49 protein-coding genes, 1 tRNA gene, 1 other RNA gene, 1 riboswitch and 1 other annotated feature (2 of these 53 cut by a window edge) are annotated in these 57,671 nt (G+C 30.8%); of the genes, 20 read left to right on the forward strand and 31 right to left on the reverse strand.

Features of this window, described 5'->3' with window-relative positions; genetic code table 11:
* From CLAU_RS08005 to CLAU_RS08040, 8 genes are all read right to left on the reverse strand, one after another.
* Positions 1-281: the 5' portion of a hypothetical protein gene (locus tag CLAU_RS08005; RefSeq protein WP_023162387.1), read on the reverse strand. The gene continues 187 nt to the left of window position 1, outside the view; 281 of the gene's 468 nt are visible here — the first part of the coding sequence; it begins with the start codon at positions 279-281; the stop codon falls past the left edge of the window.
* An 18-nt stretch (positions 282-299) separates the two neighbouring features.
* Positions 300-602 carry a hypothetical protein gene (locus tag CLAU_RS08010; RefSeq protein ID WP_023162388.1) on the reverse strand — a complete coding sequence of 101 codons (303 nt, stop codon included), beginning with the start codon at positions 600-602 and terminating at the stop codon, positions 300-302.
* Between the two features lie 78 nt (positions 603-680).
* Positions 681-1,559: a hypothetical protein gene (locus CLAU_RS08015; protein ID WP_023162389.1), complete on the reverse strand. Its 879-nt coding sequence runs from the start codon at positions 1,557-1,559 to the stop codon at positions 681-683.
* Between the two features lie 134 nt (positions 1,560-1,693).
* Positions 1,694-2,608 (reverse strand): DnaD domain-containing protein, encoded by a 915-nt coding sequence (locus CLAU_RS08020; protein ID WP_023162390.1) that lies wholly within the window; start codon positions 2,606-2,608, stop codon positions 1,694-1,696.
* A gap of 31 nt (positions 2,609-2,639) precedes the next feature.
* A complete protein-coding gene (locus CLAU_RS08025) occupies positions 2,640-2,852 on the reverse strand; it encodes a helix-turn-helix domain-containing protein (RefSeq protein ID WP_023162391.1) in 213 nt (70 codons plus the stop codon).
* A gap of 35 nt (positions 2,853-2,887) precedes the next feature.
* Positions 2,888-3,079 carry a helix-turn-helix transcriptional regulator gene (locus tag CLAU_RS08030; RefSeq protein WP_023162392.1) on the reverse strand — a complete coding sequence of 64 codons (192 nt, stop codon included), beginning with the start codon at positions 3,077-3,079 and terminating at the stop codon, positions 2,888-2,890.
* A 172-nt stretch (positions 3,080-3,251) separates the two neighbouring features.
* The gene (locus CLAU_RS08035; protein ID WP_023162393.1) at positions 3,252-3,467 is read right to left on the reverse strand and encodes a hypothetical protein; all 216 of its coding nucleotides are present in this window, start codon (positions 3,465-3,467) and stop codon (positions 3,252-3,254) included.
* A 26-nt stretch (positions 3,468-3,493) separates the two neighbouring features.
* Positions 3,494-3,682: a helix-turn-helix transcriptional regulator gene (locus CLAU_RS08040; RefSeq protein ID WP_023162394.1), complete on the reverse strand. Its 189-nt coding sequence runs from the start codon at positions 3,680-3,682 to the stop codon at positions 3,494-3,496.
* A gap of 163 nt (positions 3,683-3,845) precedes the next feature.
* Between CLAU_RS08040 and CLAU_RS08045 the strand changes: the two genes are divergently transcribed.
* The gene (locus CLAU_RS08045) at positions 3,846-4,646 is read left to right on the forward strand and encodes a helix-turn-helix domain-containing protein (RefSeq protein WP_023162395.1); all 801 of its coding nucleotides are present in this window, start codon (positions 3,846-3,848) and stop codon (positions 4,644-4,646) included.
* Positions 4,647-4,677: 31 nt separating this feature from the next.
* Positions 4,678-5,868, forward strand: coding sequence for a tyrosine-type recombinase/integrase (locus CLAU_RS08050; RefSeq protein ID WP_023162396.1), 1,191 nt, complete (start codon positions 4,678-4,680; stop codon positions 5,866-5,868).
* Between the two features lie 110 nt (positions 5,869-5,978).
* Here CLAU_RS08050 and CLAU_RS08055 read toward each other — a convergent pair.
* Positions 5,979-6,054: transfer RNA gene (locus CLAU_RS08055), tRNA-Trp, on the reverse strand.
* 46 nt (positions 6,055-6,100) lie between these two features.
* Positions 6,101-7,033, reverse strand: a complete 933-nt coding sequence (locus CLAU_RS08060; protein ID WP_242832296.1) for a metal ABC transporter substrate-binding protein — start codon at positions 7,031-7,033, stop codon at positions 6,101-6,103.
* Positions 7,034-7,258: 225 nt separating this feature from the next.
* Here CLAU_RS08060 and CLAU_RS08065 point away from each other — a divergent pair, with 225 nt between their 5' ends.
* From CLAU_RS08065 to rimI, 4 genes are read left to right on the forward strand one after another with little or no spacing between them, the layout of a single operon-like run.
* Complete coding sequence (locus CLAU_RS08065; RefSeq protein WP_023162398.1) at positions 7,259-8,569, forward strand: HD-GYP domain-containing protein; 1,311 nt, start codon at positions 7,259-7,261, stop codon at positions 8,567-8,569.
* Between the two features lie 57 nt (positions 8,570-8,626).
* On the forward strand, positions 8,627-9,082 hold the full coding sequence (gene tsaE, locus CLAU_RS08070) for a tRNA (adenosine(37)-N6)-threonylcarbamoyltransferase complex ATPase subunit type 1 TsaE (protein ID WP_013240421.1): 456 nt from the start codon (positions 8,627-8,629) through the stop codon (positions 9,080-9,082).
* 4 nt (positions 9,083-9,086) lie between these two features.
* On the forward strand, positions 9,087-9,800 hold the full coding sequence (gene tsaB, locus CLAU_RS08075; RefSeq protein ID WP_023162399.1) for a tRNA (adenosine(37)-N6)-threonylcarbamoyltransferase complex dimerization subunit type 1 TsaB: 714 nt from the start codon (positions 9,087-9,089) through the stop codon (positions 9,798-9,800).
* On the forward strand, positions 9,793-10,242 hold the full coding sequence (rimI, locus tag CLAU_RS08080; protein WP_023162400.1) for a ribosomal protein S18-alanine N-acetyltransferase: 450 nt from the start codon (positions 9,793-9,795) through the stop codon (positions 10,240-10,242). Before tsaB ends, rimI begins: the two co-directional genes overlap by 8 nt.
* An 83-nt stretch (positions 10,243-10,325) precedes the next feature.
* On the opposite strand, the gene tyrS is transcribed toward rimI, so the two are convergent.
* From tyrS to CLAU_RS08095, 3 genes are all read right to left on the reverse strand, one after another.
* Positions 10,326-11,546 (reverse strand): tyrosine--tRNA ligase, encoded by a 1,221-nt coding sequence (tyrS, locus tag CLAU_RS08085; RefSeq protein WP_023162401.1) that lies wholly within the window; start codon positions 11,544-11,546, stop codon positions 10,326-10,328.
* 213 nt (positions 11,547-11,759) lie between these two features.
* On the reverse strand, positions 11,760-12,170 hold the full coding sequence (locus CLAU_RS08090; protein WP_013240425.1) for a hypothetical protein: 411 nt from the start codon (positions 12,168-12,170) through the stop codon (positions 11,760-11,762).
* Positions 12,171-12,308: 138 nt separating this feature from the next.
* Positions 12,309-13,457 (reverse strand): AlbA family DNA-binding domain-containing protein, encoded by a 1,149-nt coding sequence (locus CLAU_RS08095; RefSeq protein ID WP_029170217.1) that lies wholly within the window; start codon positions 13,455-13,457, stop codon positions 12,309-12,311.
* A 348-nt stretch (positions 13,458-13,805) separates the two neighbouring features.
* On the opposite strand from CLAU_RS08095, the gene CLAU_RS08100 reads away from it, so the two are divergent.
* Positions 13,806-13,970, forward strand: coding sequence for a zinc-ribbon domain-containing protein (locus CLAU_RS08100; RefSeq protein ID WP_013240427.1), 165 nt, complete (start codon positions 13,806-13,808; stop codon positions 13,968-13,970).
* Between the two features lie 31 nt (positions 13,971-14,001).
* Here the strand turns inward: CLAU_RS08100 and CLAU_RS08105 are convergent, their stop codons facing one another.
* Entirely contained in the window at positions 14,002-14,562 is a 561-nt protein-coding gene (locus CLAU_RS08105; RefSeq protein WP_023162403.1) for an ECF transporter S component, read from the reverse strand.
* Between the two features lie 159 nt (positions 14,563-14,721).
* Here CLAU_RS08105 and CLAU_RS20870 point away from each other — a divergent pair, with 159 nt between their 5' ends.
* Together CLAU_RS20870 and CLAU_RS08110 are read left to right on the forward strand one after the other, a co-directional pair.
* Positions 14,722-14,877: a hypothetical protein gene (locus CLAU_RS20870; RefSeq protein WP_023162404.1), complete on the forward strand. Its 156-nt coding sequence runs from the start codon at positions 14,722-14,724 to the stop codon at positions 14,875-14,877.
* A 186-nt stretch (positions 14,878-15,063) separates the two neighbouring features.
* Positions 15,064-16,050, forward strand: a complete 987-nt coding sequence (locus tag CLAU_RS08110) for a phosphatase PAP2 family protein (protein ID WP_023162405.1) — start codon at positions 15,064-15,066, stop codon at positions 16,048-16,050.
* 395 nt (positions 16,051-16,445) lie between these two features.
* Here CLAU_RS08110 and yidA read toward each other — a convergent pair whose 3' ends face one another.
* Complete coding sequence (yidA, locus tag CLAU_RS08115) at positions 16,446-17,264, reverse strand: sugar-phosphatase (protein WP_023162406.1); 819 nt, start codon at positions 17,262-17,264, stop codon at positions 16,446-16,448.
* A gap of 221 nt (positions 17,265-17,485) precedes the next feature.
* Between yidA and CLAU_RS08120 the strand changes: the two genes are divergently transcribed.
* On the forward strand, positions 17,486-19,078 hold the full coding sequence (locus tag CLAU_RS08120) for a peptide chain release factor 3 (protein ID WP_023162407.1): 1,593 nt from the start codon (positions 17,486-17,488) through the stop codon (positions 19,076-19,078).
* Positions 19,079-19,140: 62 nt separating this feature from the next.
* Here CLAU_RS08120 and trpS read toward each other — a convergent pair whose 3' ends face one another.
* The 8 genes from trpS to proS all read right to left on the reverse strand — a co-directional run bounded on the left by trpS (position 19,141) and on the right by proS (position 39,554).
* A complete protein-coding gene (trpS, locus tag CLAU_RS08125) occupies positions 19,141-20,151 on the reverse strand; it encodes a tryptophan--tRNA ligase (RefSeq protein ID WP_023162408.1) in 1,011 nt (336 codons plus the stop codon).
* Between the two features lie 362 nt (positions 20,152-20,513).
* Positions 20,514-29,150, reverse strand: coding sequence for a GH36-type glycosyl hydrolase domain-containing protein (locus CLAU_RS08130; RefSeq protein WP_023162409.1), 8,637 nt, complete (start codon positions 29,148-29,150; stop codon positions 20,514-20,516).
* Between the two features lie 96 nt (positions 29,151-29,246).
* Complete coding sequence (lysA, locus tag CLAU_RS08135) at positions 29,247-30,533, reverse strand: diaminopimelate decarboxylase (RefSeq protein WP_420806600.1); 1,287 nt, start codon at positions 30,531-30,533, stop codon at positions 29,247-29,249.
* A gap of 94 nt (positions 30,534-30,627) precedes the next feature.
* Positions 30,628-31,830, reverse strand: a complete 1,203-nt coding sequence (locus tag CLAU_RS08140) for an aspartate kinase (protein WP_029170197.1) — start codon at positions 31,828-31,830, stop codon at positions 30,628-30,630.
* 99 nt (positions 31,831-31,929) lie between these two features.
* A riboswitch (Lysine riboswitch) is annotated at positions 31,930-32,134 on the reverse strand.
* Between the two features lie 49 nt (positions 32,135-32,183).
* Entirely contained in the window at positions 32,184-33,224 is a 1,041-nt protein-coding gene (gene hydE, locus CLAU_RS08145) for a [FeFe] hydrogenase H-cluster radical SAM maturase HydE (protein WP_023162413.1), read from the reverse strand.
* Between the two features lie 216 nt (positions 33,225-33,440).
* Positions 33,441-35,570: a HelD family protein gene (locus tag CLAU_RS08150; RefSeq protein WP_023162414.1), complete on the reverse strand. Its 2,130-nt coding sequence runs from the start codon at positions 35,568-35,570 to the stop codon at positions 33,441-33,443.
* Between the two features lie 105 nt (positions 35,571-35,675).
* Positions 35,676-37,529, reverse strand: coding sequence for an ATP-dependent zinc metalloprotease FtsH (gene ftsH, locus CLAU_RS08155; protein ID WP_023162415.1), 1,854 nt, complete (start codon positions 37,527-37,529; stop codon positions 35,676-35,678).
* A 606-nt stretch (positions 37,530-38,135) separates the two neighbouring features.
* Positions 38,136-39,554, reverse strand: a complete 1,419-nt coding sequence (gene proS, locus CLAU_RS08160) for a proline--tRNA ligase (RefSeq protein ID WP_029702612.1) — start codon at positions 39,552-39,554, stop codon at positions 38,136-38,138.
* 83 nt (positions 39,555-39,637) lie between these two features.
* Positions 39,638-39,847: a binding site (T-box leader), on the reverse strand.
* 201 nt (positions 39,848-40,048) lie between these two features.
* On the opposite strand from proS, the gene CLAU_RS08165 reads away from it, so the two are divergent.
* A complete protein-coding gene (locus CLAU_RS08165) occupies positions 40,049-41,650 on the forward strand; it encodes a GxGYxYP domain-containing protein (RefSeq protein WP_023162417.1) in 1,602 nt (533 codons plus the stop codon).
* 582 nt (positions 41,651-42,232) lie between these two features.
* Here the strand turns inward: CLAU_RS08165 and CLAU_RS08170 are convergent.
* The 3 genes from CLAU_RS08170 to CLAU_RS08180 form a co-directional block, all read right to left on the reverse strand.
* The gene (locus CLAU_RS08170) at positions 42,233-42,598 is read right to left on the reverse strand and encodes a PilZ domain-containing protein (RefSeq protein WP_023162418.1); all 366 of its coding nucleotides are present in this window, start codon (positions 42,596-42,598) and stop codon (positions 42,233-42,235) included.
* Between the two features lie 373 nt (positions 42,599-42,971).
* On the reverse strand, positions 42,972-43,712 hold the full coding sequence (locus CLAU_RS08175) for a polysaccharide deacetylase family protein (protein WP_174377512.1): 741 nt from the start codon (positions 43,710-43,712) through the stop codon (positions 42,972-42,974).
* A 73-nt stretch (positions 43,713-43,785) separates the two neighbouring features.
* Entirely contained in the window at positions 43,786-44,718 is a 933-nt protein-coding gene (locus CLAU_RS08180) for a fused DSP-PTPase phosphatase/NAD kinase-like protein (RefSeq protein ID WP_023162420.1), read from the reverse strand.
* Positions 44,719-44,856: 138 nt separating this feature from the next.
* On the opposite strand from CLAU_RS08180, the gene CLAU_RS20875 reads away from it, so the two are divergent.
* Both CLAU_RS20875 and CLAU_RS21345 read left to right on the forward strand, forming a co-directional pair.
* On the forward strand, positions 44,857-45,009 hold the full coding sequence (locus tag CLAU_RS20875) for a hypothetical protein (RefSeq protein WP_013240447.1): 153 nt from the start codon (positions 44,857-44,859) through the stop codon (positions 45,007-45,009).
* A 12-nt stretch (positions 45,010-45,021) separates the two neighbouring features.
* Positions 45,022-45,144 (forward strand): hypothetical protein, encoded by a 123-nt coding sequence (locus CLAU_RS21345; protein ID WP_023162421.1) that lies wholly within the window; start codon positions 45,022-45,024, stop codon positions 45,142-45,144.
* A gap of 61 nt (positions 45,145-45,205) precedes the next feature.
* On the opposite strand, the gene CLAU_RS08185 is transcribed toward CLAU_RS21345, so the two are convergent.
* From CLAU_RS08185 to dcuS, 4 genes are all read right to left on the reverse strand, one after another.
* Positions 45,206-46,528 carry a 2-hydroxycarboxylate transporter family protein gene (locus CLAU_RS08185; RefSeq protein WP_023162422.1) on the reverse strand — a complete coding sequence of 441 codons (1,323 nt, stop codon included), beginning with the start codon at positions 46,526-46,528 and terminating at the stop codon, positions 45,206-45,208.
* A gap of 33 nt (positions 46,529-46,561) precedes the next feature.
* On the reverse strand, positions 46,562-47,791 hold the full coding sequence (locus CLAU_RS08190) for an NAD(P)-dependent malic enzyme (protein ID WP_023162423.1): 1,230 nt from the start codon (positions 47,789-47,791) through the stop codon (positions 46,562-46,564).
* Between the two features lie 186 nt (positions 47,792-47,977).
* Positions 47,978-48,706, reverse strand: coding sequence for a response regulator (locus CLAU_RS08195; protein ID WP_023162424.1), 729 nt, complete (start codon positions 48,704-48,706; stop codon positions 47,978-47,980).
* On the reverse strand, positions 48,699-50,309 hold the full coding sequence (gene dcuS, locus CLAU_RS08200) for a DcuS/MalK family sensor histidine kinase (protein WP_023162425.1): 1,611 nt from the start codon (positions 50,307-50,309) through the stop codon (positions 48,699-48,701). The genes CLAU_RS08195 and dcuS overlap by 8 nt, the downstream gene beginning before the upstream one ends.
* A 229-nt stretch (positions 50,310-50,538) precedes the next feature.
* Here dcuS and ssrA point away from each other — a divergent pair.
* The 7 genes from ssrA (at position 50,539) to CLAU_RS08230 (ending at position 56,619) form a co-directional block, all read left to right on the forward strand.
* Positions 50,539-50,898: a transfer-messenger RNA gene (gene ssrA, locus CLAU_RS20030) on the forward strand.
* Positions 50,899-51,347: 449 nt separating this feature from the next.
* A complete protein-coding gene (locus CLAU_RS08205) occupies positions 51,348-51,908 on the forward strand; it encodes a TetR/AcrR family transcriptional regulator (RefSeq protein ID WP_023162426.1) in 561 nt (186 codons plus the stop codon).
* Positions 51,909-52,073: 165 nt separating this feature from the next.
* Positions 52,074-52,502: a hypothetical protein gene (locus tag CLAU_RS08210; RefSeq protein WP_023162427.1), complete on the forward strand. Its 429-nt coding sequence runs from the start codon at positions 52,074-52,076 to the stop codon at positions 52,500-52,502.
* 444 nt (positions 52,503-52,946) lie between these two features.
* Entirely contained in the window at positions 52,947-53,309 is a 363-nt protein-coding gene (locus tag CLAU_RS08215; protein ID WP_023162428.1) for a helix-turn-helix domain-containing protein, read from the forward strand.
* 1 nt (position 53,310) lies between these two features.
* A complete protein-coding gene (locus CLAU_RS08220) occupies positions 53,311-53,865 on the forward strand; it encodes a Lumazine-binding protein (RefSeq protein WP_023162429.1) in 555 nt (184 codons plus the stop codon).
* A gap of 353 nt (positions 53,866-54,218) precedes the next feature.
* Positions 54,219-54,899: a response regulator transcription factor gene (locus CLAU_RS08225; protein WP_023162430.1), complete on the forward strand. Its 681-nt coding sequence runs from the start codon at positions 54,219-54,221 to the stop codon at positions 54,897-54,899.
* Between the two features lie 106 nt (positions 54,900-55,005).
* Entirely contained in the window at positions 55,006-56,619 is a 1,614-nt protein-coding gene (locus CLAU_RS08230; RefSeq protein ID WP_029170062.1) for a M28 family peptidase, read from the forward strand.
* Positions 56,620-57,088: 469 nt separating this feature from the next.
* Here the strand turns inward: CLAU_RS08230 and CLAU_RS08235 are convergent, their stop codons facing one another.
* On the reverse strand, positions 57,089-57,671 hold the end of the coding sequence (locus tag CLAU_RS08235) for an ABC transporter permease family protein (protein WP_029170063.1). It continues 695 nt past the right edge of the window; only the last 583 of its 1,278 coding nucleotides appear in the window; its start codon lies off the right edge, out of view — the gene reads right to left on this strand; the stop codon is at positions 57,089-57,091.

Genomic DNA, 57,671 nt, shown 5'->3' on the forward strand with positions numbered 1-57,671 from the left:
TGAATTTCTTCCAACTTTCTGTTATTAAGTTTTTTTTCGAAAAGATCATCGTAGATTTCTTGAAAATATATCTGCTGGCATGTTAACTTCATATATTCATTATAAGAAATTGCAGAACTGCATGAATATTTCTTCCAATTTTTTCGGCAATAATCTAACAAAAAATCCCATCGCTCATTTTTATCTCTATGTATTTGCTGTAAATGTCTTCCCTTCTCTTTCAGGTTAGGAATAGGTGCAAAATTTCCGATAGTATAGCTAATAGCTTTCCACTCCTCCAAAAGAGAATGACATCGTTTCTATGCATTTGAACCAATTCTATAAAAGTCTCTTGATGATGGCTTAGGATTATTCATTAAATCAAATGAAAATTTTATTGAATCATCCATTTCCATTGATATCTTTGAGATTCCTTCAATATACACTTTAAATTTATACTCAAACAATTTTTTGAAAATAAATTGTGATAACCAAGAAGCTTCTGAATCAAAACTCTTAGGAAATTCTTCCTTAAAATCATATTTCCAATTTTTATCCTTCATAAAAATATTATATTTGTCCATACATAGGTTTAAAAAATCATCTTCTGCAATATAAGTCACAATTAGTAACACATCCGTTCTGTTAAATTTTAATTTGACAATTTTGTATTATTCTTAAACTATGCTGTATATATAAATCTATTTATTAAATTCCCATATTGATAAATCCGATATAGATAATGAATTATTAGGATCTAAAATTTCTTGTGGAATAATATACACTTTGTTATTATATTTGATGCAATAATCAGTAGAATACCTCTTATATCCTGGATCAGATATTGATTTTATGTTTACTCTTATTCTACCTTCACTTATATCATAATTTGAGCTTACAATTGGATATCTCACTACTGTGTTAAAATGTACATAAGATGAAATTGGCATCAGGTTAAAGGAAGTGACTGAACCTGCACCCATGTTTCCGTCATCAGTAAAATTACCATTCGTATCAACATAGCTTTTTAAATCACTATAATACGTACATATTACATTTTCAAAATGTCCATCTGTTGCAATTTCATACTTTCCCTTTACTAAAATCAGAATAATAGAATATAATAGTTCAAGTTTATCCGAAGAAATATCAAGGTTAAAATTGGTTCCTTGTGGACTGCTATAATTAAAATGAAATAAATCATTTTGAGATATAATAGCATTTATATTATGAACAAATCCATTTCTTATTGTTTTCATCAGTCTATAGCATTCTTTCTCAATTATGTTTTGATTTGTAATAAAAGGCACTTGATTATACTTTTGTTTAAATGATATTCCAGGATCCATACTATATTTATTTTCTATATAAGCATCAAACAATGTAAAAACGATTAAGCATGAGATTGCTGGAGTTTTAGCCAATTGAGTTTGACCAGACCTTAAAACGTCACTAAAATTCATACTAACAGTCTTTATTCCTTCATTTTCTTCTATTGGTCTAATTTCTGTTGTGCGAAATCTTATATCTGACTTTTCTAACAGAGTAATAATATTTTTATAAAAATCATTATCCATCATAACCATTCCTTTCTTTCAATAAATCAAATTGTTTGTAATAATACATAATTAAGTGCTCTCTAAATTACTATTTCTATTAACATTCTTATATACTAAATCAGCCTTTAACACCATAATAGCCCAAAAAGTATAAATTATCCATCACCCCATCCAAGCAGCTGCCTCTCAAGTTCCTTAAAATCATACTGTCTGCACTTTTCCCCCTGATCCCGTATATTCTTATACTTCTTAACGTCACAAGCAGTCTTTAAGTCTCTCTTGCTCCAGCTTCTCAGTATCTTACCCACATAATTTATATTTCTGGCATTGTACTTTAAAGCCTCCTCAACCGCAAGGATAATCACATCACACTCCATAACACCGCTCCACATACGCAGTTTCTCCTTCTCAGCTTCCCCTGCAGAGTGTATGTTCTCCTCAAAAAATGCCAGCACAGTACTGTAGGTGTCAAAAGGTTCCGCTTCACCTGCACTCTTATTACTCCTTACTTCTTGCTTATTATTTATTATTTTTTGTTTATTATTTATTACTTCTTTACTTATAGGGTCCTTACAAGCCCCTTCCAAGGGGCTTGTAAGGGGCTCTTTTAAATCCTTAGCAGCTTCATTTTCAGAATCAGCAGAATTCTCTATCTCTATTCCATCAAAAATACTTTCAATATCCAGTTCTTCATTAAGACACTGTTTGTAAAATAGTGAAACAAATTCTTTGTTTTTAACATTTTTAAGTTCTCTATTGACACATTTTACAGCATTTAAATTATTTGGTTTATTGTATTTAATCCAGTTTAGAATCATTATTTCTTTTGTTTCATCCAGGTAAAATATCTTTTTATACTCCTGAAATCTGAGAAGCAGTTTGTCCACTGTTTCTCTATTGTAACCAGTCTGAGTTTCTATAATTCGCTTAGGAAGCTCATAAATACCACACTGGGTAGTGTTCGAGTTAGTCATCAAGTATATGTAAAAAAACTTTTCCTCGGGAGTTAAATCTAAAACAAATCCGTCATTCCAGAAATCAGTATGGAGCTGCCTGTACTTAGCCATCATAATAACCTCCTAAAAATTAATAATGCCCATTCTACCCATTAAATTTATATTTGGCTGTATTATTTTCAAGCCAGTTAATCAATTCCTCTTTAATTATTCTTGTCCTCCTGGATTTAAGCATAATTATAGTAAAGTTTTCCCTGTAAATAATTTCGTTAGCAGTACTTCTTTCTATCCTAAGTACCTGTGCCATTTCTTTTACAGTTATAAGCGGTGGAAGTTCATTGAGTCTTTCTTTAATCATATAGATCCCCCCATATTATAAGATAAAAGTAACTATCACAAAAAAATGTCCTCTATTGTAGTATTAAAAAATCTAGCAAGTTTACCAGCCTCTCCAATAGTGAAATTCCTGCTTCCTATTTCTTTACGGCTGTATGCAGATATACTCATGTGCAGCATATATGCAAGTTCCTTTTCAGTTACATTATTTCTAATTCTAAGAGACTTAAGTTTATAATTTACCCCCATACTCATCACCTAAAAATTATTAAACAATATTCTAATGTGACTATCTTCAATGACATAATATAACATTATTTCTATATTTATAATTTCATTGTAAGATATTTCTGTATTATTTTCAATATTCTGACTAAAAACATTTCATCTGTCACATATAAACTATAAAGAAACATACCTATCAAAATTTCTCACCTAAATGTCCTAAAAACCATTCATCAACTTTATTTCTTATGATAAGTGCTTTTCTACCGCAGAAAACCACAGGGAAATCCCTGCAGTGTATTAACTCATATGCTTTGTTATGCCCTATGCAGTATTCCTCCATAAATTGAGATACTGTCATTACTTTTTTCTTATCATGTCTCATCCTGTCGGCTGTTTTATACTCTTCCATTTCAATCCCTCCAGCCCCAATAAATATTATTTAAAGAACAGTTCCTTCACATCTTCCCCTAAAAGTTCTGCTATCTTTTTCATCAGATCTCTCCTGGGTTCAACTTCGCCTTTTTCTATTTTTCCTAAATACTGAGGTGTTATACCAAGTTGCTTTGAAAGTATTATCTGCTTTATCCCCTTTTCAACCCTTTTAGCCTTTAATTTGTACAACATATAATCATCCGCTCCCCCTTTTAATGATAATATCTTTTTACTAATTTGTTGATTTTATAATTTAATTGTATCACTACTTTGATGATTGTCAATAATTTTATGAATAACCTATTTATAAATTTAATGATTTTATGATATACTATGCTCATAGGAGGATTATAAAATGGAATTTAAGGATAGACTTAAACAGCTCCGTGAGTCTAAAGGTTTAACTCAAAAGGAACTAGCAGATGAATTAAATAAACTCAATACGGACTTAAGTAGTAATTCTAAAATATATACACAGACTATATCTTACTGGGAGAACGGCAGGGACCCGTCAATTGGAATGCTTATAAAAATAGCACAGTATTTTGACGTTCCGACAGATTACCTTCTTGGTAAAACTAATTCTGTAAGTATAGATGAAATTAACTTTGAATATTTTTCTAAATATCTTTCAAAGCAAAACATTGAAGAACTTATAAAAAATTACCCTGACAATATGAAAAAGGCAGTGTATTTTTTGCTCTCAAATTATACTTCTGATATTTTTACAAATTTTAATAATGAAAAAAAGCAGTATGAAATAAACTTAGATTTTCTATATCTCATAACTAAAGCTGTAGATATACTGAAAAGTTTTTATGATGAAATGGAGAATAAAGTTTTATGTTATAACACAGAAAGTTCCCTTCAGGACCTTAAATACATAGATTCTATATCCATGGATACACTTAAAGATATAAACAAACTTAAAGCTCTTACAAAAATAGGTCTTGATTCAATAGTAGATAAACTTGAAGATCTCGTTTTGTTCTGCAATGCCCCATCTACTCTAAAACTTAAAGATGAAATTTTAGAGTATACAAGTACAAATGACCTTAATAAAAACTATTTTTCAAAACACTTAAAGAAAGCTTTTACAGATTTAGTTAATGATGTACTAAATACATCAAAATACACAGGTGACAATCACAAATAATTCTCTATTACATGTGAAGGAAGGTGTTAATATGCCCTCTAAAAAAGCAAATGGTGAAGGCTCCGTACAAAAATATTATAAAGATGGAGTTCTAAAGGGATGGAGAACTACAATTACTATAGGCCGGGATGATACTGGAAAGCTTGTCCGAAAACAGTTTTATGGAAAGACAAAGCTGGAGGCTATAAAAAAGAAAGATGAATATATGAATAAATCCGCTGCGGGACTTCTTCCCTGTGATGAGAAGATAACCCTGCAGGAATGGATTAAAATATGGCTTTATGAATACAGAATTAATGATTTAAGACCTTCTTCATTAGCGGAATATAACAGCCTATATAAGAACTACATACTTAATTCTCAAATAGGTATGAGAAAGCTAAAAGATTTAAAATCAACCAATATACAGGCTTACTATAACACGCTAGTAAAAGATAAGCACAAAACTCCAAATACTATAAAATCAATAAATAAAATGCTCAAGCCTGCCATAAATCAGGCAGTTAAAGAAAACTATATTATAATTAATCCCTGTAACAATGTAATACTGCCTAAGATAACTGATAAAAAAGAAATTCAAATATTTACTTTAGAAGAAGAAGAAAAATTTTTGAAATCTATACAAGAGCATAGAAATAAAGCATTATTTATATTAGTACTTGGAACAGGTTTGAGGATAGGGGAGGTAGTAGCTCTTAAGTGGTCTGACATAGATTTTGAAAATAATGAGCTTAAAGTTCAGAGAACTTTTAAAAGAGTATCTAAAATTAATATAGAAAATTCAGCGGAAAATAAAACTGCAATAATAGAACAGGAGCCTAAAACTAAAAGCAGTAAGAGGACTATACCTGTACCTCTAAATATAATGGAAGAGTTGAAGAAACATAAGAAAAGGCAGCTAGAAGAAAAGCTTAAAAGCGGCGATATATATGTAAATAACGATTTAGTTTTTCCTAATGAATTAGGTGAACCTACCGATACAAGGAATCTAACTAGAAGTTATGAGAGAGCATTAAAAAAAGCAAAAATAGATTATAGAAATTTTCATGCACTGAGACATACCTATGCTACAAGATTATTTGAAGCAGATGTTCCATTAAAAACAGTCCAGGAACTTTTGGGTCACGCAGATATTTCTACTACAGCTAATATTTATACTCATGTTTTACCTAAGCAAAAAATTAAAGCAGTTGATAGAATTAATCATTTATTTGCCCTATAGTTTTAGGGCACTTTTTTTATTTGTGTTTATATATTTTTTTCTGGGTTGTGTTACGGTTGTGTTATTTCATATAAAAAATGCTTTCACGAAATCGTGAAAGCATTGATATCTGGCAGGGGTAGTAGGTCTCGAACCTACAACCTACGGTTTTGGAGACCGGCACTCTACCAATTGAGCTATACCCCTAAGACGTTAATAATTATATAATATAAACTAATAAAATGCAAGCTTTTTATTTTTTATAAATATTTTCTAGACTATTTATATTGTGTTTAAGGGTTTCTTCATAGTTAAAATCCCCATTATAAATTTCTATTTTAGAAGTTTTTATATTATAAATTTTTATCAACTCTTCATTACTTTTAACTACAGCATCATTATTATAAAGAAGAACTACCTTATTGTCTTTTAATTTTTGTTCTAAATCTTTTTGACCTGCTGAATCCAAAGGCATTATACTATTATCTTCCCTTGGACTTACATCTAAAAGTTTCAAATTATTATACTTTGCAAAATAAATAAGTTCATCTTCTATAACAATAAAAGTGTAATTACTCAATTCTCCATCTACTGACTTTAAGTCTTTTTTATAACTATCTAACTTATTCAAAGTTTCAGAAAAATTTTTTTCATAAAAATCTCTACTTTTAGCATCCCTATCCTCAAGTGCGTTTTTAATATTCATAAGTGCTATCCTGTAATTATCTATATTGTTAACATAATAAGGATTATCTTTTAAAATTGTATTGTTATATTTTATTACTCTGTTATAAGATAAAAGATTTATTCCTCTTGAAACATTTATAACTCCAACCTTACTTTTATTTAATTTGTCCACAAAAGTATCTACCCAAGGCTCATAATCTGCACCTACATAAAAAAATAGATCTTTTTTAGATACATTATTTACACTGTCTTCAGTAAACTTAAAATTCATTTCACTTTTTCTATCATTAAACATATATTCTACTACATGTCTGTTTCCTACTATAGACTTTACCATATTATATAAAAATTTATCTGTAGTAACTATATTTAATTGTATATTATTTCTTACCTGCAGCTTGCTATTACTTTTATATTCTTCTTTACTATTGCATCCAACAACAATAAAAATTATTAAAAAAGACATAATTAAGCTCAATACTTTTTTCAAGTCTTTCACCTTCCTATCCAGAATGCAAATCAAAGTATATCATTTTATCTGTTATTGATAAATTAACTCATAACAAATACATTTTACATAATGTATTTTAACATTGCAAATCACAATACCTGTTTTGCAAATAATTTTTATTTTTCACATTGCTTATTCATAAGTATTTATTGACACATTCCATTGTGATAAAATTAGGTGTACAGAGTATATTCTATTTAAGGGGGTTTATCCATGAAGGTTAGTATGGACAAAACAATAAGGGCCATGTCAATTGCACTGGATTTAGCTCAAATGAGTTCCAAATATGATAGCTTTAATGGGAATGATCCAGTCATTGAAAATATAACAAATATAAACTATTCAGATCATCGATTTATCCATCATTCCCAGAGGACTACTTATATAGCGCTTGAAATTGCAAATTATCTAAAATTAGGTGATGATTTTAAAAAACAACTTTATGTATCAGCTCTACTGCATGATATAGGAGCTGCTACCTTTTTATCTCAGAGTCATTCTGCTAATCTATTTATAAAAGAACATTGTGAACTTGGTAATAAAATAACTAAATCTTTTCCCTACTTTCATGATATATCAAAGGTAATATTATATCATCATGAAAATTTTGATGGAAGTGGTGCCATGGGTCTAAAAGGAGATATGATCCCTCTAGAAAGTCAAATAATAAGAATTTCGGATTTAATAGAACTTATATATAACGAAAATATATCTAACTATCAGCAAAAAAATAATATTATTTTATGGATTAGAAAAAACTCTAAAAAGATTTTTTCCGAAACAATTGCAAATGCCTTTTTAGGAAGTGCATCTTCTGATATATTCTGGCTTAATCTTCAAAATATAGACTTCATTGACTTTATACTAGATGAAACTCACCCTAAGTTAAATATGTTTATGGATCTAGAGGAGTTTGAAGCGATATCTAAAATATTTGCAAACATCATAGATAACAAAAGTAAATTCACTGCAACTCATTCCCAAGGTATAGCAAACCTGGCCTATTTAGTTTCAAAATTCATTGGATATCCAGAAGAAAAGTGTCATGAAATGAAAATTGCAGGTCTCCTCCATGATATAGGCAAGTTATCTATTCCTCTCTATATACTTGACAAAAATGGTTCTCTGTCAAGTGAGGAATTCGGTATAATAAAATCTCATGCCTATTATACTAGAATAATATTAAATAAAATAGGCGATATTCCTAATATAAGCAAATGGGCATCAAATCATCACGAAAAGTTAAATGGCAGTGGATACCCTCAAGGCTTAAAAGCAGATGAATTATCTGAAGAATGCAGGATTATGGCAGTATGTGACATATATCAAGCCCTTACAGAAAATAGACCTTATAGAAATGGCATGAGTTCAGAAAAAGCCTTTAACATAATGGACGAAATGGTATCTGGAGGATTTATATGTGACCATGCGCTAAATCATCTAAAGGAAGCAATAAATAATTTTTCTAATTTAAGTTCTTATGAAGATAATATAGCTATTTCCTACAATCCTGAAATGAAATAATATATTTCTTCACTTTTTAATACATTTTAGATACAATATTCTATGAGGTGAATTGCTGTGGAATTTATTTTAAATAGTGTTGAAGACACCATTAATCTAGGCAAAAAAATAGGTAGCTTATTAAATGCTGGTGACATAATTTGTCTAAATGGTGACTTGGGTACAGGAAAGACCCATTTTACAAAAGGAATAGCAAAGGGACTTAATATAGATGATCCTATAACAAGCCCTACATTTACCATAGTAAATGAGTACTATGGAAGACTAAAATTATACCATTTTGATGTATATAGGGTTAATGATATAGATGAAATTGCTGAAATTGGATTTGATGAGTATATTTTCAGTGATGCTGTAAGTATTATAGAATGGGCAAATTATATTGAGGAATTAATACCTAAAGAATGCATATGGGTAAGTATTTATAAACTGCCAGAAAAAGGTCCAAATTATAGAAAAATAATAATAAAATATCATGGTAATAGATATGATTACATAAAGGAGCTAAAATAAGAACATGAAAATATTAAGTTTAGATTCTTCCACCGAATCAGCAACTTGTGCTGTAATAGACGACAATAAATTATTTGGTGAAATTACTTTTAATTATAAAAAGCAGCATTCCACAGTATTAATGCCTATGATAGACACTCTTTTAAAAAACTTAGATATGGATATTCATTCTATAGACGGCTTTGTTGTTTCAAAAGGTCCTGGTTCTTTTACAGGACTTAGAATTGGAGCTGCTGTAATAAAAGGATTAAGCCAAGGTACAGGCAAACCCTTTGTAGGAGTATCTTCCTTAGATGCGTTAGCCTATAATTTATGTTATACCTCTGGTATTATTTGTCCTATATTAGATGCCCTTAGAGGAAATGTATACACCGCCCTTTATAATTTTACAGATAATAAATTAAATATGATAGGCGACCACATGCTCATTTCCATAGAAGACCTAATTAAAACATTGAACAGCTATAATGAACCCGTATGTTTCATAGGAGATGCTGTTCCGAAATTTAAGGATGATTTAACTTCAAATATAAAACAAATTCGTTTCTCACCTGCAAATTTAAATTTAGCAAGAGCCTCTTCTTTGGGTGAATTAGGATTAAAACTTCTAAAATCCGGCATACAAGACGATTTATATAGTTTTGCACCTTTTTATCTAAGGAAATCCCAAGCTGAAAGGGAATATGAAAAAAAGCTGAGGTCCCAAGTCCATGAGTGATATAGAAATTTGCCCTTTAAAACTAGAACATATTGATAGGATTCTTGTAATAGATTCTTTATGTTTTCCTATGCCCTGGAGTAGAAAGTCTCTAGAGAAAGAAATTGAAAACAGTTCACTTACCAAATATGTTGTAGCAAAAAAATCAGGCATAGTCATAGGTTATGCAGGCATGTGGGTTATACTAGATGAGGGCCATATAACAAATATAGCAGTTCATCCAGAATACAGAGGTATAGGTGTTGGAAGTTTACTCTTAGAAGCCCTTATAGAAATATGCAAAATTGAATTTATAAAAAGTATGACCTTAGAGGTTAGAAAATCCAATATACGTGCTCAAAGTTTATATAAAAAGTACGGATTTTTACAAAACGGTATACGGAAAGGATATTATAGAGACAATAAAGAGGATGCTCTAATAATGTGGAAATATAATATTTAAAGCATTTCAAAGAAAATGCCTAATAATGGCTTCTTTTATAGGTGATCTATAAAAGAAGCCATTATTAGTTTATAAATTACTTACTATTTTAGTATAATCCTATTATACTTTTTCTTTCCTCTTCTTATAAGCATTTCTCCATCTTTAAAACTATCCTTGGTAATTAAAAGTTTTGGATCAGTTATTTTTTCGTCATTTACAGTGAGTCCATTTTGTTGTATTAACCTTCTTACTTCGCTTTTTGAAGGAAGTATTTGTAAATCAGCAAGTAATTCCACTATGGAACATCCAAGTGAATTTTCACCTATCTCTACAGTAGGCACATTTTCCATATTCTGTCCACCAGAAAACAAAGCTTCTGCTGCTTCCTTAGCTTTTTCAGCTTCCTTTACACCGTGTACAATTTTCGTTACCTCATAAGCAAGCACTTTTTTAGCTTCATTTATCTCCTCACCTGGAAGTGAGCCAAGTCTTTTCACTTCATCCATTGGAAGAAAAGTTAAAAGAGCCAGACATTTTTCCACATCAGCATCTCCTATATTCCTCCAGTACTGATAAAATTCATAAGGTGATGTTTTTTCAGGATCCAGCCATATAGCTCCCCCTTCTGTCTTACCCATTTTTTTACCATCACTTTTAGTTAAAAGAGTAAAAGTCATCCCAAAAGCAGGTTTCTGCTCTTTTTTTCTAATTAATTCTACTCCTGCTATTATATTTGACCACTGGTCATCTCCCCCTAATTCCAGCACACAGCCATATCTTCTATTTAACTCTAGAAAATCATATCCCTGCATTAGCATGTAGTTAAATTCAAGGAAAGACAATCCCCTTTCTAATCTCTGTTTAAAGCACTCTGCTGTAAGCATTTTGTTTACGGAAAAATGAACTCCTATATCCCTCAAGAATTCAATATAATTCAAATTTAAAAGCCAATCTGCATTGTTGGCAAGGATAGCTTTATCATCTTTGAAATCCACAAGCCTTGAAAACTGCTTTTTAAAACACTCTGCATTATGTTGTATTTGTTCTTTAGATAACATCTTTCTCATATCAGTTTTTCCAGTAGGATCACCAACCATTGTAGTACCACCACCAAGCAAAGCTATAGGTCTATGTCCTGCTTCTTGCATATAATGCATAACCATCATTTGTAAAAAGTGTCCTACATGGAGGCTATCTGCTGTTGGGTCAAATCCTATATAAAATGTCACTTTTTCTTTTCCTAATAACTCTCTTATTTCTTCTTCATGTGTACTTTGTTTTATGTATCCACGTTCCAATAATATGTCATAAACGTTAGGCAACCTAAATCCCTACCTTTCAAATAGTCAGTACAATAGTACTCTTATATATTGTATAGTATATATTTAAAACCTATTTTTATCAACATTTAAATGATTTACCTATGTAATTTTAATTTAAAGTTATTTTAAAAATTTTAAGACTGAAGATGCACTCTCCAGTCTTAACTATATAAAAACCAGCATTATTTTCTCACAAACAAATTACTTCATTAATCAGGCTACATACTTCATAATACACTCAGGTATCTCCTCTTTTTCTCCATTTACACTTATATAGAAATTAACCTTGTATTCCTCCGACAGCTTTTCAATGGCATAAAATAAATGCGCCATATCCTGAAGATTTTCTTTTACAATATTAAACAATCCATCAATAAAAATTGTATCAATATCATAATCTTCTGAAAGTACGCCGCACAAAAAACCATAAAACTCTTCTATTTTTTTTAATTTAAAATCACTTGTTACTATAAATCTTACTCCTCTGTTCAATTGCCACAGTGGTCCCCTATCATCATCTATATAGACAACGTGCCCCCTCCCTATCATTGTCTTTTCATTAGCCAAATTAATCAGTTCTTTAGTTTTCCCAGATCCTCTTTTGCTGCAAAATACATGAATCATTTTTATCACCCCTTAATTTAATATTCAGGTGTCATCCTTATAGATAAATTATATAATATTCAGAATATTTTTTCAATAACTTAGGTGTATTATTTTGGAAAATATTATTTTTATTTTTCTACCCTTGTTACTAGTATATTAGTTGCTCAACTTCTTAATACCAGGATATATAATCTTAAAATAATCATTTTTTATAGAATTTATAAATTTAACTCTTCCTACATTCTTAAACAGCTTCTGAATTCTACTAAAACTTGCTGCAGTTCCTGTAAACCTCTTTTTAGAATCCAGTGTAATTATTTTTTCATATATCCACATATTCCTTCTTGCATAATTATAGTAACTTGTATTTTCCCTATTTGATAACATTCCAGGGCTAGTTATTACTACACTATTATAGCTTACTATAACCTCTATTTCCCTAGAAAAATCAGAATAGTCCCTATACATTACGGCATTTCTTATTCCTTCACTTATCCCCTCTGTAGGATATGATTTCACTGTTATAATATTCTCAATAGCCTCTTGTGCTTTATCCATAATTGACAGTAGATTTCCCTGAATTATACTCACCTTTCTAAAATCTTTATTTATCTTATTAACTATTTTTATCATATTATGGGGAATATATACATTGTTTATATTAGAAAAAATTAGAAGCCCACCTAACGTTACCATATACTTACCTGAATCCTTATCTATATATATTATAGAAGCATCTTCCATTAACCCTAATCTATTTTCATCATTTACTTTTATCCCTTGAGACAAAAAATACTTATCTACTATACAATTATCTATACAGTTTAATTTGCTATGTGGTATAGGACACAATTCCGTATTTACATTTAAATTTTGCTGAAGAGCCGATATTATTTCCTGTTTACGCATCGTATCATTTGTTGAACCTCTTCTCGTGTAAAAGGCTCCATTTTCTCTCATTTGATATGGTTTTTGAGGTCCATCATATATATTTATAATAACTATATCTTTTCCCTTATACTTTAAAGTTTCTAGAGAAATTGGTATGGGAGGTTCTATTCTAGAGCTTATTATCTGCTGTATTTGTTCTTCACTAAAATTTCTGTCTACTCCTACTATTTTCTTAGTCTTATCTTCAATTCCAATTATAATATATCCTCTTCCCCCTCTAGAATTTGCTATAGCACATATGTCCTTAGCTAATTCTTTTCTTCCACTATCAGTTTCAATATTTAGTAATTGTTTAAAATCTAATTTCGGTCCTTCCATTTTCTTTAATAAATTAAAAAATTTTTTTATATCCATGAAAACAACCCCATTATTTTTTTGAGTTTAATATATAAAACTTTAATTTAATTATACCCTATTACTATTGTTATTTGACAGATTTTTAATTCATTCAACTTTAATTAAAATTAACATTTGCATTAATTAACATTTTCCCCTATGCTAGTTATATCAACGAATTGGTACAAGCCATAATTATTTAAAATATTGTTTTTTTATTAAAATATGGTATAATTAGCTTAGAGTTTTACTCTAATTATAATATTTATATTAGGTCAAATTTTTTCAAGGTGCTATATTCTCCTTTTAATCCTAGGAGGTAGGTTATCAAGAATAAAATTAGTCCTAGGTTAAGGAGGTTTTATTATGGCAGATAAAACAATCGTATGTAAAGATTGCGGAAAAGAATTTGTATTTACAGAGGGTGAACAGGAATTTTACAAGGAAAAAGGATTTGAAAATGATCCTGTAAGATGTCCTGAATGTAGAAGAAAAAGAAAAGCTGAAAAGAACAGAATGAGAGCTAGGTAAATAATTAGGAGAGGTAAAAACCTCTCCTTTATTATTTACCTAAATTAGCTCTTTTTAAAACTTTTGCTAGTGGAAGCGCTATAGCTATTCCTACAATACTCTGGGCTATATTTCCCGGGATTTCTGCTGCAGATAAAATAATGGCTTTTGAAAAAGCTATATTTGTGACAAAATGCATTATAAGTACTCCTGCTGCATAATATGCAGATACCATCCAAATACAAGCTACAATAAATGCGATTATATTATTCCAAAACTTTTCACCATTATATTCTCCCCTGTAAGCAATAGTTGCTGCAATCCAAGCCATAATTCCTTTTATAAGAAAAGTAAAAGGAGCCCAAATAACATAGGATGAAAGAACATCAAATAAACTCATTCCTATAGCTGCAGATAAAAATGCTTTTTTTCTTCCAATTAATATAGCCGCTAAAAGTACCATACTGTCTCCCATATGTACAACACCTTTAACCAATACTCCTGTTGGTATATTAATTATAGCTGTAGCAATATAAGTTATTGCAGCCATAAGTGATACCTGAATAATATCTCTGACTTTTAAACCACTTACACTTAATCTTTTCTGTTCCATTATAATGATAACCCCCTAAATTTGAATTAATAACATTATATTTTTTTTTATGAAAAACTCAAAATGTAGCGATACACTTTTGTATTAATTCATACAAAATAGGAAATACTATTTTATACATTTGATATTTTTATTTAATTATATAAGGGAGATTTTAAAATGATTTTTTTTAAATGGCTCTGCAGCCTTTTTTTGATATTCCTATTTATAGGTGCAATATTTAAAATGGGATTAACTTTCATAAATATGCTGCTTTTAATATGTGCTTTTGTTTTTATAATAGACACGGCATTTATGGGCAAAAAACGATTCTAATATGCTGCATAAAATTAACATTTTATACTTGATTTTAGTTTATTCCTCCCTAATGCCAAATAAATATAGAAAAGATAATTAGGTTATATTTATGTAAAATAAGATAAAATATTGTTAAATTTTTTTATATACTTACCCTTTTACTAGTGATATAATTTATTTGTCCATAAGGGGGGTATAAATTTCATGTATAAATTTGTAGAAAATAAAATGTGGAAAACTACGCAGCACACGTTTAAAATATTATTGAATTTACTAAGTAAGTACTACTTTATTCTTATAGGTTTATATTTCTTACATAAGACTTTACATCTAGTTCAATATCCATCTATTAGTTTGACTAGTAAAATATATCTGGGTATGCTTGCTTTAATGTGTTTCACAGTCTATTCAGATATTAGAAATGATATTAAAGTAATTCCTTTCTTAATATTATGTATTCCATTTTTTGCGTTCATATTTTACATAGAACAGCACGGATATGCGTTTTGGGGAAAAATGCTAAGTTGGCAAATAAGTAGGAAAATAGTAGTAGATCTTAATCCTATATTTAGTAAAATACCATTTAATAACGGAAGTTTTGCAAGAATTTATAAAACAGAAACTTTAACCTGGTTTTTTAGAATGGTATATAATAACGGTTTTGTACTACCTGTTTTACTTGCAGTGTATAGGTCTACCTTAGCCAAGGACTTTAAGAAAATGCTGCGTTATATTTTATCTGCACATGTAGTACAGATATTTTTAATAACTCCATTTTATCTTGCTTTCCACTTACAGGAAGTATGGTTCGTGCTTGGGCAACCTGATGGTCTTGATAGGCAATTAAGTCCAAGCGCTGCTGCAGGTGTTACTCTTAATTGTTTTCCATCTATGCATACATCTATATGCTTTGCCATGTTTTTATTAGTTCTTAGGGAACGAAACAAAATATGGAAATGCGTATTTGGTTTTTTCTGTTTAAGTGTAATATTCTCAACACTATATCTAGAGGTTCACTGGGTAATAGATGTTTTTGCTGGAATGATATTAGCTTACGTAACTGTAAAATTAGTAGACTTTATTTTGGCTAAAGGTAAAGTACTTGTCCAGAAGCCATTAGACATGCTTTATTACAAGAAGAAAAAGGCTATATATGTAAGTAATTACTATTTAGAAACTATGAAATATTAGTTCTATCGCTAGCACGCTTATATTATATTAAGTTAAAAGTTGATAATTGAAAGTGGAGAGTGAATGATAATTTTTCTCCAACTCTCCACTATATTTCATGTATAAGTTCAAACTTTAATTAGGATCAACGAATAAGCTTTCTAACTTAAAAATCAACTTATACGCAGGCATATTTTTACAACAATGAAGCTCATTTAAATATTTTGTATATAAGTCTTAGAAAAAAAATTCGTAAAAACTTAGAACTTTTGAATTGTCTGAGGTACGAGTTTTCAAAAGTTCTTAGCTTTTTTAGAATTTTTTACTTAGACTTATCAAAATATCTAACGAGTTGAATGTTGTAAAAAATATCCGAAGTATAAGTTGATTTTGGGTTTAGAAACTCTATGGAGATTCTATTTTACAGCACATTGTTCTAGTATAAATTTATTTATTACATGTGCCACTCCATTTTGCTCATTAGTTTTTGTAATATAATCTGCAACTCTTTTTGCATCGGAAAAAGCATTTTCCATAGCCACACCTAATCCTGCATATTTTATCATATGAATATCATTTCCAGCATCACCTATGCACATTATTTCATCCCTACTTATATTTAGCTTCTCCTTTAAAACTTGTATACCGAATCCCTTATTTACATTTTTGTTTATAAACTCTAAAAAATATGGTTCACTTCTAAGTACAGTATATTTCTCATATACTGTTTTAGGTAAATTTTCTATGGCCCTTGAAATCTTTGCTTCCTCATCTACAAACATAACTTTTATTATAGGTACATAATCAGGAATTTCATTCAAATCTAATATTTTAAGCGGTATCTTATTTAAAGAAGCTTCCAATTTACTATATTTATTTAGCTTAGACGCAGCACAAAAATCAAAAGTAAGAGTATGAATATTTACACTTAATTCCTTACTTAGGCTATATAAATATTTTAAATCTTCATGCTTAAGTAAATTTTCACTTATAACTTCACCATTATGGTTTTTTTGAACTACTGCTCCATTAAAGGCTACAGAATAATCTCCTTCTGAAGTCAATTTCAATTGTTTTAAATACGTTTCAATTCCCTTTAAAGGCCTTCCAGTAGCTAGTACAATTTTTATTCCAAGCTCTTTAGCCTTTTGAATAGCATTGTAATTTTCTTCTGAAATGCTTTTGTCATCTCTAAGCAAAGTACCATCCATATCTATTCCTACTAGTTTATACATAAATTTCCTCCATATATAGGTGCTATCTTATTCCCTTAAATAATATTTCATAATAATTATATCATTTACAAAAAATAAGTTTAAATTGTAAAAGACCTTATATTAACCTATAAGCATTAGAATTAAACGTTTAAATTTTACAAACAGCACAAGTTGACATTAATATATAATAAAGTTAAAATCAGTGATGAAACTAATAAAAAAAGAGGAGAGAAAAGGTAGTGGCAGACTTAAAAAAAGAGATAGAAAAAAGAAGAACTTTTGCAATAATATCTCACCCAGATGCAGGTAAAACAACTCTTACTGAAAAACTGTTATTATACGGGGGCGCCATAAGACTTGCTGGTTCTGTTAAGGCAAGAAAGGCTTCAAAACACGCAGTATCTGATTGGATGGAAATAGAAAAACAAAGAGGTATTTCTGTAACATCATCAGTAATGCAATTTAACTATAATAATTTTTGTATAAATATATTAGACACACCAGGCCATCAAGATTTTAGTGAAGATACATATAGAACTTTAATGGCAGCAGATAGTGCAGTAATGGTAATAGATGCAGCAAAGGGAGTTGAAGCACAGACTAAAAAACTGTTTAATGTATGCAGTTTACGTGGAATTCCCATATTTACATTTATAAATAAAATGGATAGAGAAAGTAAGGATCCTTTTGAATTAATGGATGACCTAGAAAATGTTTTAGGAATAAAATCCTACCCAATGAACTGGCCTATAGGATCCGGTAAAGACTTCAAGGGAATATATGATAGGGAAAAAAGTCTAATAGAAGTATTTAATGGCGGAAATCACGGTCAAACAGCAGTAGAATCCATAGAAGGCTCTGTAGATGACAATGTTTTTAAAGACTTATTAGGTGAAGCTTTACATGAAAAACTAAAAGACGATATAGAGCTTTTAGATATTGCAGGAGACCAATTTGACATAAAAAAAGTTAGAGAAGGTTCACTTACTCCTGTGTTTTTTGGAAGTGCCCTCACCAATTTCGGGGTAGAGCCTTTTTTAAAGGAATTTTTAAATTTGACTACAACACCTCTACCAAGAAAATCAGACGTTGGAGAAATAGATCCTTTTAGTGATGATTTTTCTGCTTTTATATTTAAAATACAGGCAAATATGAATCCCGCACATAGGGATAGAATTGCCTTTATGAGAATATGTTCAGGTAAGTTTAAGAAAGGTATGGAAGTATTTCATTTCCAGGGAGGAAATAAAGTAAGGCTTTCTCAGCCCCAGCAGTTCCTAGCTCAAGATAGGGAAATAGTAGAAGAAGCTTATGCAGGGGATATACTAGGTGTATTTGATCCTGGAATTTATAATATAGGAGATACATTATGTCCTGCAAATAAAAAATTCAAATTTGAAAGCATACCGGTGTTTGCCCCAGAACATTTCGCCAGAGTAAAAACCATAGATACCATGAAAAGAAAACAATTTATAAAAGGTATAAGTGAGATTTCAGAAGAAGGTGCAATTCAAGTATTTAAGCAGTTAAATATAGGAATTGAAGAAATCATCATAGGTGTGGTTGGCGTTCTTCAGTTTGAAGTGCTAGAGTACAGAATGAAAAATGAATACAATGTAGATATAAAAGTCGACATGCTTCCTTATAGAGCTATAAGGTGGATAGAAAGCTCTTCTACAAAGGTAGAAGATCTTGTTTTAACAAGTGATACTAAAAAAGTAAAAGACCTAAAAGGAAGAGACCTTTTAATATTTCAAAGTGAGTGGTCTATTAGTTGGGCACTTGAACACAATAAAGGCCTTGAACTATCAGATATAGGTAAAACAGAATAAAATAAGCCAGCTTTAATTCTCTACTGAATTGAAGCTGGCTGTTTTCTTAGTAAAAATTTTATTTACTTTGAAACAGGAATAAATCCTATCTTTTTCTGCATTTTTCTAAGTACTTTGCTTGATACATAATAAGCCTTTTCTGCACCTTTCTTATATATGTCCTCTAGATATTTCTTATCTTGAAGGAACGCATTGACTTTATCCTGTATTGGCTTTAGTTCACCTATTAAGGCTTCTGCAGTATCATTTTTAAATTCAGCATAGCCTTTGTCTTCATATTTTTTCTCTATTTCCTCATGGCTCATTCCAGTTACAGCACTCATTATATTTATAAGATTTTTAACTCCTGGTTGGTCATCATTATATTTTACTTTTCCAATACTGTCAGTAACACACCTATTTATCTTTCTTTTTATATCTTCTGGTTTATCCATAATAAGTATATAGCTGTTAGGATTATCTGATGACTTAGACATTTTCTTTGTAGGATCTTGTAAGTCCATTATCTTAGCTCCATCCTCTGGTATATATGCTTCTGGCATAGTAAATGTAGGACTATATAGATTGTTAAACCTCTCTGCTATATCTCTAGTTAATTCTACATGCTGTGTTTGATCTTTACCTACAGGAACAAGGTCTGCATTATAAATCAATATATCTGCTGCCATAAGTACAGGATAGTTTAAAAGTCCTGCACTTATAGAACCACCATTTTCGTATTTTTTAGATTTACTCTTATACTGAGTCATTCTTTCCAATTCTCCTACATAAGTAAAACAATTTAAAAGCCATGCTGCTTCACAGTGAGTAGGAACATGAGATTGAATAAATATAGTATTTTTTTCTGGATCTATACCTGCTGCTAAATATATTGCAAGCACTTCCAGGGTTCTCCTTCTCAAATCTTTTGGCTCCTGCCTTACAGTTATTGCATGTAAATCTACTACGCAAAAATAACAATCATATTTGTCTTGAAGCTTTACCCAATTTTTTAAAGCTCCAAAATAATTTCCTATAGTTAAATTTCCTGAAGGTTGAATGCCACTAAATATTACTTCTTTCTTTTCTTCCATGATTATTGCCTCCCTTTAAGCATTTATAAAAAAAATCCCTATGATATAAAAATCATAGGGCGTATTTACCGCTGTACCACCTAAATTCAAAAAGATAAAATTACATCTTTTTCTCATATGGATTACGAAATATCCTGTCTTTATAACGTAAGACTTACGGTTAAAACTACTAATTTAATTCATTTTTCTCCTCAAGAATCCATTCAATTCAAGCATAATTACTGTAATTTCACCTCATACAGCTCTCTAAAAATCTGTTTTTAAATTTACTTGCTTTCTTTCAAAGGATTTAAACTATATCGAATATTATCATATATTCTACTATAAACCCGTAAAAAATGCTATGGAAATTTTTGCCTGGGTTACATATATACTTTTACTTCATGCTCTCCCTCTCTTAAAAAAGGTATTATATCTTGTGAAACCTTGTTTCCATCTAACCATATTCCCTTTTCATTGTCTTTTAAAACCTGTATGTTATAAGTACACTTTCCTCTCGTGTATTTCATACTAAAACCATTCCAACTATCTGGTATACAAGGAGAAACTGTAAATCCTAATTTTTCTTTGAATTTCATTCCAAGTATTGACTCTATTCCAGTTCTATACATCCATCCTGCTGCGCCTGTATACCAGCTCCATCCGCCTCTTCCTGTATGAGGCTCAACTGCATATACATCTGCTGCCATAACATAAGGTTCCACTTTATAAACCTGACAATTTAAATATGTGTTACTATGGTTTATAGGATTTATCATAGAAAATGCACTGTATGCCTTATTATTATATCCCATTTTAGCTAGTGCTAAAATTGACCATATAGCAGCGTGGGTATACTGGCCTCCATTTTCCCTGACGCCAGGCACATATCCTTTAATATAACCTGGTTCTAAATCAGATTTATCAAAAGCCGGGCTTAAAAGCAATATAATTCCCTTATCTCTTCTTATGAGATTTCTTTCCAGGGCCTCCATAGCTTCTTTTGCTCTAGACTCTTTTGCGGCACCTGATATAACAGCCCAAGATTGAGAAATTGAATCAATTTGACACTCTTCATTCATTGCAGAACCAAGTGGAGTTCCATCATCAAAATAGGCTCTTCTATACCAGCCGCCATCCCACGCATTTTCCTCTATGTTTTCTCTTATAAATTCTTTTAGTTCTGAGTATTTATTTGAACTTTTCACATCCCCTTCAAATGTGCATATAGGTATGAATTTATCCAGTATATTATATAAAAACCATCCAAGCCATACACTTTCACCCTGTCCTTTATTTCCTACAGTACTCATACCATCATTCCAATCTCCGGAACCAATAAGTGGTATATTGTGACTTCCAAATTTAAGGGATTTTTCAATTGCTCTTATACAGTGTTCATATATGGTTTCGCTCTTTTCTGACACATTTGATATATTATATCTTTCATCTTCTCCATCTTGAAGGGCAGTGTCTTCCAAATACAAAGCTTTTTCAGACAATATGCTGTAATCGCCTGTATTTTGTATATAGTCTTCTACTACATAAGGAAGCCAAAGTAAATCGTCAGAAAATCTAGTTCTAATTCCACTTTCAACAAATGGATGCCACCAATGCTGTACATCTCCCTCAAGATACTGTCTTGAGGCGCTGTATATTATGTGTTTTCTAGTTTCAGATGGATCTATATAGCAAATAGCCATTACATCTTGAAGCTGGTCTCTAAATCCATAGGCACCTCCAGATTGGTAAAAAGCTGTTCTTGCCCAGTATCTGCAAGATATAACCTGATACATAAGCCAGCCATTCAACATTATATTCATAGATTCATCTGGCGTATCCACTTGTATAGTTCCGAACAATTTTGACCAATACTCCTGAACTTTTTCTAATTCCATATATGCATTTTTTATACTACTATATTTTTCAACTACCCTTCTCACTTCTTCAAAACTATCTTCTTCTCCAAATAAAATTAGTACCTCTTCTTCTGAATTTGTATCCAATTCTACTTTTACATTCTCAGCTAAACAAGGATCAAATCCTGCCCCTATTTTATTAGAAAATTGTTCACCTTCCAGTGCTTTAGGTTTAGATATATCTCCTCCCCTACCTATAAATTCCTTTCTACTAGCAGTATAAGAAAGTTCTTCTCCTCCTAAAATTTTCATGTAACATATTCCTTGATTAAAGTGCTCACTATATGGATTTCTAGCATATATATATTCCGATTCCTTATTAAATCCTGTACATATATACTGTGCTGTTTGCTCATGGCAAACTCCCAATACTAATTTTGCATAATAAGTTACTGAAATCTTTCTTCTCTTTCCACTTATATTCTTTAGCTTTATTTTAAACACTTTTACGCTTTCATTCATATCAGCAAAAACATCCATTTCTCCTACTATTCCATTAGCCTCATGTTTAAAATTGGAATACCCGAATCCATGTTCTATTACATACTGTCCGGAATCTCTTATAGGTTCAGGAGATATACTCCATATCTGTCCCGTAACCTCATCTCTTAGATAAATGCTTTCAGCTTCTCCATCCATAACTGGATCATTTGACCAGGTTGTAAGTTTATTTTCCCTACTATTTTTATTCCATGTATAAGAAGTACCACTTTCAGAAATATGAAATCCAAACTTTTTGTTTGAAATTACATTTATCCACGGAACCGGAGTATAATTATGATCTTTTAGCACTATAATATACGATTTTCCTTGTGAACAAAATCCCCCTAGCTCATTAAAATACTGAAGCTCTGGAAGTTGAAAATGATAAGAAGATTTGTTTTCAAAGGCTAACTTTGTATTTTCAGCAATCTTCTCCATACTACCCTCTGGTAAATATATACTATCTTCAATTTGCTCAAACAGTTCTCCCTTATCTCCATCTATTACAAATTTAGATATGCCTATAAGGAGTTCTATATCTTCTTTCTTCATAGTATCTTTATTATATAAAAATATTCCCCCATCTATATTTTTCTTATATCTTGAAGCTTTAGAATTCACAGCATCCCCTAACTTATTTTGAAGAGGCTGCATATATGAGCTATCTTGTAAATTTATAAAAACTAAATCTACCGACAACCCTTTCCACATCCAGTACTCATGTGCACTTAAAAGCTGTCTTACAAGTGACATGTGATTTTCATTCCTTATAACGGCAAGTACTATAGGTAAATCACCTGAAATTCCATAAGCCCATAAAGCAGACTGTCCTTTTCTTATATTCATAATATATTCTTTTCTTTGCTCAAGGGAGCTATTTAAGAATAAAATCCTTGAGGCCATTTTTTGATACATATTTATTTGATTGGATTTTATGCCCAAATACTTCATTTCCATTTGAGATTCTGTCCAGGACAGTTTAAATATTCTATTTACATTAAACATATCCCTATACTTATTTGCAATTTCGATTGCCTTTTCTCTGGAGCTTGTAATTGCAGTAGTATATGCTACCTTACAGGTCTTTCCTGGATCTACAGCTATTCTTACCCTAATGCTTATTACAGGATCAATTACAGCTCCTACGGACTTAGTAAGCTGCACATCATTGTCCATTGCCCTTGGATTTCTTAGATTTCTATTTCTTCCTATAAACTTCATTCTGCTGGTCTCATACTGGATAGAGCCTAATTGTTCTCCTTCCACTGCTATGGTCTGCACTAACCATGGTCTTTTTTCATCTTTTTTTCTAGGTCTCCTACTTGCAAGTAAACATACAGGATTGTGTATAAATTCAGTCTCTATAAATAATTTTTGGAATGCAGGATGAACCAAATCCGCATTATAAGGTGACAAGGTTACTTCCATATAACTGGTTATTTCAACTTCTCTCCTCTTTTCACCTGTATTTGTAATAGAAATTCTTCTCACTTCACCTTCTTCTTCTTGACATACAGTAACTTCTGTATAAGTTCTTAAGTTTCCATCTTTTCTTCTAAATTCTGATTTATCAGGCGAAAATACTACTTCATATTCCTCTCCTTCATATTCACAAGGTTCATAAGCAGCACTCCAATATTCATTTGAATTTATATTCTTTATATAAAAAAACATTCCCATATCATCTTTTGTGGCATCCTCACGCCATCTATAAATTGTCATGTTCCCTCTCTTACTATATCCACTGCCGCTATTGGTCATCATCATAGAATAATTGTTACTAGAAATTATATTCACTACTGGTATTTCTGTACATGCTCCCGTAAACTTTCTAGCAATTACATTTTCATTCTTTACTATAGGTTTTTCATTTACACTATGTTCTTCATGATTATAGATTATATTCTTAGGAATCTTCTCTTGAAGTAAAAGTTCTGCAGATTTTACCCTAGGAATTCTATGAAATCTTTCCTGAAGTACATTTTCCATAAGCACATTATCCAGTGACATAAAGCTCATTCCCTGATGATGTATCATAAAGCACTTTACCAGAGCACACTTTTGCTTTCTTGCAAGTCTTTCCTTGGTATAATCTATAGCTTCATAAAATCCATATCTGCCCTCAGCCTTAGATTTTATAAGACTTTTTACATTATAAAATGCACTTTTAAAATCAACCTGAAGGGCCATTAAGGATGCATAAGGTGCAATTACCAATTCATTAATAAGTCCCCTTTTCAATCCGGCTGCCGGTATTCCAAAAGCCTTATACTGATATATAGAATTTATATCAAAGTCATAGTAAGCAGATTCTGAAATTCCCCAAGGGACTCTTCTTTTCTCACCATATTTTTTTTGAGCTTTAACCACATATTCATAGGTTTCACTTAACAAGGTATTAGGAAAGTTTTTCATAATTATAAGTGGCATTAAATATTCAAACATAGTTCCAGACCAAGAAACTAATGCCTTTCCACCTCCCATAGAAGCCATGGATCTACCAAGATTAAACCAGTGATTTTGCTTAATCTCACCTTTAGCTATAGATACAAAGCTAGCCTGCCTTGCCTCAGATGCTAGAAGGTCATAATAATTTTTGCCAATAGTATCTTTTTCAACATCATATCCTATAGCAAAAAGCTGTCTTTTTTTACTATAAAGCATGCTAAAATTATGATCTTCATCAATGGTTCTCAATTTTTCTATTACATTTTTTACACTAGATATGAAATTACATAAATTTAATTTGCTATCCAATAATAATTTTTTCAAGTCATTTCCATGTCTATTTTCTTCTTGTGAAGAGTCTTTTTCATTACCTTTATCTATAAGATTAATTAATTTATCAAAAGCTTCTGGAACCTCTTTTAAAGAAATTTTAGTTGCTAATTCGTTTAATTCACAGCTAAAATCATGGAATTCCTCATTTTCATTTATTAAATAAATCCAGGGGAAAAATTCATTCAATTCATCCATAAATCTACAGGTCATATTTTTAACTTTCTCATTCCAATATAAGTTCTTACCAGCCCGTATAAACTTCACACATTCTGTATTTAAATCCTGCAATAAACTTTCTAAGGAAAATATAGTTAAATTGTCCTTAGAAAGTTTATCTATAAAATTACCATAAGCATATTGAATTTTAAGTTTACTATATAATTCATTTTGCGCTAGCTTCAAAGTATCCTTAAATCCATCTGGTAAATTTTTATTTATTATAGGATAGCTTAGATATTCTTCCAGTGATTCTTCTGTAAGCCACATATATGCAACTAAATTTCCACTATCAACTGTAGATATAAATCTAGGCCTTAGAGGAACTTTATTTTTTATATCATACCAATTATAAAAATGTCCTCTATACCTTTCTAAGGACTCCATATTGGATATTATATGTTGGAGTCTATATATGAGCTCTTTTATGCCTATATATCCTAAGTCGTAAGCAACTATATTAGAAGAAATCCCCATAGCCATATTAGTAGGAGAAGTTCTGTAGGCTACTCCCTTATACGGTTCTTCCTGATAATTGTCTGGAGAAAGCCAATTACTTTCAGGTGATATAAAATCTTCAAAATAAGCCCAAGTTTCTCTTCCCAATCTTCTCAATATATCTTTTTCTTCTTTATGAATATCTTCCTCAGTATTTTTTCTCTCATTGCTTATATTAAATGCAATCCACGGTGAAAAAATCCAAATTATGCAGGAAGGTATTACCAAAACAGCATCTTCTACAGAGCTTCTAAAGCCCAAAAAAGCTATAATAATACCTAATGCACTGCCTATCCACATAGAGCTTAAATAACTTTCCAATCCCTTTTTACAAGTGGCCTCTGCATCTGCTGCAGTCTGCCATTGGAGCAAATTCCTTTTACTTATAAAAAGCCTGTAAAGAGTTCTAATTATAGCATCCAACATTAAATACGCCTGATAAGGTAGAAAACTTAGTATTAGAAAAAATTGTTCTACTACAGTTTTAAAATTACTTATTTTACCTGAAAGTCCATTTCCCCTTATAGGAGAAACTACTGTTTCAGATACGTCAAAAAGTATAGGTGAAAGTATTGAAACAAAGGCTACTACCAAAAAATCATTTAAATTTTTAAATAATGTCATAGACACTATAATTAACACCATTATGGAGGGTGCTATAACGCTTCTTCTTAAGTTATCTATTATCTTCCACTTTGATAACCTATTTAAAGAACTTTTTTTAAATAACCAGGGAAGCAGCTGCCAGTCTCCTCTTACCCACCTATGAAGTCTTTTACAACTGGTATTATAGTAAGCAGGATATCCGTCTACAAGTTCTATATCAGTCACAAGAGCAGCTCTTGTATAAGATCCTTCTAAAAGATCATGGCTTAATACAGAATTTTCGGGTATTTCACCTTTTAAAACACTGTTAAATACATCTACATCATAAATACCTTTACCCGTAAATATACCTTCGTCAAATAAATCTTCATACACATCAGAAATGGCATTTGTATATACGTCTATTCCTGTTTCACCTGAAAATATGCTGGAATGAAGCGTCTTATTTGCACTTAATACACTGACGCTTACTCTAGGTTGCATAAGTCCGTGTCCCCTTACTACTTTTTTACCGTCACGATTCAGATAAGGTATGTTTAGGGGATGAGCCATAGCTCCTACGAGGAATCTAGCTGCGTCTTTAGGCAATTTAGTATCTGCATCCAAAGTTATAACATACTTTACATCATATAAATTTTTTATGTCGCCACTTATAACATCATAACTTGTATTATCGTTTCCCCTTATAAGAGAGTTGAACTCCATAAGCTTTCCACGTTTTCTTTCCCATCCAATCCACTTTCCCTCTTTCTCATTATATTTCCTAAACCTGCTTAAAAAATAGAATTTGTCTTTTTGCCCTTGAGAATATTGCTTATTTAATTTTTCTATTTCATTTAAAGCTGTATCTACTATTAATTTATCATCTTTCTCTTCTCTTTCAAGACTATCCTTAAAATCCCCCAATAGTGCAAAATACAAATTTTTTTCTTCATTTGCTAGATAATAAACCTCCATATCACCTATAAGTTTTTTAACCTGCTTAATATCGTTTATAATAGCAGGTATTACTACTACCGTACTAAACTTTTCAGGTACACCATCTCTAAATTCAATTTTAGGTATAAACCTTGGTTTTACAAGCTTATTTACACTCCAGTTGAATATAGATATAAATATATCACTTAAAGGTATAAAGAGTACAATTGCTCCTAATATATATTTCCACAAAGGTAAATTCTCTACATAAAAATTTATACCACTTATGAGTGCATCTAGAAAAATAGTTCCAAATACAACACTACCTATATAGAAGTTAACCGTTATCTTATTTTGAGCTTTGCAATGCAAATTTTTATATTCTCTTGTACTATTTTTTATTTTTTTCTCAAGACAGCTTATACCCTTATCGATTAAATAATACCCTACATGTTTTTCGTATTCTTCTCCACAAGCTTCTTTTGCACACTCTATAGCTTTCTTGGCTATAAAAGATTCAGGTATGTTTATATTTTTAGACATTTTTTCTATTCTATGTCTGTAATAATCCTTAGACTTAAAATCCATTTCACTGTAAATTCCTGCAGGATCCATTTTCAATATTTCTTCTACGTAGGACAATCTTTCAAAATTTTCTTTCCAGTTCAATGCAGATATTTCTACCATTCCACTTATGGAATTTTCCATAGAAATCTGGCATACACCCTGCTTTTGGTGATTTATATTTACCATCCTTTTAACGCTGCTATCTTCTTTATCTAGTTCTTCATCTATCCACTTGTATATTTCAGCATTTCCTATAAAATTATCCCTTAATGTTTTAATGAATCCTTCTGTAAAATGGGGTGTAAATTTAATATTTTTATCCTTTAACTTATGAATTATTTCATTTCCATTCTCTTTAGAATTTATAATATCCTCTGCTTCACTTTTTGCCCTCTTTCTTTCTTTTTGCATAAATACCATACGATCAGTTATACTACTTATATTTTGAATCAAAGCTATCCTTATCATTATAGGTATTGCCCAGAGTTCTCCACTTCTTAATATTGTGTTTTCTTGATATGCATTTATGAATGTCTCTATGGTATCTTCTTTTACAGTTCCCTGAGTTTTTGATAACATTTCCCTCGCAATGTAATATATTCTAGGGAAACCCTTCATAGTGCCTTCAGTCATTACAGGAAGATTTCTATAATATTTTTCAGACATATTATTTTTTATATCTTTGTATTCCTTTTTTACCAAATACAAATTATCTAAAAGCCATTCGGCACAGGATACTATTTCCTCTCTATCTTTAATTTCCTCATCAAAAAAATTGTATCCAGCTAAAATTCTTCCATAACTTTTATCCAAACTCTTTATTAATTGCTTCTTGCAGCTTTTTCTTTGAACTGCAGACGGAACAGTTGATATTTCTCTAGCATATTTCTTTAATTCTTCTCTATCAACAATTAGTGTAGAAATATCCTCTCCTACATTTTCATTTCTACAATCAACCCTATTGAGTTTGCTATAAGTCATCATGAGCAATAAAATTATCCCTATACCTATAATGCATATAATGTAAAGCATAAAAAATCCATCCTTTCCTGTGAAAAAGAATTTTGCTTTGATTATTGTTCCCAATAAAACCACAAAATATTAATTCACACTCAGGATGGATTTAAATTATAACATTATTTCATTTTCTATTAGATCATCAAAGGTTTGTCTTTTAGCAATTAGCCTTGCCTTTCCTTCCTTTACTAAAACTGCTGCAGGTTTTGGAATCTTATTATAATTACTAGACATAGAATATCCATAAGCTCCTGTGGTAAACACAGCTAATATGTCACCGCTTTTGCTTTCCGGGAGCTCCACATCTTTTATCAATATGTCTCCCGATTCACAGGATTTTCCCGCTATGGTAACTGTTTCTTTTATGCTGTCATTTACTCTATTTGCTAAAACACATTCGTACTTTGCACCATACAAAGCCGGCCTTATATTGTCCGCCATGCCTCCATCTACAGATACATATTTTCTTATACCTGGAATATTCTTTATAGATCCTACGGTATAAAGAGTTGTTCCTGCATTACCAATTATAGACCTGCCAGGTTCTATCACAAGCGTAGGCAGTTTTAAATCAAGCTCTTTAGCTTTTTCCTTTGCCTTTTGAAGTATAATGCTGCAAAAATCTTCTACAGATTTAGGTTTATCCCCTTCGGTATAGTATATTCCAAATCCGCCGCCAAGGTCTAATTCCTCTACTTCACAGCCCAATTCATCTTTTACTTTTTTAACTAAATTTAACATAATTTCAACTTCGTCTTCATAAGGTTTGGTTTCAAATATTTGAGAACCTATATGACAGTGGATTCCAACAAATTTTAAATTAGGAAAATCAACTGCACTTTTTATTATATTCATAACTTCATTATTTAACATTGTAAATCCAAATTTAGAATCTATTTGACCTGTTTTTATATAGTCATGGGTATGAGCCTCTATTCCTGGCGTCACTCTAAGGAGTATTTCTTGTATTTTACCATATTTTTTTGCTGCGGAATTTATCTTTTCCATCTCATAGAAATTATCTACTACAAACTTACCTACTCCCAATTTTACTCCCATATCTATTTCATCTAAAGTTTTATTATTTCCATGAAAATAGACTTTTTCCATAGGAAAGCCGCTTTTTAGTGCAGTATACAATTCTCCATCTGATACTACATCCAAATACAATCCCTCACTATTTATTATCTGACACATAGCCAAAGTTAAAAAGGCTTTACCTGCATAAGTAACCTTATTAGCTTTATCAGCCTCAAAAGATTTGTAATATCTCCTGCACCTATCCCTTACTAATTCTTCATCCATTACATAGAGAGGAGTCTTAAATTCTTTCACTAATTCCCCTGTACTCATCCCACCAATGTATAAAACATTGTTTCTGATCTCCATACTACCCATCATTTTCACACTGGTTTCCTCCTAAAAGTTTTTAAATATGCTCTTAATTTCATAAGCATACTCCGAATATACGTCAAGATTTATCCGAATAAAACTATAAATTAAATTCTTTTGCTACTAAGTTTATAGTTTTCATTTTATCTTCTTGCTTTATAGCACAAGTAATTCTTATCTCAGATGTAGTTATCATCTTTACACCTATATTGTTTTCTTTAAATAATTTAAGCATCTTTGCAACTACTCCAGAAGTAGTTTTCATTCCTATACCAACTACTGAAAATTTAGTAATGTTCTCATCTATATCAACCTTAGTTTTTTCATTGAAATAGCTTTTTAAAATGGTAAGACAATCTTTTAAGTCAACTTTTGGTACAGTAAATGATATATTCACCTTTCCACTTACAGGTGCAGTTTGGCTTATCATATCTACATTTACTCTTTTTTCTGCTATCTTCTCAAATAAATTGGAAATAATGTTTATGTCGTTATCAATATTTGTTAGCGTTATTGCTGCATCTTCATCACTTGTTGCAAGTCCTGTTACTGGTTTACTCTCTAAATTCATACTATCTACCCCCTTAATAACTGTTCCTCTTATATCACTATTGCTTAATCCCACATATACGGGTATATTATACTTTTGAGCTAATTCTATGGATCTAGAATGCATAACTTGAGCACCTAAACTTGAAAGTTCAAGCATTTCCTCATAATCTATTTCATCTAGCTTTTTAGCGTCTTTATATTTTCTAGGATCTACACTGTATATACCATCTACATCTGTATATATCTCACAACTTCCTTTTAGCTTTACAGCTATTGCAACAGCTGAGGTATCTGACCCTCCTCTTCCCAGAGTAGTTATATCTCCTTTATCATTTATACCCTGGAAACCTGCTGCAATTACAACTTTTCCTTCATCCAAACTTTTCTTTATTTTTTCTCCATTTATATCACATATAAGAGATTTGCCATATTGTCCACTAGTTTTTATGCCAATTTGATAAGCTGTATAACTTACAGCATCATATCCTAAATCTTTGATAGCCATAGCAAGCAGTGCACAGGACATCATTTCGCCAGTAGACAAAAGTGCATCTAATTCTCTCTTATCTGGGGTATCTGTAATTTTTTTGGAAAGGGCTATTAAGTCATCTGTAGTATCTCCCATAGCTGATACTACAACTACTAGACTGTCTCCATTTTCAACCCTACTAACTACCGTCTTTGCTACATTCTTTATCTTCTCTGGAGTTCCTACTGAACTCCCTCCATATTTCTGAACAATAATTGCCATAATACTCCTCCCTAAATTGTTTGTTATCAATGAATCTTATAAAAAAATAGTGCAGTAAAGGGACACAACACCTATACTGCACAAATATGCATGGTCGTGTACCTTTGTAGCTCTCCACTAAAAGTATATCCATTAAATCATATAAAATGAATATGCCTTTTCAATGACAGCTTTGAACATATTATGTACAAAGCCAAAAACAGTTTCGCCAAACTAGTTTTTTCGGCTGCAGCTCCTTTCTTTATTTTTCAACGTCCGCCGACTAAAAATAAATACTGATAGTTACAGCACCTCTACCCTAAGGTAACTAATTTATTAAATTGTTCTAAGTTTATCACAAATATCTAATGATTTCAACTATTTTTTACTCTAAATCCTTTAGAACCAGATATGACCCTTCCTATAGTAATTATTTTACCGGTTATACAATCTCTGCATTGGGCAGGAGTATCCCCTGTGCAAATTTTACCTGGATATAGTGCATAAAGCTTCCTATATACACCTTCCGTTACATTTGGCATAACTACATTAGCTCCACTCTGAAGAGCTATAGTCCTGCCTCTTGGATTTAAAGTTTCCATAGCTGTTGTACCAGGAAGATTAATATCTGGCATAATTAGTCTGCTTATAGCCATAACTTTAAGAGCATTTATAAACGTTCCACCTTTTTCATCTCTTAAAGGCGTATCTGCATTTGGAATAAAAGGCCCTACTCCTACCATATCTGCATCTATTTCTTTAAAAAATAATATATCCTCTGCAAGCGACTCAAAAGTTTGGCCAGGAAGACCTATAAGACATCCTGTACCAACTTCATATCCTAACTTTCCAAGATCTTTCAAGCAGCGTTTTCTATTTTCATAACTCATCCCAGGGTCCATTTTTGCATACAGTTCCGGATCCGTAGTTTCTATTCTTATTAAATATCTATCTGCTCCAGCTTCTTTAAAAGCTTTATACTCCTCAAAAGTTTTTTCACCTATGCTGAGAGTTACAGCTATGTCCATTTTCTTCATATTTGATATTATGTATTTTAGCTTATCTACAGTATAGTAATCGTCTTCTCCAGACTGCAAAACAACTGTTTTATAGCCGTATCCTACTGCTTTTTTTGCTAATTCAATTATTTTATCCGGCTCTATTCTATATCTTTTGATATTTTTATTATCACGTCTAAGTCCACAGTACATGCAATTTCTTTTGCATATATTAGAAAATTCTATCAGTCCTCTTAAATGTACTTCATCCCCTACATATTTTTTTCTTACTCTGTCTGCCGCTTTAAAAAGTTCTTCATTATGTTCGTTACTGTTAAATAATTCAACTATTTCACTTTTATCAAGTGTATGATTCAATTCAGCTTTTTCAATTGATTCTAGTAATTTATCCCCCATAGATCATGTCTCCTTTATCAAGTGATTCTTAGGTTCAGATGGAGTTTGCTTATAAGGATGACTTTCTCCAGCTGAACCTTAGAAGAACTTATCCAGCCGCATAGCAGTGCTTATCCCCGACTTTGGTAGAATATGGGGTGTTAGCAATGGTAGCGATCGGATAAATAAACACTAAGCTTCAGGATAATTGATTTAACCCTGAAGCTTAGTAAACTTTTAATTAATCGAGGAAGTCTTATACACATATAATTCATGCAGCGCCCTTGTAGCCATTATATATTTTAATGTATTTTCATTTTTTTCACAGGTATCTATCATTATAACCGCGTCAAATTCTAAACCTTTGGCAAAATAACTTGGAAGTATAACTTCGCCGCTGGAATAAATCATATCTTCTCTATCAAGCACATTTATATGAATTCTTGCTTTTATTAAATTACCTATAGCTTCCGTATCTTTTAAATCCCTGCAAATTATGGCTATACTTTCATAACCTCTTTCTTTTAATTTTACAACATTATCTAGTATTTTGTCCACAAGTTCTTTGGAATTATCTACCCTTTTTTCCACAACTTTTTTTCCACTTCTAACTAGAGGTACAGTTTTATCCCCTTCTAGATATTTATTAGCATAATCAATTATCTCATTTGTGGATCTATAACTTTTATTTAATGAAAAACGCTTTATCTCTAAATCCGGGAGTATGTTTTCCAATTTTTCCACGGCAGGTGTCTCTTTTGAAAATATAATTTTCTGATTGGTATCTCCTACTATAGTAAAAGATTTACACTTTGTAAGTTCATAAATAACCCGAAACTGCAGCGGAGAATAATCTTGTGCTTCATCTATCACTATATGTCTTACTTCATCTCTATATCTTAGCCCTTCCAGCTTTATTTTTAAATATAAAATAGGAGCTAAATCATCATAAATCAACAACTTATTTCCATTAAAATCATTGTATAATGTAATCACATCAGGATTTTTAAGCCAGATTAACTTATTTTTTTTGATATTAATTACTTCTTTTATTACATCTCTTATATCATTTCGTCTTTTGTACTCCAGCTCATTTCCACAATCATTTAGTTCACTTTCCGTTAGACTCTTCACCTTATTTTCATATTCTTTTTGTATAGATATTATTAGCCTGTTTCTTTCATCCCTTACCTTTGAGTATATGACTCTTTTTATCCTGGCACTTCTCTTAAATAGAGGCATATCTTTAAAATAATAATTAAGCATCTTATCTATGTCTTCTCCAGACATTATAAGTTTATCGTAAAAAAACACATCCTCTATTTTAAAACAATCTTTTTCCAAGCTGCCAATAAAATTATCTATATCCTGCACATATTGTAAAGAACCCTTATACTCAATTTCTTCAGAAAAGTCTTTTTGGCCACTTAATACTTTTTCCATATAATCCTTAAAATCCATTATATAAGGCACATTTAGCATATCCTCTGCAAATTCTCTGAAAGTAGTTTGAGTAACCTTTTCCTCTCCTAAACTTGGAAGTACAAGTGAAATATAATCTATAAATATGCTATTAGGACCTAATATCAGTACCTTTCCTTGAAGAACCTTTCTATAATTGTATAATAAGTAAGCTACTCTATGCAGTGCTATAGTAGTTTTTCCACTTCCTGCTACTCCATTTACCACAATAGCCCCTGTTCTAGGCTGTCTTATTAAATTGTCCTGTTCTTTTTGTATAGTCATTACAATATCTTTTAACTTTTCACCAGCATTTTTGCTAAGTACCATTTGCAGGATTTCATCTTTTACATCTATACTGGAATCAAACATACCTACTAGATTAGATTTTTTTATAATAAATTGTCTCTTAGAAAGCACTTCTGTTTCTACTTCTCCCATAGGAGATGTATATTTTACAGTTCCGAGTTTACCTGCATAAAACAAAGAAGATACAGGTGATCTCCAGTCAATTACAATAGGTTCGTAACTTTTCCTTCCTGTCACACCAAACCTACCTATGTATATTTCTTCCTCTCCATATTCATCCTGAAATTTCACCTTACCAAAATAAGGTGAATTGCTCAGTATAGTAAGTTCTTTTATGCTTTTATTTACTAGTCTATACTGTTCTTCCTTTTCGTACATTTCATGGTTAAAATATTCTATAACTTTGTCTTCATCATCTTCGTACTGTTCCAAATTTTTTTCTCTTAGCTTTAAAATATAGTCTATTACTTTTTTTCTACTCTCAATGTATTCTAAAATTTGTACCTCAATTTCTTTTAAGACTTCTTTTAATTTTTCCCTTTCAAAATCCAGCTCGACTTCTTTCTCCAATTCCTTTTTTAAATCATCTCTATACATATTACTATCTCCATTTCATAAGTTACCCATTAGGCATTTTCAAAGAAATAACCCCAGTGAGTATTCTATCCTGTTTTCTTTCAAATGCCTTAGAGTAGTCCATAATCAGAGTTTTGTATCCTGAGTTTCCTGTTTTTTGTCATTATATTCTTTTATTATGTCCATAAATTCCTCTCCCATTAAAGTTTCTTTTTCAATTAAACTTTCAGATATCTTTATGAGTAAATCCTTATTTTCTTTAATAATACTTCTTGCCTTTTCGTGACATTCTTTTATTATTTTTAAAGTTTCATCATCTATAATTGAGGCCGTTTCCGCACTACAATTTTGCACCGGTCTTCCGTCCAAATATCTATCTTTTATTGATTCTAGCCCCATCATATCAAATCTGTCTGTCATTCCATACATAGTCACCATGCTCCTAGCTGTTTCCGTAGCTCTTTCAATATCATTAGATGCACCTGTAGATATGCTATTAAGCTCTACTTCTTCTGCGGATCTTCCCCCTAGCATGACACATATCTTATCTATCATTTCTTCCTTGCTAACAAGATATTTTTCTTCTGTAGGAAGCTGCATCGTATAACCTAGTGCACCCATGGTCCTCGGAACTATAGTTATCTTATGTACAGGATCCGTATGTTTTAATAATGCAGCCACAAGTGCATGACCTACTTCATGAAAAGCAACAGCTCTTTTTTCAGTATCAGATAAAATTCTATCCTTCTTTTCTTTACCAGCCATAACTACTTCTACTGATTCCTCTAAGTCTTCCTGAATTACTTCTTCCCTACCATTTTTCACTGCCCTTAAAGCAGCTTCATTTATCATATTAGCCAAATCCGCTCCTACAGCTCCAGGAGTCGATTTTGCTATAGAATTTAAATCTACATCTTCTGAAACTTTAACTCCCTTAGTATGAACTTTAAGTATACTTTCTCTTCCCTTTAAATCAGGCCTATCTACTATAACCCTTCTATCAAATCTTCCTGGTCTTAAAAGTGCCTTGTCAAGTACTTCTGGTCTATTGGTAGCTGCTAAAATTACAACTCCTTTAGAAGAATCAAATCCGTCCATCTCTGCAAGAAGTTGATTCAAAGTTTGCTCCCTCTCATCATTTCCAGATATGTTGCCGCCTCTACTTTTACCTATGGCATCTATTTCATCTATGAATACTATACAAGGAGCTTTTTCCTGTGCCTGTTGAAATAAATCTCTAACTCTAGATGCACCCATACCTACAAACATCTCTACAAAAGCAGAACCCGATATAGAGAAAAATGGGACTTTAGCTTCTCCTGCTACAGCCTTTGCAAGAAGAGTTTTTCCTGTCCCTGGTGGCCCTACAAGGAGTGCCCCCTTAGGAAGCTTTGCACCTATTGATACATATTTTTGAGAGTTATGCAAGAAATCAACTATTTCAATCAGAGATTCTTTAGCTTCTTCCTGTCCTGCTACATCATTAAAGTTCACGCCAGTTTCATTTTCCGCATATATTTTAGCGGTATTCTTTCCAAAGGACATAACTCCACTGCCCATTTTTTTATCTAGTCTTCCCATTAAAATGCTTCCAAAAAACATAATTATACTTATGGGTAAAATCCAATTTGTAAAAAGGCTTCTCATTAGAGAGCTTTCCTGTGACACACCTTCATACTGAACTTTGGCATCATTTAACTTTTTAATTAAATCCTGATCATCTACCCTTTCAGTATAAAGTATTTTTCCTTTGTGAGCTTTATCCTTATCCTTAGGGGTTATTATTAGCCTATCCTTGGATATTTGTACATTAGATATTTTATTTTGGTTAATATAATTTATAAAATCACTATATTTTATGTGCTCATATTTTAATTGACTAGAGTATTCATTAACTATAAACACAATTATAACAGCTAATAGTGAATAATAAATAACATATTTGAATTTGTTACCTTTAAATTTTTTGCTATTAAACATATGTAAGCCTCCACTTTATTTCAACTCGTAATCTACTTATATTATAGCAATAAATACTCTTTTTCCTACTAGTATTTACAAAATATTTTTAAAGTTATTTTTAACCAAATATCTATGATATTTGCAAGTAACCACTAAGCTTATTCACCAAAAAGAAATACTATCAAAATTTTTGATAGTATTTCCACAAATTAAATTAAAGTATATACTAATGCAGGTTTCTTTTTTAATATATCTAACTTGCTCAACTTTCGCAGTTTAAAAATTTTGCGTCGCAATATTTTTGAGAGGACAGAGGACAATTGACAGAGGACAGTGAAGGAGGATTTTTCTCCGCTGCACTACGAAAAATCTTTAATTAAATTTTTAATGACTTATTTCGCTAAAGCGAAATATTGCTGACTTATATAAATTTGAAGCTTTTTTGCATTAGCAAAACAAGCTTCAAAAAATAAATTAGTTTTCTAACATAAGGAAGAAAACTTACCTTCACTGTCCTATGTCCTATGTCCTCTGTCAACTGTCCTCTAAAAAGTGCTTTGCAATTTTTTATATTAAGCCAAAACTTCCTGTGTACGAAAGTTGACAAATTATACTAAACATATATTAGTATGCTTTTCCCCAATAAACTAATTTATCAGCTTTTTTACCACAGCACACGCAGGTATCTGAAATATGTTCTTGTTCAAATGGAATGCACCTTGAAGATGCACCAGTAACTTCTTTAATTTTTTCTTCACATTTAGCGTCTCCACACCACATAGCCTTTACAAAGCCTATTTTATTTTCCATTATATCTTTAAACTCTTCCATATTTACAGCATTATTTGTATTGTTTTCTATAAGATTTTTTGCCTTTTCAAACATACCATCATGAATTTTATCTAAAAGATCTGGTATATCCTTCTCCAAGTTATCCATGGATACTATTATCTTTTCTCCACTGTCTCTCCTTACAAGTACAACTTGATTTTTCTCGATATCCTTTGGTCCTACTTCAAGACGTATAGGAACTCCCTTCATCTCATATTCACTAAACTTCCATCCAGCCATTTTATCACTGTCATCAAGTTTAACTCTTGCAAATTTAGCTATTCTATCTTTTAGCTCATTTGCCTTATCCAGTACTCCTTCTTTATGCTGTGCTATAGGTACTATAATTACCTGAGTAGGAGCTATTCTAGGTGGAACTACGAGTCCATTATCATCGCCATGTACCATTATAATTGCTCCTAAAAGACGGGTTGTTACACCCCAAGAAGTCTGGTATACATATTGAAGTTTTCCTTCTTTATCTGAATACTGCATTCCAAAAGATTTTGCAAAGTTCTGTCCTAAGTAATGGGATGTACCAGCCTGAAGTGCCTTTCCATCATGCATAAGTGCTTCTATAGTATATGTAGCTTCTCCTCCTGCAAATTTTTCACTGTCAGTTTTCTGTCCTTTTAATACTGGAATAGCCAGTACTTTTTCACAAAGATCCGAATATACATTCAGCATCCTTGTAGTTTCTTCTTGTGCTTCCTTCTTAGTTTCATGTATAGTATGACCTTCCTGCCATAAAAATTCTGTAGTTCTAAGGAAAGGTCTTGTAGTCTTTTCCCATCTAACTACAGAACACCACTGATTGTAAAGCTTAGGCAAGTCTTTATAAGACTGAACTATCTTAGCATAATGTTCACAAAATAATGTTTCTGATGTTGGACGAACACATAATTTTTCTGTAAGTTCTTCATTACCACCGTGAGTTACCCAAGCAACTTCTGGTGCAAATCCCTCTATATGATCTTTTTCCTTTTGAAGAAGACTTTCAGGAATAAATAAAGGCATATATACATTTTGATGTCCTGTTTCCTTAAATCTCTTATCTAAATAACTCTGAATATTTTCCCACATAGCATAGGCATAAGGACGTATTATCATGCACCCTCTTACACTTGAATAATCAGCTAATTCTGCTTTTTTTACAATGTCTGTATACCACTGTGCAAAATCTTCATCTCTTGATGTTATTTGTTCTACCATCTTTTTACTCAATTTTAATTACCTCCAAAATTTGAATCTAGTGTAGCTAGTTTTCCTTTAAATATAAAAAAGCCTCCAATCCCAAAAGGGACCGAGGTTATATCGGCGGTACCACCCTGATTAATATATTTAAAACATTAAACATATTCTCTCAATTATAATTATAACGGCAATTACCGCTGTATTCTAACAGAACTCAAAGGTAGGTTCAAAATGTACATTTAGAAACTTTCACCACCCGTTTCCTCTCTTAAAAAAATATCATTTCTACTAATCCTCTTCTTTGCATATCACTATATTTAATTAAACTCTTTCTATATAATAGAATACAGGAAATTTATTGTCAATATATTTTTTAAAATTAGAGTTTCTCCAAATATTATGCGCCTAAAAATATTCTTATTTTTTTAAACAGCTGCTGCTATACTTTACCAAATGAAATTTCTAATAAACTAGCCAAAAAACCGCATAATAAAATCAGGAGGTAAATTCATATGAAATTTAAAAAATTTATTGTATTAATTCTTTCTATTTTTTTAATTGGTGCATTTATTCCAAATGTACATGCTTTTTTAGGCAAGCCTTATTATGTAAAAAACTCAAAAATACCACATCACCTTTATGTAATTTACCAAAATGATCTAACTCCTGCAGAAAAAACTATGATAGTCACCCTTCAGGGAGTAATATCAGATAAATCAAATTCTCAAATATATACTTTAAACAAAAATCAACCTGATTACAAAATATGGCTGGATGATTTAAAAACAAATTACGGGGTAACCTATACTACAGTAACAGATCCCTGGTATTTATTAGATAAATTTAAATCTCTAGTATCTGGATATGTACTTTACAGCAGTTACCCTGAAAAAAACCCTTCTATTAACAACGCCTGCTCTCTTGCAGCATTAAAAAATTCTATAGTTATAGATAAATCTATAGAAGATAAGGCTAAAAGTGCAGGAATTAAAATGCAGGGCAACTGTATAAACACCGATAAATATTGGGCTTATAATAATTTGTGGAATTCAGGACTAAATCATTCCGTTGTAATTGAGCTGTCTCCAAATAAAAATGCTCCTCTTAGAGATTATGGAATCATGAGTAAATGTTTAGTATTTTATGAGGATGATTTAAAAGATTTCTCACTAAGAGATAAAGTTTTCGGGTCTATGAAAAAGGACTCTACATGCCTTGGATGGGGGCCTGACGAACACAGTAATGTAAGTGCAGCTTCCAAAAATGGAGTAAGTATTGTTCCTGCAGATTGGTCTTACAATTTAACAGTATTAAGTGCCTTCCCATCAGTACCTTTAACACAAAAAAGCAGTGTAAAGCCTGATAAAAAACTTTTTTCTCAACCTATGCACTACGTAACCTTTATAATGTCAGATGGAGATAACCAGCAGTGGAACCTTGGGAGTAATTATGGATCTGAAAAATGGTACGGATCTCCTAAAAGAGGTAGTTTTAATATGGGATTCAGCATAAATCCTTCTATATATGAACTTGCACCTACAGTTTTTAAACTATATTATAAAAATGCATCTTCAATTCCTTATAGAGATAACTTTATAGTATCACCTTCTGGCAATGGTTATATGTACCCTAGTAAATTTAAGGAAGATTCTTTAAACGCATATCTGAAAAGATTAAACAATTATATGGCAGATGTAGATGAAAGGTATGTATCAGTTTTGGATGACTGGTCACTTTATGATACTAAATTATGGGATAAATACACTACTTGTTCAAATATTGACGGCATATTCTACCTTAATTATAATAAGCAAAATGACTATAAAGGTAAAATTGTATGGAGCAATGGAAAACCAGTGGTATCCTGCAGAGATGTACTCTGGTCTGGACTGGAAGAAGAAGATGCTCTTATAAATAACATAAATAATTATGTTAATAAAGGATGCACCAACATATCCAAACCTGAAGCCTATACATTTGTGTACGTTCATGCGTGGAGTAAATCTATGAAAGACATAGAAAAAGTAATAACAGAGTTAAATAAAAATTCTAAAGTAAAAGTTGTTCCACCAGATACATTTATGGATATTATGAAAAAGAATCTGCACACATGAGGTTTGTAGCTGAGAAGTTGACTTATACCAGTTCATATGCTGACAAATTTCATCAGACTAAAAACTTTTTATCCGATCGCTACCATTGCTAACACCCCCCATCTTTTATCAAAGTGGGGGGTAAGCACTGCTACGCGCCTGGATAAGTTCTTCTAAGATTCAGCTGGGGAAAGTCATCCTTATAAGCAAACTCCATCTGAACCTAAGAATCACTTGATAAGTCTAAAGTTCCGTATTTTGAAAATCTAAAGAAACTTATATAAACTCATACCTCAGACATATATAAGCTTCTAAGATTTTCTAAAATACCTCACTAAGATTTATAAAAAAAGTTTTTAAGTGTGATTTCAATTTTGTCAGCATTATTTTCGGGTATAAGTTCAGCTTCCACTTACAAACTCTATATAGATTAATCCCATAAAAATTAATAGTTACAGTTGATTTTAAGCTAGAATACCCACATAGAGTTTTCAATTGAAATTTGGAAGCGCTATTTACATACTTATTTTTAAATTATATATTGAAAATTAAGATGAGATTTAATTTTAATAATATCTGCCATTAAAGAATTGTTATAGAAAGCTACTTTACAGAAAAAGTCTCACATCCTCTTTTTAATACTTCTCTATACATATTTTGCATAGCTATGAATTCACCACCAACAAAAAATCCAGTATCGCATATATTTACGTGCTGCACTTTAATAATTGCAGGTATAGTTACATTATTAAATTTAAAGGCAATTGATAACATGTCGCCTTTTTCAAAACTTATATTGGAGATAAAGGCTATTCCATTAGTAGAAATATTTACACCTAGCACATCTAAATTTATTTCTTTTAAATTTACGCTTTCAATTTTAAAATTATAGTCATACTTATATCTTTTATTTGCTCTTTTTTCTTTTTTTAATATTGTAGCTTTTTTATCTAAAAAATTTTCTATCACTTACTTTACCCCCATATTAATACTGTTCTTATTGGCAAAATTCATGTTATTTATAAAATTCATGGATTTTATTTAATCTTAGTCTAATTTTTTATTTTATCTATAGCACAAAAATACCATTTTCATTTTAAACAAAAATGGTATTAATTTCAATCAATATTGGGATAATTTGATATAATATACTAAAATTTTATTAATATTGGCAATGGTTGTACAATAATATACTGATATTGTAATAGATTAAAGTAATAGTTGAGAATACTTCATAACATTTATTTACAATTAAAAATTTGTATTTAAATATTCTCAACTATAGATTATATGTTACGTATAAGTTCAAACCTCAATTATAAAAACTATATTATTACATTTACTAATTTTTAAATAACTTTTCTAAAAATGAAGAAGCTTTATTAGTTCTTATTGGAAAATAAACCTCCCCTGTATCTTCTGTTATAGTTTTAAACTCATAGCCCTGTAATTTATAGTACTTTATTATTTCAGGGAGAGCAATACAAGTATTTTTATGCATATAATCGCAGTGCATTAAAAGTATTACTGGATTGTGTTTATCTGGATCTTTAGTAGCCTCTTTGACTAGTTTATACGGTGGAATCTTTGGATTAATTCCATCAGATGCCTGTATATTCCAGTCATATATTTTGAACTTATTGTTGTGCAATTTCTCTAAAAACCTTTTATTTAGGTGTTTCCTGCTCCCTCCTGGAAATCTTATTAAGTGACTTTCCTTCCCTGTAATTTTCTTTATCAATTCGTTAGATTTATTCATTTCATCTATAAAACTGTCACCATTTTTGTATATTTTTCTATATTTATGAGTATATGTGTGAAGTCCTATACTGTGACCCTCACTATATATTCTTTTTACTACCTGTTCATTATCTTCTATTTGATTACCTATGAGAAAAAATGTAGCTTTTACATTGTTCTCCTTTAGTATATCTAAAAACTTATCTGTAAGTTTGCTAGGTCCGTCATCAAAAGTTAAGTAAATTATTTTTTTATTGTCCTTCTGTAAATCTTCATTCAAGTTATGTTTTGAATTATTTGCAAAAACCACATTGGAGTTTATTATCATAAAAAATATACACATAAATACAGCTGTCCTGACAAATATGTTATTTTTATGTTTCAATCTATAGGACCTCCTAATCTAAGTCTTTAACTTAATCTTTATTGCTTTTTAACCACTCAGACCAACTAGTATTAAAATTGTCCTTATTTTCTTTTGCATATTCATAGAATTTCTTTATGAATTCGGATCTTTCCGAGGATTTACTCCCAGCTTTATGAAAAGGCTTAAGTAAATTCTTTCCTCCAAGCAAAATCTGCCTCTCCATTATATCGTCTAAGCTTACATCCTTAGCATTTTTCATAATATCGTACATTGTCATAAACGTAGTAGTCCTGCCAATTCCAGCTTTGCAGTGAAAATGCATCCATGTACCTGGAGGTGTTTTCTTTACAATACTTATGAAATAATCTACCATTTCATCTGTAGGTCCTTCTGTATCTGTAACAGGTATTCTTACATAGGACATTTTATTTTCTTCTACCAGTTTCCTCTCATCTTGAACTTTATCTGGAATTATTTCTTTTTCTTCAATATCAAGTTTTTCATTTAATTTGATACCTTTTAACTTTTCGCTTTCATCCTTTAATACCTGCTCCTTAGTAAGTCCCTTATTTGCATTATTTTTTTCTTCTCCCACCCAGCTAACTGCCAAGTCGTTTATAAAACCATGGGACTCTTCCCTTAAATCTACTACCAATATAGGTACATTGCCTATTTCTTCTTTCACCATTTTTATATTCTGTCCAGTAAATTGTGCGCTGCCTGAAGCATTTAAAGAGGATAGTCCCTTCAAATTTAAAGCTTTACCATAAACTCTAATGTCATCTGTAGTTTTTCTGAATCTCTTAGGAATCTTATTTTTCTTTTTAGAGTCTATTTTAAGCTGTACATTTCTATTTTGTATTTGTTCAAGCTGCACATTTTCATTTTGCATTCCTGTAACTTCCCTAGAATATACTACAGGTACTCCAAGTAAAGATACTAAAAACATAGTGCACATAAAAATGCTTAATTTTTTCTTCATACCTTGCCACCTCTTTTTTATTAATTATTTATATATTTTTTCAATATTTGATAAATAATATCTCTGCTTATTATGTGTATATTTTCTTATTCAATGCTAAAAATAACTATGTATTTTGAATCTAAGGAGGGTATTTTTATGGCTAAAGCAGGAATGAGAAGGCCCGATCCAAGTGACCCTCATGGTACTGAAAGTAATAAAAAGATGAAATCTAATAGAAATACTGTGAAGCCTGTGAAAGAAATTCAGGGAAAAGCTAAAACTGGAAATAAAAAAGCAGGATTAATTTAGGAGGTAATATAAATGACAAAGGACAGCCAGCCTGATAACAAAAAGGCAAGAGCTAAAAAAAGTAAAGGCCAGATACCTATTACTGAAGAAGGACAAAATCATAATAAAAACAGTAAAAAGAAATCAGCAAAATAGAAATATTTAAAATGGGAGAAGTCATTAACAATATATAATGACTTCTCCCTAAATTAATTTATTAACTAAACATTTTAAGCAGCAATGTTGCTATAACAACCATAGATGCTCCGCCAATTCTTGTAGATATTTGTGAAAATGGCATAAGTTCCATACGATTTGCTGAAGACAAGATTGCTACATCACCTGTACCACCAAGTCCACTGTGACATGCTGTAACTAAAGAAGATTCTATTGGATACATATTTATATACTTGCCAATAAAAAATCCTGATGCCATCATTGACAAAACTATGGATATACAAATAATAATGTATGCTGGTGTGATTGCTCTAACCAAATCACTAAACGGAGTATATAATACACCAATACCAACTAACAACGGGTAAGTTAAGCTTGATGATACAAATTTATACAAGTGATGAACACCTTGTTCTGTTTCAGGTGGTATCACATTGAGATACTTAACTATTGCTGCAGTAAATATCATAATGATAGGTGCTGGGATTCCTATAAGTGGACTAGTTAAAAGGCCAAATACATAGAAAGTACAAGCAATTAAGAGACCGCTTCCCATAAGCTTAAAATCAACAGGTTTTTCAGCTTTTTGTTCTGCAAGTATTTCATTATCTTCTTTTGTCTTTACTAACAGTCCATTACCAGTAAGGTCTGGTCTCTTTTCAGCATAACGTTTCAATACTCCAGCACTTACTATAGCAACAATATTTCCAAGTACTGCCGCTGGAACTAGTTTTGCAATAAGGAGACTTTGAGGTTGGTGTAGGATATCTGAATATCCCATAGTTAGCGGCAATATTCCTTCTCCAATTCCTCCATCAAGTATAGGTGCTACAATGTAGAAGAAAGTATACCCTGGCTTATATCCAAATAATAAGCCCACTAACATTCCACCTGCAATTGCCATAATAGTTCCTACAACTAAAGGAACAAACATCCTGACAAAACCTTTTATCAGTACTTTCCTATTCATTCCTAGTATACTTCCTACAACCAAGCATGAAATATATAAATATAAGAAGTTAGAATTTTTCATTATTCCGGTAATCGCTTTCATGGATGTTGTGTTAAGCAGTTTAAAATATACCATCATAGAAGGTATTATTATTGATAAAATTGCAGCACCACCAATGTTTTTTAACACTGGAAGCTTTGATCCAAGGTCTCCGAAAAATGTTCCTAAAACTATGATTATTGCAAAACCACCTATCATATCTGCAGGAAGTTTTTTTGTTACTGAAGCAAAATAGATTATTGCCGCCAGTACAATAAATATTGGAAGAGGTGTAACCCCTACTTTATAGTTTACAAATTTTGAAATAAAATTATTATTTTCAGATTTAGGCATGTTAATTGTACCTTGCACGTAAATTCCCCCTTGTTTTCATATCCTCACATATTAGATTCCAAGCAAAGTCTTAGTATGTTTTTCAACCATCTCTGGAGTGACATCCTTTTTCCTCGCAACACCTGTATCAATAGCAGCTTTTGCTACGTATGCGGCTACTTTTGGGGCTATTCTCAAGTCAAAAGCATTAGGTATTATATAGTCTGGTTTCAATTCTTCTTCACTTACAAGTTCTGCTATTGCATATGCTGCAGCTATTTTCATCTCATCATTTATTTCACTTGCCCTTACATCTAAAGCTCCCCTAAATATTCCTGGAAAAGCAAGTACATTGTTAACCTGATTTGGAAAATCCGACCTTCCTGTACATACCACTTTAGCTCCAGCTTTTATAGCTAAATCAGGAAGTATTTCTGGATTTGGATTTGCCATTGCCATAATTATTGAATCTTTATTCATGGACTTTACCATTTCTTCAGTTACACAATTAGCTGCAGATACTCCTAAAAATACATCTGCACCTTTTAAAACATCAGCAAGAGTTCCTTTCTGAAGATTAGGATTTGTTATTTCTGCCATTTCATCCTTAAACTTATTCATTCCAATTGGTCTTCTCTTGTATATAGCACCTTTAGTGTCGCAAAGTATTACATTTTTTGTTCCCATCTTTATTAAAAGTTTTGTAATGGCAGTTCCTGCTGCTCCTGCTCCATTTACAACAATTTTTAAGTCTTCAAATTTTTTATTTACTATCTTTAATGCATTTATAAGACAGGCTGATGAAACAACTGCCGTTCCATGTTGATCGTCATGAAATACAGGGATGTTACAAACTTCTTTAAGCTTTGATTCAATTTCAAAGCATTCTGGAGCTTTGATGTCCTCTAGATTTATTCCTCCAAAAGTTGGTTCCATAAGTTTTACAGCTGCTACAATTTCATTGATATCCTTGCTTTCCAGACATATTGGAAATGCATCTACTCCAGCAAAAGTTTTAAATAAAACGGATTTTCCCTCCATAACAGGAAGTCCTGCACCTGCACCTATATTTCCAAGGCCAAGAACAGCTGTACCATTTGTTACAACAGCTACCCAATTCCCTTTTGATGTATAGTCATAAATGCATTCTGGATTTTTATTAATTTCTAAGCAAGGTTCTGCAACTCCAGGTGTATATGCTAACGTTAGGTCTTCTTTGTTTTTAACCGGCACCTTGCATTTTAGTGCAATTTTACCTTCGTTGTCTTTGTGAAATTTTAATGCAGTTTCTCTTAGATTCATGAATATTACCTCCACCCAATATTTAAATTATAAAAATAATTGCTTTATTACTTTATTTTCAAGTTTATTATAAATTTCATATTGCAATTTATAAAGTTATTGAAACTTTCTAAATAATTTTGTAACTAAAGTAAGTGAAAACCTTTAACTTAAATTTACGCAAAGAAAAAACCTTTAGTTATTAATCTAAAGGTTTTTTTCTTTGCATGTATATTTTTTTATATAACTATTTTCAATGTCTATGCATTTATATTTATGCATAGGCCTTCCAACAGAACCATAAATAACTTCCATTTTTAAAGCACCCAGTTTATTTAAAAAACTTAAATATTTCTTCATAGAAATTCTTGATATTCCAACATATCTTGCAATTTCACTTGTTGAAAATGTATCTTCTTTCATTTCTATTACCTTTGTCCATACTTTTTTTAAAGTATTTTTATCAAGTCCTTTTGGCAACTCTGGAGATACTTGATTTTCCTCACGATTATTTAGAATAAGCTGATCAAGTTCTGTCTGACTAAGCTCTTTTTTTTGCTTCATAAAATTCTGTGCTTCTCTATAAGCAGATAATGCTGAATTAAATCTATCAAATTCAAAGGGCTTTATCAAATAATCCACTGCACCGTATTGTAAAGCTCTTTTTATAGTTTGAATATCACAAGCAGCTGATACAATAATTATATCCACTTCTTTACCCATTTTTCTTACTTGAGATAATAATTCTAATCCACTTAAACCGGGCATATATATATCCAATAAAATCAATTGTATATCGCTTGTTTTTAAAACTTTTATAGCTTCCTCAAAGGAACGTGCTACAGCTTTTAATTTAAATCCACCTACTTGACTGAGGTATTTTTTGTTAAACTCTGCAACCATAGGATCATCTTCAACAATTAAAACATTAATCATTTACCATTCTCTCCTTGCTCTTATAAGGTATATAAATTGAAAATAGAGTACCCTTACCTAACTCTGAATATATTTCAATCTCACCACCTAATCTCTCTACACTTTTTTGTACTAAATAGAGACCCAATCCTCTGTCATTTCCTTTTGTTGAATAACCTTTTATAAAAAGTTTTTCTTTCGTATCTTCATCAATTCCAGAACCACTATCATTTACCTCTATAGTCAGAGTTTCTTTCTCATATAGTAATGTTAAATTTATTATCTTTTCTTTGGAATCCTTTACAGCTTCCACTGCATTTTCAAGTAAATTGCCAAGTATAGTTACAACTTCATGAGTTAACTCAGGATTTTCTGGCTCAGGGATAAAGCAGTCTTCGCATACTTTTAACTTGACATTGATTTCTCTGGCATAGCTCATTTTACCTAAAATAAATCCAGCAAGTACAGGATCTTTTACATGCCTTACTATAAATCCTATCTGCTCTTGATATTTATTTGCAATTCCATTTATATAGTTTGTAAGTTCATCATAGCATTTCATATGTAACATACCTAATATAACATGTAATTTGTTCATAAATTCATGGGTTTGTGCTCTAAGTGCACCTGCATATTGTTTTACTCCTGTAAGCTGTTCCGCTAATACTTTCATTTCAGTTTTATCACGAAAAGTTGATATGGCACCTACAATTTTCTTATTTACTAAAATTGGCATACGATTGGTCAAAATCTTTATTCCTCTGAGATCTTGCACCTGATCAAATTCTGGTTGTCCAGTTTTTAGGATATAGTTTAATCTGGTATTTGGAACACAGTCCTCCGCTTTTTCACCAATAAGGTTGGTAATGCCTGCTTTGTTGAATATCCGGGCTGCCTCTTCATTTACTAGAGTAATTCGGCAGTTTTCATCTACAGTTATAACGCCTTCTCTTATTGAGTAAAGCATTGCATTCTGCTCTTCTAAAAGTTTTGCAATTTTCCAGGGTTCTAATCCAAACATGGTTTTTTTAATACTTTTGGCAAGCAGCATAGCCCCTATAACTCCAACTATAAACCCTATACCTATACCTAAATATATAATCATTCTACTTTGGGAAACAGCCTGCTGTACAGTGTTTAATGATATGCCAACACAAACCATTCCTACTTGCTTGCCGTCTGCAGTAAATATTGGAACAAATGCTCTAAGTGACTTACCCAATGTGCCTTCAGCAGTTGAAACGTATTCATGGCCTTTCAGAACCTCTACATCGTCACCACCAACAAAATGCTTTCCTAGCTGATTTATATCTGGATGTGACTTTCTTATACCTTTCATGTCAGTAACTACAACAAATTCTACATCAGTTGATTTTCTTATTTTATTCGCTAGTTCTTGAATAATTTTTTCATTTTTCTTATTACTTAAAGATTCAATTATAGTAGGTGAACTGGCAGCCATCCTAGCAATATAAGACGCTTTATTAGATAGACTTTTTTCTGCGTTACTTGATATTTTTGCACTTATAAGAACATCAGTTACTAATAGAGAAATGGCCACCACGCCGCAAACAAGTAAAGTTATAGTGGTCTGTAAAGTTAATCTAGGTTTCTTTATTCTCATATTTCCTCCAAACACTTTGTATTCAAATCTATTTTAATTATAACATGTTTTTCATTAATCTTCATATAAATGCTATTTCCGTCATGTAGCGACTTATTTTTTTCCACTTTTTAAAAATATTTTTTCCATTCTTTTAATATTTGACTTATAGTAATCTGGGTGATATAATTTAATACTGCATAAGATAATAATTATGCAATGTTAAGTATTCAAACACTTAACCCAACATGGGGGCGCAATGGTTTCGACAGGGGTGTGATGTGTTTGAGAAGCGAGTCGAGGGAACCTGTGGGCCCGCGTTAAAAAACTATGGGATTAAATATAAACGAAAATAATAACGAAAATTTAGCTTTAGCAGCATAGTCTGCTAGCCGTCAGCCTAGACTTCCCGCGATCTAGGGTCTGGCGCCGATAGCGGGGAAACGAGCCTAGGAAAGCTTTGACCTAGGAACGGAATTTATGAAGCTACTGAATTCAGAAGCCTGTCCTTAGGCGTCTGAAGGAGGGAATTTTAAATTAAGGACTGCACTCGGAGATGCTCAAATGTTTCTGCTTTTGGACAGGGGTTCGATTCCCCTCGCCTCCACCATACATATTAGTATTTTCAACATGTTATAGCAGCTTTAACAGTAATGAATTACAGTCCGATATGGAATAAATTTTTCTGTATCCCAACTGTAATTTTTTATTTTAGAGGTGTTGAAAGTGGCTAAAAGACTTTGGAGCATGAAGAATATGTCAAGGACAGAATTAACGAAACTATAAATATCAGAGTTATTGAAATGTTTGCAGACAGTGCTTTCTCTATTGGGGTGCTGTCTTTTTAGTACCAAAAGTTTTAATACACTGAAAATAAACTCTGTATCCATATCTACCAGTGCGTCCATGTTGGTACAGTAACTTCCAATATCATAACAAATATCTTCTTAACTAAAATTACAGGAGAAAAGTGTAAACTGTCCTCTCTGTTTTTTATTGACAAAATATACCGACTGGTTTATTATGAAGTAAATAACTTTTGTGGAAGGGATATAGAGGATGAAATCAACTAAAGGTGAACAAGCAAAGAAGTGCTTAATAGAAATAGCTTCAAGATTATTTGTGAAAAATGGATATTCGAATACAGGAATAAATGAGATATTGCAAGAAGCTAATATGTCAAAGGGGTCATTTTATTTTTATTTTTCGAGTAAGAAAGAACTTGGAATTGAAGTAGCAAAGTATTATGGAAAAACTCTATTACTTAATTGGTTAGAACCTCTATCAAATAATCCTTGGAACATATTTGTACATAAGATGGTATCTGATATAAAAAGTTCTGTATCATCAGGTAACTATTTCGGATGTCCAATAGCTGTATTAGGTTTAGAAATAGCATTTATTGATGATAATCTTTCAGAAGTATATGCAACTGCAATTACAAAACTAATTAATATTTTTTCAAAGTCTCTACAAGTATCAGGATTAGCAAAAGATAAAGCTGACATGATTGCTAAAAAAGCATTTGCTCTTTATGAAGGACACATACTTTATTATAGAATATGTAAAGATGAAGGTGCCTTTGATTGTGTCCTTAATGATTTACTGTCATTAGTATAATATAGAATAAATTCATAGTTAACTTTATTTGAAATATCATTTTGTTGACTGTGAATTTCCATAAAGTTATTTTTTTGCAGTATATAAACCGACTGGTCTAATATACAAGTGTAATATTATTTAGCATAAGCCTAATAAATTAATTAAAAGAAAGGAAGATAAAATATGCCATGTGCAGAAGTATCAATGACTAAGAGTTTTATTACAGATAAGGAAAAGTCTATTTTATCAAAGAAGTTGACAAAAATACTTATTGAATCAGAAGGTTTGAAAGATAATCCTATCTCACATTCAATCGCTTTACTGAATATTAAGGAGTTCGATAATTTATACCTTGGAGGTGAAAAAGGTAGTCAGGATAAAGTTGTGATAAAGATTTATGGATTTTCAAACGCCTTCAGTGAAGAAATAAAGAAGAAATTATTTTTAGAAATTACCAACGCTTTCATTTCTGTTAGTGATAAAACACGATTGCAGAATGGGAGAAATATATGGTGTATAATAATTCCTTTGGGTGAATCTGATTTTGGTGTTGGTGGAATACCCGTAACGTTAGAATTAACAAAGCAACTTGTTTCATCGTATACAGAATAAAAAATTTGACTTAATATGAATTCGGATTTTCTTATATAACGAAGTAAACAGTCTCGCAGGAGGATCAGTTATCCCCTGTTTTTTTTCTGCAATTTACAGAGTATAACAGCTATAGTACCACTTCATATGTTTTAAGGCTATACATGACAGTTATTAACAGCAATATGTGGAATAACTGCTTGTACTGCAATTATAAAGAGTAGTACCTATCAAAAACTCAATAAATGCTTTATTTTTTATATTTAGAGGATGATAAGCTGATTTTTGTTTTGGAATTCTTAAGTGGAATTGTGGAAAGAATCCAGTCCCCAATAAACATATTGACTATACATATACAGTAACAAAAAAACGAATAGCAACGTTTCGTTGACAAATTTTCAGCACTTTTTGGTAGACTGCAACCTTTCGTTTTCTATATAATTGAAGAATAGAGGGGGCGAGTTAATGAACATATCTGAAAGATTACAAAAATTAAGAAAACATGAAGGATATTCGCAGGAACAGTTAGCAGAAAAATTAGGAGTAACAAGACAAGCAATATCAAAATGGGAAAGTACCCAAGGTAATCCAGATATCAATAATATTATTAAATTAAGTGAAATTTATAATGTTAGTACGGATTATTTATTAAAAGGTGAGGAGCAGATAAGTAAGCCAATAGAAATTAATTCTAAAGAAAATAAGGAGAATATTAAATCCAGAAAAACGTTTAATAAACTTTTATTTATTGCTGGTATTTCTGCTATTGCAATTCTGTTTCTTTTTACATTTACTTTTTTAATAAAAACATTTTTAGGGGGTCATTAAAATGAAAACAAAATGTTTTTTAGTACTTGTTTTTGTATTTACAGTTTTATTATCTGCTTGTGGAAATTTATCAGGCGATGGCAATAAAACGACTGGTTTGTCATCAAAAATTTCCCCTAAACAAACTATACAAATTGCTTTTGAAGCACTAAAAAATGGTAACTTAAAGAAATTTAATCAATTTATTCAATATAATGATCGACGGGAAGGCGTTTTTGTATATAAGGATAATAAGCTTTTTGGCAATAATTTAGATGAAACAGAGAAAGAGTTTATAAAGAATTTTTCTTATGATATAGGGGAAGTTAAAGAAAGTGGGAATGTCACAACAGCTCAAGTGAAAATTACTAACCGTGATTTATCAAATGTAGAGAAAGATATACCACATTATAAAGATGCAGATAATCCACTTATTGAAGCAATTAAAAATTCTGATAATAAAATGGTTACAACTAACTTGAAAATAACTCTTAACAAAACGGATGGAATGTGGAAAATTCAAATGGATGCGGCTTTGGCTGATGCTCTTTGTGGAGGGCTATTGGCTAAGTGGTAATAATAAAAATACCGTTTTTTATGGGAACATCCATTCAGTTACTCCTTCTCTACAAACATCAAATAAGCGGCTTAAACCTTCTCATCCAATTACTCATGTGATTTTGCGCTGCTATAATTATTCACTAGTTATAGTCATGTTTCATCATTTAATATTTCTACCTATTAACATATTAACTAGTTCTTTAACTTTAAGATTTTTTTGACTATGTTTATTAATAACTGCGCCTAGATTCTTTCAAATTGTAGATTGTGTCATAATTGTCTTGTAAATACTTCATGAGAATTAAATGTATATATTTATATTTACAATATGTTAATATATAGTTGTACAACCTATTACAGGAGGACAATATGATACATATAATAATCATTTTACATTTTCTATGTTTTTCATTAGGCGTAGGATGTATTACATTAAATTGGTTAGTATATAAAAAGCATAAAAAAAATATATTAAAAGACATAGTTATAGGAGAAATTATTTTTTCTATATGGTTTTTAATAGACACTCTATTTATTTATATTAGAAAAATATTATCAGAATATAAAATAGAGAATATTGTTAAGATAATAAGTTACTTTTTAGCAGCAGCAGTTATTTTTTATGTGTATAGAATTATTAAGAAGGTTAAGGATAATAAATTATATAAAAAAGTAAATGTGCAGATAAAAATCATTATAGGACTAATAATAGCAACATGCATATTATTTTTATTTAGTTATAAAATTGTATTTCTCAAAGATGTACCTTATTTATGTTTAATATATATACTTCAATGTATATTAGTAATAATATGCTGTATTAAAGAAGAAAGAGAAATAGTGCATGAAGGAAAAAACGATTTAAAATGTCTTACTAATAGAGAAAAGGAAATCGCTAATTATATTTGCATGGGTTTAAGTAATAAGGAAATTGGTGAAAAATTATTTATATCCCCTAATACTGTAAAAAATCATGTTTATAATATTTATAAAAAAGTAAATGTTAAAAATAAAGTAGAGCTTATAAACCTTATAAATAGGCGGGACTAGTACTAATGTACTAGCCTTTTTTTATAAAATGAGAGCTTTAGACTATGTATAAATAAAAAAAGAATTATTATACTCTTCCCATACAGTAAGTATTGGAGGAGAAATTATGAAAAAAAGAAAGATTATAATTTTGGTCGTATGTATTTTATCAATTTTAGTAGGATGCATAACAATGTATTATCCAAATTCAAAGGAGAATAGCAGAAATTTTTCCTATGTGAGAGCAAAGGAAGATTTAAAGGTAATAAGCAAAGAACCACATTCAACTTTATTTCATCAAAAAGCATTAAAGGATGTAAGACAATATTTATTTAATGAGCTAAAAGAATTAAATATGAATCCAAAGATTTTCAGCTACAAAAATATAAAAAATGATAAAGGGCAAACAGCAGATTTAAGTAACATATATGGGAAAATTGATGGTAAAAATGGTGAAAACGGAAGCTATATATTACTTGTAGCCCATTATGATTCTGCTGGAACTAATCCTCAAAATACGGGAGGATATTCTTTTGGAGCATCAGATGATGGATATGGTGTTGCAACAATATTAAAGACATTAAGAAGTATAAGAAACAGTGGAAAAACATTAGAAAATGGTATTAAGGTATTAATAACAGATGGAGAAGAGATGCATTTAATTGGATCAAGGGAGGAATTTAATAATAATTTTTCTTTGTATAGAAATGTATCATATGTTATTAATTTAGAAGCTAGAGGGACTAGTGGACCTGCAATAATGTTTCAGACAAGTGAAAAAAATGATAGAGTATTGGATTTGTACAAAAAAGCAAAATATCCTATAACAACATCATTAATTACAGATTTATATAAGGATTCAGGTAGATCAGATTTCTTAAATATTAAAAAGAAAGGATTGGCAGGCATTAATTTAACTACATTAGATAAGGTAGAGTACTATCATACTCCACAGGATTCTTATAAAAATATTTCTGATAAAAGCTTTATGCATTATGAAGAGCAGGTACTACCAATAGTTGATGAATTTATTTATTCTGATAAATATAATGACCCAAACTATTTTAAACAAGGAAATGATTCCATATTTTTTACTATATTACCTAATGTGATTTTAGATTATAGTGTTAATTTAGGAAGAATATTAGGCATAATAGTTATAATTGCATCCATAGGAATAATGATATATAACAAGGACAAGCTCAAAGGTACACTAAAATCAGTAGCGAAAAATTTGATTCATATTATAGTTGTAACAATATTAGGTCTAATTATTAGTTTTGGTTTAGCAACTGTTTGGAGAGTTAATTTTACTTTAAACCATATGGGAAAGGTTCCAGGAGATGATATTTTAGTTATTGTTTTGCCAATAGTGTTATTAGGATTTATGTTTAAAATAGAAATGAAAGAGAAAGACAAGGTATGTGAAAACTTTTTAGCTGGAGTATTAATTCAAACAATATTATTGTGTGTATTAATAATATGTTTACCTGGTGTTAGTTATTTGACTATGATACCATTGATACTAACTCTTTTTTCATTAGGAATAATAAGATTAACTAATAATGAAAAAGCAAAATATACTTTGCTATTAACTATATCAGTAATGATTATATTATATATTCCACTAATGAATATATTTCATATGGCATTTTCCATATCATCTTTACCATTTATATTTTTATTTTTGACCATAATGAAATCTTTATTGTTCCCAACAATAAATAAAATAATAAATTAGATTTCCACAATGACTATTTATCTTGATTTTGATAAATAGTTATTTTTAATATATTTATAGTTTCAGCAACACCTACCGCAATATGAACTTTCTCTATCATAATCTTTATTTCTCCTATCTAAAAACATAAAAAAAAGGTATCCAACGTATTGGACACCATAATTTTATGTTAGCTATTGATTTTACTTGCTTTAGTATATTAAAAAAATTCATGATACTTATAGTATTTTATTTATAGCTTAATATTTTTAATATCATTTATTTTTATATATTTTACTTTTGGCACACGTACACGCCTCTCACACTTGCAGACAACCAAAAATTCTATCTCTGCTTTTGTTTCTGCTAAAGTTTCTAAGGATTCTTCTATTTTTGTTTCTTTTGCACGATTGTATATATCAACCTCTAATATTAATATTGTGTCCCTATTTGTAATAAATATACAATTTATATAACTATTAACACTTTACTAGTTATTTAATATTGATATTTTCTTTTTAGTAATAATGTATCCTAACAATTGAACAATAAGATAATATGCCAATATTTTAAATGTATCTATCTTAAATTCTCCATTGGTATTTAAAACATAAATATATACAATACTTGTTAATACCGTTAAAAGTGCAGGTAAAAAAAATATTATTCTAATTTTATATGTTAACAATGTATCTATTTCCTTATCAATTAATCCAATATAATATAATTTAGTCCTTTTAAGTTGCCAGCCACAAAAATCTATCTTTGCTTTAAAATATAAAATATTAGAAGAAACAATAAAACTCAATAGTACAATAAACATATATATGAAATTGAAAGCGGACCCACAAAAAATGCTGTAAATATTAAAAAATGTTTTTACATTGGGCAAACTATACACTCTATTGCTGGTAATAAATATAGTGTTTAGGAAAATAATAAAAAGAATTATATATTTATTTTTTTTGAAGGAATCTTCCAGCTCATTTACTAATAAAATTCTTTTATAATAAAAACTTTTACTTCTTTTTATAAAAACGGCAAAAATTTTTATAAAAACTAAAAATAATATA

This window comes from Clostridium autoethanogenum DSM 10061 (assembly GCF_001484725.1).
Taxonomy (GTDB): Bacteria; Bacillota; Clostridia; order Clostridiales; family Clostridiaceae; genus Clostridium_B; species Clostridium_B ljungdahlii.

Coding starts and splice junctions, on each gene's coding strand:
- CLAU_RS08040 (WP_023162394.1), bottom strand. CDS start 3,682: ATGTTGTACAAATTAAAGGCTAAAAGGGTTGAAAAGGGGATAAAGCAG.
- CLAU_RS08090 (WP_013240425.1), bottom strand. CDS start 12,170: ATGATTCATGTATTTTGCAGCAAAAGAGGATCTGGGAAAACTAAAGAA.
- CLAU_RS08195 (WP_023162424.1), bottom strand. CDS start 48,706: ATGATTAATGTTTTAATTGTTGAAGATGATCCTATGGTTGCAGAGTTT.
- CLAU_RS08175 (WP_174377512.1), bottom strand. CDS start 43,712: ATGTGTATATTTTTTATGATAATAAACTCCAATGTGGTTTTTGCAAAT.
- ftsH (WP_023162415.1), bottom strand. CDS start 37,529: ATGTTTAATAGCAAAAAATTTAAAGGTAACAAATTCAAATATGTTATT.
- lysA (WP_420806600.1), bottom strand. CDS start 30,533: ATGGGTAGTATGGAGATCAGAAACAATGTTTTATACATTGGTGGGATG.
- dcuS (WP_023162425.1), bottom strand. CDS start 50,309: ATGAGAATAAAGAAACCTAGATTAACTTTACAGACCACTATAACTTTA.
- CLAU_RS08050 (WP_023162396.1), top strand. CDS start 4,678: ATGCCCTCTAAAAAAGCAAATGGTGAAGGCTCCGTACAAAAATATTAT.
- CLAU_RS21345 (WP_023162421.1), top strand. CDS start 45,022: ATGACAAAGGACAGCCAGCCTGATAACAAAAAGGCAAGAGCTAAAAAA.
- CLAU_RS08225 (WP_023162430.1), top strand. CDS start 54,219: ATGATACATATAATAATCATTTTACATTTTCTATGTTTTTCATTAGGC.
- CLAU_RS08230 (WP_029170062.1), top strand. CDS start 55,006: ATGAAAAAAAGAAAGATTATAATTTTGGTCGTATGTATTTTATCAATT.
- CLAU_RS08025 (WP_023162391.1), bottom strand. CDS start 2,852: ATGATTAAAGAAAGACTCAATGAACTTCCACCGCTTATAACTGTAAAA.
- CLAU_RS08190 (WP_023162423.1), bottom strand. CDS start 47,791: ATGAATCTAAGAGAAACTGCATTAAAATTTCACAAAGACAACGAAGGT.
- CLAU_RS08110 (WP_023162405.1), top strand. CDS start 15,064: ATGTATAAATTTGTAGAAAATAAAATGTGGAAAACTACGCAGCACACG.
- CLAU_RS08140 (WP_029170197.1), bottom strand. CDS start 31,830: ATGGCAATTATTGTTCAGAAATATGGAGGGAGTTCAGTAGGAACTCCA.
- CLAU_RS08150 (WP_023162414.1), bottom strand. CDS start 35,570: ATGTATAGAGATGATTTAAAAAAGGAATTGGAGAAAGAAGTCGAGCTG.
- CLAU_RS08165 (WP_023162417.1), top strand. CDS start 40,049: ATGAAATTTAAAAAATTTATTGTATTAATTCTTTCTATTTTTTTAATT.
- hydE (WP_023162413.1), bottom strand. CDS start 33,224: ATGGGGGATAAATTACTAGAATCAATTGAAAAAGCTGAATTGAATCAT.
- CLAU_RS20875 (WP_013240447.1), top strand. CDS start 44,857: ATGGCTAAAGCAGGAATGAGAAGGCCCGATCCAAGTGACCCTCATGGT.
- CLAU_RS08065 (WP_023162398.1), top strand. CDS start 7,259: ATGAAGGTTAGTATGGACAAAACAATAAGGGCCATGTCAATTGCACTG.
- CLAU_RS08215 (WP_023162428.1), top strand. CDS start 52,947: ATGAACATATCTGAAAGATTACAAAAATTAAGAAAACATGAAGGATAT.
- CLAU_RS08020 (WP_023162390.1), bottom strand. CDS start 2,608: ATGATGGCTAAGTACAGGCAGCTCCATACTGATTTCTGGAATGACGGA.
- CLAU_RS08100 (WP_013240427.1), top strand. CDS start 13,806: ATGGCAGATAAAACAATCGTATGTAAAGATTGCGGAAAAGAATTTGTA.
- CLAU_RS20870 (WP_023162404.1), top strand. CDS start 14,722: ATGATTTTTTTTAAATGGCTCTGCAGCCTTTTTTTGATATTCCTATTT.
- CLAU_RS08015 (WP_023162389.1), bottom strand. CDS start 1,559: ATGATGGATAATGATTTTTATAAAAATATTATTACTCTGTTAGAAAAG.
- yidA (WP_023162406.1), bottom strand. CDS start 17,264: ATGTATAAACTAGTAGGAATAGATATGGATGGTACTTTGCTTAGAGAT.
- CLAU_RS08180 (WP_023162420.1), bottom strand. CDS start 44,718: ATGAAGAAAAAATTAAGCATTTTTATGTGCACTATGTTTTTAGTATCT.
- CLAU_RS08130 (WP_023162409.1), bottom strand. CDS start 29,150: ATGCTTTACATTATATGCATTATAGGTATAGGGATAATTTTATTGCTC.
- CLAU_RS08105 (WP_023162403.1), bottom strand. CDS start 14,562: ATGGAACAGAAAAGATTAAGTGTAAGTGGTTTAAAAGTCAGAGATATT.
- tsaB (WP_023162399.1), top strand. CDS start 9,087: ATGAAAATATTAAGTTTAGATTCTTCCACCGAATCAGCAACTTGTGCT.
- CLAU_RS08035 (WP_023162393.1), bottom strand. CDS start 3,467: ATGGAAGAGTATAAAACAGCCGACAGGATGAGACATGATAAGAAAAAA.
- rimI (WP_023162400.1), top strand. CDS start 9,793: ATGAGTGATATAGAAATTTGCCCTTTAAAACTAGAACATATTGATAGG.
- CLAU_RS08220 (WP_023162429.1), top strand. CDS start 53,311: ATGAAAACAAAATGTTTTTTAGTACTTGTTTTTGTATTTACAGTTTTA.
- CLAU_RS08205 (WP_023162426.1), top strand. CDS start 51,348: ATGAAATCAACTAAAGGTGAACAAGCAAAGAAGTGCTTAATAGAAATA.
- proS (WP_029702612.1), bottom strand. CDS start 39,554: ATGGTAGAACAAATAACATCAAGAGATGAAGATTTTGCACAGTGGTAT.
- CLAU_RS08095 (WP_029170217.1), bottom strand. CDS start 13,457: ATGGATATAAAAAAATTTTTTAATTTATTAAAGAAAATGGAAGGACCG.
- CLAU_RS08210 (WP_023162427.1), top strand. CDS start 52,074: ATGCCATGTGCAGAAGTATCAATGACTAAGAGTTTTATTACAGATAAG.
- trpS (WP_023162408.1), bottom strand. CDS start 20,151: ATGGAAGAAAAGAAAGAAGTAATATTTAGTGGCATTCAACCTTCAGGA.
- CLAU_RS08045 (WP_023162395.1), top strand. CDS start 3,846: ATGGAATTTAAGGATAGACTTAAACAGCTCCGTGAGTCTAAAGGTTTA.
- CLAU_RS08030 (WP_023162392.1), bottom strand. CDS start 3,079: ATGGGGGTAAATTATAAACTTAAGTCTCTTAGAATTAGAAATAATGTA.